The following is a 57055-nucleotide window of genomic DNA, read 5'->3' on the forward strand; positions in this document are numbered from 1 at the left end:
CAAGAAGTGCACTGGCTGTAAACTGTGGACTTATGAAAAGAGCCCCCCCCCCGAAACCAGGGATCTTACAGTTCGTCAATCAGCGTATGAATGTACGACCATTGACGCATAATGTGTACACAATCCAATAGCACAAAAGGTGGTGATAAAGATGAACAGCACGGAAGGAAAGGAGCAGGTAGCATTCTACTCGGAGGACAGAGACTACTCCAAGGAGATGGTCGAGCTTCTGAAGCAGAAGCGCACTTCCAAGGAATCCGATGGATCCGCCCTGGCCAAGCTTGACAGGAAGCACATGCTGTCCATCCTCGTCTATCTCAAGCACCACCGTCCCGCCATCAAATCCGACATCCATGCCAACATCTCCCGCAACTCCGGAATGGCCGAGAAGCTGGAGACACTGGAGAAGATGGGACTGATCGCCATGTATGATTCCTTCGAGAGCAGGACGTGCTACATCATCCTCACCGACAAGGGAGAGAGGGTCGCGGAGCTCATCGAGGAGATGCTCGATATAATCGACACCGAGGATTCTTTCAAGCCCAGCATCTACTCTTACTGGAAGGAGAAGAACAGGGACGATTGATCCCTCGGTTTTTGGTCGGAGGATGTACATCCTTTGCCGGCAGTACTGACAGAGCGGAGCATCCTTCTATATCCTATCAACCCAAGGTCTATCTCATACGGTGCGCAGATCATCCGCGCGGCGGCATCAATGCCGTTTCCCCGCACAGCCGATTAGGGATACCGTATCAAAAGGAGACGGCACCGCCGTGTGATCCTGCGTGGGGCGCGGGATGCCTGCGGCGGTGCACAGTCCCTCAAATATCGATCCTCTTGCCCTTATCTATCAGGAGGACATCCCTTTTCTTGACCTCGTCGGTGAATCCGGAAATCGAGAACAGTCCGAATCTTATGTCGTATCCTTTTAGTCCCCTTATCCTTTCAGTCTTAGCTACGAGATTGTTGAGTTCATGCGACCCCACAGGTTTTCCCTTGCGGCACTTGCATTCGGCAACGAAGGCCCTTTTGCTATCGAAATCCAAGGCCATGACGTCTATCTCGCAGTCCCCTTCCCAGTATCTGCCCACCTTCCTGGGGATGAAATCGATGTCGGCTGACATGCCGTAAACGGATTTTCTGCAGACCTCCTCGAACACGAATGCCGCGTGATGCTCGTAGAAATGTTCCTTCCAGTATGCGACGGCTCCGTCCGTCTCTCCCATCTCCAGCGAGGATCTGAACGGTCCGACGAATTCGAACCAGAAAGACGAGTAGTTGTCATCGAACACGTAGAGTGCATTCCTGCTCCTCTCCGGGTCCTCGGTGACGGGGACGTCCCGTCTTATGAGCCCCATGTCCATCAGGGTCTTTAGCGGCTTCCCCAGAGATGTCTCCTTGATCTGGAGATCGGACGAGATGTCCCTGGGCCTGTGGTTGCCGTTGGCTATCGACCTCATTATCGACATGTATCCATTGGATTCCCTGACCTCGTCGTTCAGCATGAACTGGACGTCATTGAACATCGTCGAGGACGGATCTAGGATGTCGTTACGCAGAACCTGTTCCAATTGTCCGTTCCTCATCATCTCCATGTATTTCGGTACTCCCCCGTGTATGGCATACCTTTCCAGCGAACCGACGAAATCATCATCCCTTACGGTCTCGAAGGGCAGAGGACGCAGCCTCATGTGCCTGGTGAAACGGCCGTACAGCGGTTCGGAATATTCGTTCAGCCCATCCATTACCGATATGTGGGATCCGCAGATTATGAGCATTATCTCCGTCTTTGAAAGAATGTTATCCCATATGTCCTGGAGCTTGGGGACTATCTCTCTGTCAGCATACATCATGTATTGGAATTCGTCGATGGCCAGTATCTTCTTACCGTCCTTGCATTCCGCGAAGGCGGTGAACGCCTGCTTCCAATCGTCGAAGGTACCGTAAGTCCTTCCGGAGTATCCCGAAAGGCATGCAGAGAATTCCCTCAGCATGAGGGCCGAGTTGATGTTGCTGCAGAAGAAGTACATGGAGTCCCTATCCTTGATGAACTCTTTGATGAGGCGGGTCTTACCTACCCTCCTCCTTCCCGTCATGAGGATGAACGACCTCTTTGCAGTATATTCGTCTTTCAGGATCGACAACTCCCTATCCCTGCCGACGAACTCCATCTCATCCATGGTTGGAAATGGCTGGACAGATATATAATTCTTATAATCATTATTCTTGTAAGAATTATTATGGTCTTTTTTCATGCATAAGGGAACAGTTATCATGCGGAGAACGGATACGAGTGCGATGTCAGATCGCAGAACGCTCTTTCAGGTATCTTTGCTGCAGGCACTCTGCCAAGGGGACTACGAAGGCCATTTTCCCATATCCGAGTTGAAGAGGCATGGGGACATAGGGCTGGGCACTTTCGAAGGCCTCGATGGCGAACTGATAATGCTGGACGGCATCGTTTACAGGGCTTCTGCGGACGGATCCGTATCTGCAGTGGAAGATGATTCCACGCCTTTCGCGTGTGTGTCCTTCATGGGAGAGGGCCAGTCGTTTGAGATAACAGCATCCTCATTTCAGGAGTTCTCTGAAAGGATGGATGGGATTCTAAGCGGTGTGGGGATGAACTCCCCGTATTTCGTCAAGATCCATTCCAGATTCCCCAGCATGCTCCTGAGGAGCGTCCCGATGCAATCCGGCAGCACTCCCCTGTCGCAGGTTGTAGCGGAACAGCAGGTCACATGGTCCTACAAGGATATCGAGGGTAATGTGGTAGGGCTGTTCTGTCCATCGTTCATGTCCGCTCTGAACAATCATGGGTGGCATCTCCACTTTATTTCTGATGATAAGAAGGTCGGAGGGCATGTCCTGGACATTTCAATGGACGGGTCCACCTGTCAGATATGCAGGATGGATTCCCTCTCGATTCTATTGCCTGGTACATCAGGTTTCCAGTCTAAGGATCTCGGTTCCGAGATGACCGGGGAGATCAGAAGGATCGAGAGCGTCTAATAGATGGGGTAAAAGGAGAAAGCACCGCCACAAGGCCGTTTCGGACCCTGCTGCGGTGCGATCTTTTCGTGTTTTCTCTAGATGTCACCTGCGGCGGATCATGATCACCGAAACGGCAATCACGGTAGCTATGAGGACGGCTATCGCCAGGTAGACCAGTATAGACATCTCCTTCACGGGTTCGGGTACCGGCTCGGGGATCTTCTCCTTGGATATCAGGTAGATGGAGAAGTGTCCTACGGTGAAGGTGGTGTCGCCAGTGAACATGTTGTACTCGCAGGGGATCTCCTCCGCATGACCATTGTTATCCACGTAGTAGACGAAGGATCCCTTGTAGAATACCGATACGGTGGCGGTTCCTCCAAGCTCCGAGACGGTCTTCTCTCCGGCCTTCAGGATGATTGTAACGGCATATTTGTCGCCGATGAGCCTCTCCTGATCGTCGGTCAGGTCCTCGGGGTGTGCCTTATGGATCGTCAGAGTGACATCTCCTCCGGCGTTCCTGAGGGTCTTCGTCGTCCTCTCGTCAAGGGTCACGGTGAAATCGATGTTGCTGAACCTGATGCTGTAGTCGTTGTCCGCAAGGATGGGCATGGATACCTCGGGGACCCTGAAGTCGCTGCTCAGGTAATCCATCTCGAACACAACGGAATCATAGCTGAGCTTGTCCAGCTCCTCCTTCGCATCGTAGATGTTCAGAGGGTCGATGACAGGGACCTTCACGACGAACTCTCCGTCCACTCCCTCGATCTCTATGACCCTCTGTAGGGGTCCGTCGCGGTAGGTGATCTTCTCGTCCACCTTGACGGTCGTGTTGCCCTCAGCATCGGTGAACGATTCAGTTACCAGACGCGTGGTCCTGTCGTCATAGGTGGTGGTCTCGGTCCTCTTCTCCCTGACGCTGCCGTCGGGCCTCACGGTCTTCTCGGTGATGATGGTCGTCACGGATCCGTCCGGGTTCTCCCTCTTCTCCCAGCTCCTCTCGGTGGGATCGGTGGGACCAACGGGTCCTGAGTTCTTCTGCCACAGTGAGTACGCATCGTTCTCGTCCTCAAGGTCGACGGTCCTGGTCTGTGGGGTCAGCTCCAGTCCGGATTCGAGGAACCATCCTATGAATGTGTACCCTTCTCTCTTTCCTGCATCGGGAAGCTCTCCCAGCGCGACGTCTCCTATGTAGGTACGGGTTACGACGGTCTCCTCTCCGTTGATGAAGTTGATGACGGTGGTCTTGCGTGCGGGATCGACCTCCCACACCGCATAGGCCGTGTTGTTCCTTTCGAGAGATGAGGTCCTGGTTTCGGCGGTGATCTCGGTCTTTCCGTCGGCGAGGAACCATCCGATTAGGATGTATCCTTCCTTCTCCCCTATATTGGGAAGATCTCCTACGACGGTGTCTCCGTACAGTGTGCGCTCCTCGACCAGTTTATCATCGTTGATGAAGTCGACGACCGTCACTTCCAGCTTCTCCCATTTGGCGTATACGTTGTTCTCCCTGTCCAGATCCAGGGCTTTGGTCTCTGCCGTTATCTCGGTCGTTTCGTCAGACAGGAACCATCCCAGGAATTCGTATCCGGTCCTCTCACCTATGTCTGGGAGTTCGCCGACTTCCGCATCGCCGTACAGCGTGCGGCTCTCGATGATGGCTTCCTGGTTGATGAAGTGGATCACGGTGGTCTCCCATCTTGCGTACGCATTGGTCTCGGGATCGAGGTCGAAAGCATCCGTCTCGGAGGTTATCTCGGTTATTCCGTCTGCCAAGAACCATCCGACGAATCCCTTCTCTCCGGCGTATGGGAGCTCTCCGAGCTTCACATCGCCCTTGTAGGTCTTGGTCTCTACGACCTTGTCATCATCGTAGAATGTGATGGTCGTTTCCGTACGCTCGATGATCTTGATGATGTAGGTCCCGCGGAATCCGTTGCCGCTTCCCATATCGACGAAGTATTGGACCCTGTGCTCGCCTATTTCGATGAATGCTGCTGATGTCGCATATGTGCTTCCGTATTCCTTGAATTCATCGAGGGTGTACAGCTCCTTATCTCCGATGTAATAGTATACGACCATGTCGGGCTCTTCCTGGTTGAAGACAGCCTTCTCCAGTTCCTCGTTGGTCTTTGCATTCTCGACGGATGAGTTCTGGTAGTCTCCGTTGTATACTAATTCTGCATTACCGGTCGTGAGATAGAACGGATACAGGTTGATGACCGTTGGGCTCTTGTTCTTCGTTATCACTATGGGATAGGAAGAGACGGGTCCGTACCTTATGTCAAGTTTTCCGTCTTCCTGTTCTACCGCCCATCCTGTGAACCCGTAATAGTAATCGAGGCCGAGGGATGCGAGTTCAGCTTGCATCTCTTTAATGAGATCGGTGATATAGACGCGAGCGATACCGCTTTGATCGAATTCCGGTTGGAACGGTCCCGTTGTCGAGATCACTTCTCCTAGATGGTTGTGGTAGTTGATGGTGAACGTGTCGCTGCTGGTGTACAGGGATACGTCTTCCCTGACCGTCAGGACATACCAGCCTTCTACTGGCGTTATTCTGCTGTCCTCGCTGAGAGATGAGGATGTGAACCAATCCTTGGTATCAAAGGATTTGAATCTGATCTCGGTGTACAGGGGGAACTTGAATCCGCTGGCGGCCACGTAGCTTCCACCCTGCTTGTATTCCAGACTTATCTTGCTGATGTCATCCTTGGTGAGCATCTGTCCGTTGACCAGATATGTGATCGTAGCCGATTCCACTTCCGGCTCCAGATCCAGGTTCATGTTGTCTATCATGAAGAAGTTCCAAGTGTAATTGCCGTTGGACTGCTTCACAGGCTTTCCTATGTCGACCACTTTCGTTGAATCCTCCAGGGAGGTCGCCTTCGAGTTGTCGATGTCCAGTTCGTTTCCGGATATAGGCGATATCGTGAGAGTTACCTGTGAGTGGTAGTACAATCCTACGACGTAGGTGGTGGTAATCTGATGGGTGCTGGGGTTCTCGAAGACTGATTTGCACTCATACTTGATCACTCCGGTATCGCTCCTCATGTGGGTGGCCGCGTCGGCACTCTGGTAGTATGTATCTCCAGTATCGATGTTTCTGAGGTAGTGGGGGCCGTCCATGTCTATCCAAATGTATTTTGGTTCAGTTGCTCCGACCTCTAAGAACTGGTACGGGTTCACGACGATCGGTTCCCCGGCTTCGCTCATGTAGGATACCTTCACAGGATAGTACGGTATGCCTTCAGGTGAGAAGATGCAGGCTTGGCCTATGTCGATTCCTGGTGTATATTCGACATGACGTGAATCGTAGTATCTGCCATCCTCTGCTACGATGGATACTTCCCTGTTTCCGTTCTTGAAGATACCGCTGACGATGTAGAATCTCTCTCCATCGGTGGTTCTCTCCATGTATGCTCCCTTCTCATCGGTACCGATGGTGTAGGTCACGATTACGGTGTCATCGTACTTGTAAGGGGACACGGTGACTGTCTTTCCGCCCTCTTCCCTGTAGGTGTTGTCGCTTATCTTGTAGTATTTGACACCTGCAAGTTCGATGTACTCGTCATCGCCGATCTTTCCGGCATTGTAGATGTTGCCGAGTGCGTCCTTGAACTTACTGGGGGTGACGGTAACTACCTTGGTTCCGCCCTCTTCCCTGTAGGTGTTGTCGCCGATCTTGATGTATTTGATACCGGCACGTTCGATGTATTCCTGAATGCCATTGAATCCGATGATGTATTCTGCATCCTTGAATGTGAACTGTTCAGTTTTGATCGTTCTCTTCAAAGGATCTGTTTCGGGACTCTCCATGTATCCTGCATGGAGGTTACTGCGGTCGACCGGGTAGTACTTGTATCCGTCACCTTCCAGATGCGGGTCGCCCTGTTCGTAACCGACCAAATCAAGCCATACTCCGGTCTTCGATGCCGAGTCCGAAGGAAGATCGGATGAAGATATCGAAGCCGATAGATAGTCGCCATCGAATCCGTACATCAGGACGAAACGAGTGGTGGTCCAGCTAGCTATCAGTGTGGTGTTCTTGGTTATCTTGACGGGTTCTCCGGGATAGTGCTTGTTCCCAGCATCATCGGTGAAGTATCCGTTGAAACTGTAGGCTACCAGATCGACACCGGGTGCCATGATCACATAGTCTTTGAGATCGGGCAGTATGAAGTCGTTGCCATCTGCTATCTCTTCTGTATACCTCTGTCCCAAATCCTCTCCATTCTTTACGAGGGTGTCGACGGTGGTCAAGACTGTTACCGTATAGATGTCCTGTTCGTATACGGGAGTGAATGTGACCGTTCCTTTGTCACCGTCTCCGATCAGATAGTAGAGCAGACCGTTCTTCTCGATTATCTGTCCGTCGACCCCATCGGAGGTCCAGTTTTCGAGGTTGTGATGATCCTTCTGCTGCATACCCGGCAGTTGAACAGTCTCTCCGATCTTGTAGGATCCTCCCCAGGACCCTCCTATAATGTACTGCTGGTATTCCTCAGCGACCTGGAGGGTGACTATGTTCCTGCTAGCAAGGACTTTAATTGAGAAGTTAGACATGTCGATGTCCGGATCAGCCGGCACTGTTACGACGATGTTCAGCAATCTGCCGGTCCAATTAGATCCTGCTATGAATCCGGTGTATGTGTTCGTACCGTCCGAGAGTTTATTATCGGTTGCAGTCTTGTTAACGATCACTGTTTCGTTGCCGTGTCTGTACTTATCTCCGCTGGCGGTCTCTTCTACAAAGTCGAATACTAAATGATCGCTGTTACGGACGATGAAACCGTTCTTGACGTCACTATTCAGTGTTAAGCCTTCGATATAGATCGGATTGTATTTTCCGGTAAATACGTTCGGAACATCGCTGACCAGCATAGGAAGTCTTACCGTGTTCTCTGTGACATATTTGCCGTCCAGCGTTTGGCCAAGATAGTTAATGAAGACAGGCAGTGTGGCCTCAGTAGTGACCTCGACCCTGATCGGTTTGCCGGGTCCGATCTTCTCTACAGTGGTTTCATCTAAGATGTCTATCGCACGCACTATGCTTCCGTCGTAGAACGCGTATCCTATGGCAGTCTTTCCTGCTGCATAATCCGGCCCAAACAGATCTGCGAGACTGTATATGAGGTCATCGCCGAACGACAATGTTTTGGTCTTTGTCATTTCGGTTCCGGTAACCACGTATGTGACATCGTACGTTTCGACCTTTATGATCACATAGATCTCCGCAGGTTTGGAGACAGCGGTCCAGTTGAGATTGAATTCTTTATCTGTGGGGCCTACCAATGGCTCCTTCCATTCGTTGATCGGACTTATCTGGAAGAAGTTAGTGTTATCAAAGAATCCTTCCAACAGGTGGTTCGAAGTATATCCGGTCTTTATCGATGCTTTGACAGCCGGGAGTCCGCTAGTATCCTTGTTCTTCTTCTCATCATCTGGCTTCGCGTTGATGACCGAATCAAGAGCACCCACATATCTGCTGTATTTGATACTGTTCTTAACCATCTCTTCGTTACTGTGGTTGTACTTGATGGTGAAGCTGTCATTCTTCACAGTATATGTTGACGTTCCGTCGGTGTAAGTGTAGGGAGTTACGGATATCGTGCTGTCCTCGCTGCTGAAGATATCGCTGATGACCAAGTAGTACTTCGGGGTCTGAGTATTCTTCCCAGTCATGTAGACTCCCTTTTCATCACTGCCAGAGATGTATTCTGTGGTGCCATCGGTGTAGGAGGCGGGGGTCACACTGACTATGGTTTCGTCATGTTTGTACACGTTTTGGCTGACGTATGTGTAGACGTCTCCTCCTTTCTCGATGTTCGGGTGACTGATGTAGAATGCCATGTCATCGACTATCCTCTCTCCGCTCGATGCGAAGTAGTCGTGTACATATGCGGAGATGATGTAATAGGTGAATGAGAGCTCGTTATCCATCTCGACATCAACATATCCGACCATCGTATAGTCTTCGAACACACCGGTGTAGTACTTGTTCCCGTTGAAATCCTCGATGAATTGCGCTCCGTTGTCATCGACATCTCTGGTGTACTCGATTCCTCTGGAATCGACGAATACGCTCGGATATGCGGTAATCGAAGCCGAACCAGTTCCTTCTGTCTTATTGAAGATGTTAGCTTTGGCTCCGTCCGGGTAGTATTTTGAGTCTCCGTGCGTCAGATAGAATTTGCCGTTGGTGTCAAGTACTCTATCGTACAGGGTGCCGTTCGAATCAATGTATTTGGACGGAGTTACCTTGATCGATGTTATCGTATTGGACCCGCGATATTCGTAGACGTTGTCGTTGATCAACTGCAGATTATCCTTGTAGTAGGTGTCGTCTACGTTGTTCTGCAGATAGTATGAGACGGGTCCGGGTCCGGTGATCGTATTGTTGGCATTCCTTGTGTAGATGATATCGTTGAGATCCCTGTATTCGGAAGGGATTAGGGTGATTGATCTCAACGTTGAGTTATCATTGTAGAGGAATGTGTTGGTCCCATCTTCGGAAGGGTAGTATCTGACGCCATTACAGATCAGATAATACGCTCCGTTTTCCAAATCGACTCTGTTGTATTTGTTTTCGGTCGTACCGTCTTTGTATACCGTAGGGATGACATTGACAGTCTTTATCGGTCCCTGTACTTCCGCATTGAAATACAGTTCCGTTTCCTCAGCGCTCCATTTGTACCTTACACATACAGCATAAGGATCATCGGTCACGGGGACGTATCCTCTGTACTGTTGAGTCTTTCCGTAGGGCAGTCCTGTGCCGCTGACTACACGCTCCAATTCGTAGTAAGTGTTGGTGACCGTGTTCTTCAGATAGACGTAGGTCTTTCTCAATTCGTTTTCATTGACTATGATACGGTCTTCGTCGTCTTCATTATCATCGAAGAGTATGTTGATGATAACTGGCCTGTCCCCTATCTCTCTGACGGAGATCGAACATACTCCTTTAACGATCAATGTGGTGCTTATCGAGCTGGAGTCTTCAATCTCGAACTCTCCGTATGCGTTCCAACCGTTGAACTTGTAGTTGTCCTTGGAGGTATAGTTCAGAACTATCCTGTCACCGTAATTTGCCTCGTAACTGCCGTCGATACGTATCCTCTGTGAGTTGCCCGAACCGTCGTTCTTGGTAACGATCGCATCTATTATTCCGTGGGTCAGGTCCGAGACGGTGACGGTATAGGTCAGCAGCTGCCACCTGGCAAGATATTTGATGATGTATTCGCCATCGGAATCGGGATCGTCGATACGTATATTCTGCTGTACAGTCCAACTGCGGGTCTCGATCTGCGAGGATGTGTCGTTACCTTCCAGCTGGATCACTTCCCTGAGGACTATTGGGCGTTTTTCAGTGTCGAATGTCACGAATAATCTGACTGTCCTTTCGGTTCCGGCACGGGGTGTAAGTGATATGTCCTTCCCCATTATACTCTCGTTGTTCCAACCTATCAGCTTGTAACCTGTACGGGTCGCATCGCTCAGCGTGTAGGTGAACGGATAGTAGTATTCGGAACCGTATACGCATGTGTATGTTGCTCCCAATATATCGGTTTCAGAGTAATCTTGTTTTGTTGGATCCCAGTCAGGTCCCGTATAGAGATTCCCGTAAACATCCTTATACTTGCCATCGATTTTTCCGCTGACTGTTAGTTGATATTGGTTTTCGTTGACCTTATGCCATTCGTTTCCGAACTTGTCCACATAATGTATGTGTTCTCCCTCTTCCTCAGTTGATTCAGTTTTTTCGGTGAACAGATTCTTTTCTCTTATGGCGACAGTTCCGTAGCAGTCTACGTAATAGTCATAATGCTCCGGATCCTGGGTTTGTCCGCCGGGGAACACTGTGACGATACCGTTGGCTATCGAGATGGACGCGTCGTTCGCATTCTTCTCCATATCCACCTGAATAGCTATTTCCTGCGTTGAGGCATAGATTTTTATTGTGTTCGTAGTGCCGAACTTGACCATTTCCGTCCTCAGTATGGAGGAACTTCCGATGCTGAAGGTCTTGCTGTTTGCATCATTCTTTGAATACCAACTGATGAACATCGGGCTGTCAGTATCGAATAATACTTCCTTCGCCCTCTCCAAGACCGACTTTCCATCTATTGTGATGTCTATCTTGGTGTCTACCCTTATGCTGAGCTGTTTGCCGTCGATTATTATGTAGCTAGGTGTAGTATCATTTTCACTCTCGTAGAATTCCAACAGGACCTCTACACCGACCCATTTGGCATACAAAGTGGTGTTGCTGTTGACCTTGTCAGAGTTGAAATCCCATTCGTAGTCGTATTCCTTCTCTGTGTACCATTTGACCTTTTCATATCCGTCATTTTCGGTGTTCACAACAGGTACTAGTGCTGAGGGAATCAATGAACCGCTGCTGGTTTGAGGAAGATAGAGTTCGTATGTGGTACCTCTCATGTTATCGAAGGTTACCTTCACCAGGTATGCTGAGTAGAGCACGACTGGATTCTCGGTATCCGTCAGAGGGGTTGAGTAGTTGTAAGGCTGTGTTTTGTTGATATCCGTAAACCAACCTGCGAAGTTCTCCGCGGTATCCGGGCACATTTCCGGTGTCAGGACCGTTCCGTAAGGGAAGGTTTTGGTAATCTCCAACGTATTACCGACTCTTTGATCGATGAATTGTACCTTGACCAGAGGGGCCTCGATAAGATTGACTATGATCTTTGACTTGACGGTATTACCATCTGTCTTGACGGTAACAAGATGCAGTGTGAAACTCGGATTGTCGCTGAGTCCGTATTGGAAGTTCTCTATCTCGTATCTGATGGTGGTCGGATCCGTACCGATCATGGTTCCGACGTATATGTGGAGTGAGTCGGAGGTCTCATATGTTATGCTATTCGCGTTGGATCCTATGACAACAGAGACATTGTCGTTGACATTCATCCAGCCGGTTGTATTGTCATGGTTCATCACAGGCTTGACACTTATCACCGCACCTTCGTTGACTCCTACGGTCGTCACCTGTTCTAGATACATTTTTCCCTTGACGAATTCAGGAGATGCAGGGAAGATGATTTCGGAGTATCCGCTGTTGTTGTTCGAGGATTTCTGCTCCGTCTTCATCTTGATGTTGTATTCGTTATCGTCTCCTACCCTTGATTCGGCAATGATGTAAACATCGATACGAACTTCGATCGTGTTCACGATGAGTCCTACACCACCGCTCTCCTTCACTTCTTGGAAGTTCAATGTGATGTATCCGGGGTATGCGGTCACGTTGTTTGGGGCACCGACAATCTGCAGTTTCAGATCATATATGCCTGCAGGTTCATTGGTAGCTCCATTCAGGATCATTGACGGATCCGAACTTCCCAGATAATAGCAGTTGACGTCAGCGCCGCCCGATCCTCCTGGTCCGTTGAAGTAGAAGCTGTCGCTGCCGGTAGCTGCTTTCGGTAAAGTCAGATTGACTGCATTGGTGGTCGTCAGGACTCCGTTGCTTTCCTGAGTCTTAGTGCCGTCCATTCCGAATATGATTCCCAATTCATTATCATCCGGGTAATTTGTTCCTTTCATTCCGGGTGTTACGAAGGTGTAATCCTTTCCGCTTGTGGATGAAGCAGATACGGGGGTGAACTGGCCTCCGACGTATTTGATCTTGGATCCATCCATTAGTTTGAAAATTTGAATATTCGTTTGGTCGGTTATTTTCAGGTTTCTGTCTATCGTACCTTCGATGTTAACGTTGGTAGCGTCAGTGGGCCTCGACTCGCTGTCAGCCGTATCCGCTCCATGAAGGTACATAGTGGCGATCTTCATCTCGGTTCCGGAGATGAACCAGAAACGGTTATCCGTGGAAACCGAGGTCTCAGCCATCTTATAGCTGCCTTCTCTGCTGACTACGAAACCTCCTGTGGATAGTTTTGGTCCTATTACATAGGCTCCGTAGGAGTTCTGATTTGAAACGGACATGATTGTGTATCCGGTGATGTTGGACTGGCTTTCAGAACTCGATGATCCGACACCTATCGAGAATGTGGTTCCTGAAGTGAACTCGATCATGTTGGAAGGGGAACCCGCGGTGGTAGGGTTCTTGTCTCTGTTCAAGCTGTTGAATTCCAGCACGTCATAGATCTCGTTATCAACTGTTATGCTGGAGTTGAATTGCAGAGTGAAGTTTTCAATCTTGAATATACTGGCTGTTTTTCCAGTTGTCGTACTTCTGCCGCCTATCTTAGCCGAACTCTGAATGAGTGTCAATTCGGTGGCCCTATGGATGGCATCGAGTTTTTGTATGCTCTCGAATTTTTCCATTATGATATCGGTTTTTCCATATGTGTTGCATGAGTTACCGCTACCCATTATACTGCCGGAAATCAATATGGTCCTGTATCCTTCGTCTCCGCATATTTCGATGTGACCGGTACCCCAGACCACAGTTTCTTTGAAGGCTTCTGTGTTATCATTGTCGCCGATCCTTATGTTTCCGCCGGCGTAAATGGATGAGACACTTATCGTCTTCTCTTCTTTGTTATCCGTGCTGTCCTTGTCATGACTGTATTTTTGTTCAGCATTGTAGTGGTGGCCCACAAAGATGGCGGTGTTTCCCCATGTGTTACCCATGAAACCGCCGCCGAAAACGGATCCTGTGATGGTTCCCTGATCTATTACTATGGTCGAATTGGATAGTTTGGTCGGGTCGCCACTCCAGTATTTATCATACGATCCGTCATCCCCATTGGACGATCCACCATAAACCGATCCGTGGATGTCTGTTTCCTCTCCGGAGATGTAGACGCCTCTGTTGCCAGTCACTCCTTCGTTTCCAACAACTCCCAATCCGCCGCCGAAGACATTCTCCCCAATCGTTCCACCAGATACGTCCACTATCGTGGATCCGACAAGCTTTCCAATCGAACCTGCACCGTATACGTTACCCTCTATGCTTCCATCATAGATTACGACAATCGAATTGCCAGTGACCTTCGCGTATCTGTCCAGGTATATTCCTTTGGTGTTTCCGACCTTTTCGATCCTGAATTTATCAGTGTCGTATATCTCTCCCCAATAGAACGATACTCCGCTCGAGATCGTTACGCTTATCTTGTCATTGGGATTAGTGCTGTTTACAAAACGTCCATCCGCGGTGGGGCGGTATTTGATATTGTTATTCTGTATGTAGAAGCCGGTGTTGTCGATTCCTTGAGTGTACACCACATTGTCCGAATCGACGATCATGACCTGCTTCCTATCAGTCACATCCCCTGTGTTTTGGAACCATACGGATTCGCTTACTATGACAGGTTCGTAATAGATTTCGGTATGGGTGGCATCAATCATGACGTCATTGCCTTTCTTGGCTGCGTAGGAGTAGGTATAATTGCCATCGCTTCCAGTGAACCAGGGCAGTTTATCGAAAGTGATTCCCGCATTTGTATTCTTGAGCACTAAGAATGAGGGCGTAAGGATGGATTCCTCGCTATGGGTCTCATCTTCATAGAATTTTGTCGTTCCGCCGTCGAAGGATGCGTTGATACCCTTTCCTCCTCCGTAGACGTTACCTTTGACCGTTCCGCCGTTCACTGTTACGGAGACATCTCCGTAGACGCAAGCAACGTCGTTGTTTCCAGATTTGAAATCAGTTTTTGTCTGGTCGTCCCATCCGTACATCTCCAGGATTGGTAACGACATTCCTCCTCCGTAGACGTTTCCGTTGACGACGGTGTTGCCCGATATCCTTATGTAGACGTCCCCGTAGACGTTCGAGAATCCTACAGTGTTTTTCAGACCATCGAGGTTTAGGGCAGAGTTGATAGTTCCATTCGAATTGTGCTTGATCTTATCCAAACCACCGCTTCCACCACCATATACGTCATAGACTATGTTTCCGCCTTTGATATCGATGTTGATGACGAGTTCCTTATGACCTTGAGCCTGGGCTTCCGCCGTTACTTCTTTTCCGATCGTTCCTCTGTATCCACAGCCGAAAACATATCCGATCGTTCCGCCGTCTATGGTTATTGAAATGGAGGAATCCCAAAGCATGGACCTTCCAATCGGGAGATCATAATTGTCATATCCTCCGCCGAATACCGATGCGACAGTGGCGTTCTGTCCGATTTTTATTATGACGTTGTCTACGCAATTGTTACTTTCAGATTCTTTGGGTATACCGTCGGTGATAGTTCCGCATGCCAGATGTCTTACTATTGCGCTTCCCGAGATTTCGAGATATGCTGCATCTGTATGTGTGAATTTTTGACGGCCTCCGGCCTGGACATCCCAAACGGAGGTTTTGTCGGAGAGGAATATATGTGTAGATCCTATGATTTTGGATTGACTGTTCAGACCCGAACCTCTGGACATACCGCCTTCCACGATGCTGGATTGCACGATGCTGTATTTTCTGGATTCATCGCTGAAACCGGTACTGCTGTCCTCCCAATTATCTCCAGGTGTGAAATGTCCAGTCATGTAGACGAATGTTCCTCCAACATTCTCCGGATGGTATTCACTATCTGGGTTTCCTCCGTAGATAATATTCGCTCTGTTTCCAGAGCTTCCTCCTATGACCGTATCGGTAGTGGTGCCCCCCTTGAGCACTATGTATGTGGACAGGGGTTGGTTGACAGTTCCGATGTCCTTCATGAACGATCCTGAGACGGTATTGTAGTAAACTCCGTCATGGATGATCACATACGTTCCCAATTCCACTGCAAGATTACTGGTTGTTCTCCCGTCTCCGAAAACTATTTTCTTTTCTGTGATGGAATATTCTTCTTTCGTGCTGGGGTCGTATCCTTCGAAGACTATCGGGGTCTCGATAGCATTCTTATAGCTCCCTCCAAAGACCTGAGGCGCTTCAGATGCTGGATTTGTATTCTTTCCGGAACCTGTTCCCAGGGTAGGGTTTTGGATGTTGACACCGATTATCAGCACATGTCCTTCAGCAAATATGGACCCTGAACCGGAATCACCGTGTTGGCCTTCACTTGATGCTCTTTTTATTCCCACATTGTCAATTATAACGTTGCCGTCCAGTCTGCAGAGTTCATCGTTGTTTACGGTTCCCCCGAAACGAAGGGTTACAGGATTATTGGGATCAGCAGAACGGTATGTACCGGTCGGAAGAGCCTTTAGGTAAGAATCGTCTGTCTTACCAATTGACATTATGAAATAATTCTCCCAGTTCCTTGTGTTCTCTATGGATAGGCTGAATATCGTTCCGAACATATCGGATGAGGAACGACTGTCTCCGCGGATGACAGCATCGTATCTTCCCTTGTAATTATCCATATCTATTGCAGCGATGTTATAGCTTCCATAGATGTTGGATGGTTTTGCATACGGGGATAAGATGTCAAATACGTATCTATATCCGCTCGTCCAATGATCTACATAGACTGAATCATTCTTCAATATGAAGATATCCGGCTCTATCCATTTTGCATAGAGGGTGCTGGTGCTGTTATCGACTACATCTCCAGGATACACAGTGATCCATTTGTCGTCTTTGAATGTCAGCCATCCTCCGAATACCTTGTTCGGATTTAGGCTATAGTTGTTTATAGTGAAGGATACGGTGACGGTGTTTCCATTCCCGGTAAATTTGTAAGTATCGTATACGGCGCCTTCAGATTCAAAGGTCATGTTTGCAGATATGTTAGAAATTGTAGTATGAGGTATCTGGAAGTAGTACGTTTTGTTATTGGATGTTGATTTGAACTCTATCGATACTGGCCAGTTCTGAATGGTTACGCTGTAAGAGTTGCTGGGAGAATCGGTTATCTGCGTTCCTGTGGTCGATGTGGTCACCGTATAGCTTTTGGTCGGGGTGCCCTCGGTGATCGTTGATATTTCTCCGTTGCTCTTAAGTTCGTAATTCCAGTTCGATGCCGGTGTAATCCAGTTCCCGGCTATGCCATCATTATTCCCTGTGTTGTTCCAATAGACGGGATTGTATTCTGTGGAGGCGATTCCAGAGTACGGGATGGATGCTGAGGTGTTGTTACCAGCTGGATCGACATATGAAATGTTATGGGAATATGAAGGGTCCGTCGAATCCACACTTGAGGCAGCCAGAATGAAAACTATTGCTACCGCTATCAATAAGAATGCCGCTATACCGCGTCCAGTCTTTTTCATGTTACTTGAAAAAGTGCCTTTCTGCCCCCTCATATGCCATCTTTCCCATCGATTACATCAGTCACACACTTGGTTCGTTATCTTTCCCTTGTAAAGACAGCGATAACGCATGCGCGTTACTTTCTTTGTTAAAGGATGATTAGCTATTAGTTGTATATATGTTATAAAGTTAGATTTATCCAACATTCTGCTATCTGGATGTATAATCCAATAAATACGATTTGATTTCAGCCATTTCTTCGACAAAGTAGTTTGATTCTTTTGACCGGACATAAACGGCCCCTCCTCATCAAAAATCATTCGACGTTCACCGTATTATCCCGATGCGAATGACGTAGTGTGATCGACACGATCGTGAATGCAAGAGTAGTTAGATTCCAGAGAAGTCGTAAATGGTTTGGAAGGGGCCTCATCGGCCCTCATCCCATGCGTACGATACGCAGCACGTTCTTCATTCCGTTCAGATCGATGGAGCCTCTTCATTTCTCGCTGTCAAGCAGCCAATCTATGACGTTCATCACAATTATTCCGTCGAAGGTCCCGAGATTGAACCTGTCCATAGTCAGCACCTTCTTGGGGAAGTTGTCCCGTATCATCTCCAATGACCGGAATTCCCTGTCCCTCGTGTCCTCCGGAAGTATGGTGGCCGCCACCTGGTAGTATTCCACTTCGCTCCCTTTGATCGCTGTGAAATCCACTTCCCTGTCGCGGTAGGATCCTATCCTCACCGTGTACCCCCTGCGTATCAGTTCGAGGTACACGACGTTTTCCAGCGGTCTGCTCATGTCATCGGTCCCGGATCCCTGCAGGGCCATGAATCTCATCCCTAGGTCCGATGCATAGAACTTGCCGTTCGTCGAAAGGAGCTTCTTCCCTACGATGTCATACTTCTCCGCATGATAGAATAGAAGGGCATCGATCATCCCTTCTATGTATCTGTCCACGGTCCCATTATTCAATCCAGTCCCTTCGGATATGTTCGCGATGTTTGTAACATTGCCGATATTGGAGTATAGGAATCTGGCGATGGACCTGATCTTGTTCACGTCATCGGTCTTCAGCCTGGACAGCACATCTTTTATCAGGACGGTGCTGAAGACGCCCTCGAGATAGCCGAGGCTGTATCTTTCCCCTCTATCGGGGTCCGCATCGGGAAGCCCGCCGTATCTCAGATACTGATTGAACCTGTCCTCACTGTTCCCTGGATGCAGTTCGAGGAATTCGCCGAAGGACAGGGGCAGCATCTTGATCTCTATGTATCTTCCCGAGAGATGGGTCGAAAGATCCGTCGACAGCATATCCGAATTGGAACCGGTGAGGTAGACATCGTAGTTCTTAGTCTCTTCCAGAGAGGAGACTATGAGTTCCCATCTGTCCACATTCTGTATCTCATCCAGGAGAATGTAGACTATTCCGCTCTTCGGTAGTTTCCTCAGTTCGGAGCGCAGTTCTTCCGGGGATATAACGTCGTATCCTTCGAAAGATTCGAAGTTCACATGGAATATGTGGTCATCGGCTACCTCTTCGGACCTCAGGTCCTCAACAAACTGATCCATAAGCGTCGATTTGCCGCATCTGCGCATACCGGTGATCACCTTAACGATGCTGGTGGCATCTTTGGATTCATGCAGTTGCCTGAGATACTCCGCTCTTCTGACGGTCTTTTCCATATGAATCTGTAAGTATCCTTCAAATAAATCCATTGCGATAGATTTTTTCATAGATTTTAAAAATTATTCTATTGCAATAGAATTTTTTTTACAATTTTAATAACAAAGATAACAACCAGCTGTTATTATACCTACACGGGATTCTAAGTATCATGATAACTGAGAATACGATCGTCAAGGTGACCCTGGGCGGAGGCGAGGATCCCATGGAGAAGCTGACCAGGCTCATCATCGAGAGGGACGAGCTGCTCTTCCACGTGGTCCCGGAGCTGAAGGTGGAGTACATGCTCAAAGTAGGCGCATTGGAGCACTTGGTGTGGAAGAAGCGCCTGGAGCTGTCCATGGCCAAGAGGAGGCTGTCTCTGATACGTTCCTATCTGAACAGGCAGGAGGAGTCCGACAGCGAAGCTATCGAGGAGACGATCAGGTTCGAGTACGAGAATCTGCTGGACGACCTGAAGGAGCGCAACGAGGAGATCAAGAAGCTCGTGGGGCTGATATCGGCGGAGAAGCTCTCCCAGGAGGATACGGAGGAGATAAGGTCGCTGTACACCAAGATAGTGAAGAAGCTCCATCCGGACCTCAATCCCGATGCCTCGATAGCGGACATCGCGCTCTTCCAGAAGGCCGTGGAGGCTTACAAGAGGGCGGATATCTTCATGATACGCGCCATCTACAGCTCTCTGGACTTCGACGAGCCCTGCAGGGTGTACGCCGAGAGCGTGAAGGCGAAGATCGCGGAGTTGGAGCAGCAGATCGAGATCATTAGATCGTCCTACCCGTTCGACAAGATTCCCTTCATGCAGGACCGCAATGCTGTGAGAGAAAGGAACGCTGAACTGAACGAGATGCTCGACAGCATCACCGAAGACCTGGAGCTCGTTAACAGGACGATAGCGGAGGTGACGGCATGACCATGCCTGTGGTGATACCGGACGACTTCGGCCTGATGGACCCTTCCAAGCTCACCGACATAGCTCCGATCACATTCAGGATACCTCTGATGGACACGGAGATAGTGGGGATATGCTTCAGGGGCGACCCGGAGGAGATCACCGCAGGTCTGAAGGAGTGGGACCTTCTGTCGCTGGTCAGGGAGCCGGACAACCCCTACGACAGGCGCGCAGTGAAGGTCCTCAACCAGGACGGGATGCACATAGGGTACATCCCCAGGGACAGGAACGAGACCGTCGCCAACCTGATGGACGCAGGGAAGCATCTGTACTGCGAGATAACCGGTATCGGGGGATTCAGGCACGACCCGTGCGTAAGGATAAGGGTGCTGATGGACGATCTGTGATTATCTGAAGCAGTGGGCAAATACGTGAATAGTGGAAAGGTTGCACAATGATTTATAAAGAAGATGAAACTATGAGAATTTGGTGAGATAAATGGCGACCAAGAGTTTCTTTGAGGATATGGTCATCGATACCGACGAGGCGGCCGACAGGCTGATAGCGGCGTTCGACGAGGCCGATTCAGGTGCGCCCGGTATCGACACCTCCGATACCCACAGGGTCGTGACGGACCCTGAAGAGCTGGGGAGGATCCTTAATTGGTGAATGAGCCATTCATAGCGCCTTTGCGTATTCTATTGAAGAAATATGGAGAGGACAAGGTGATAATGATCCTGAACGCGTACCATGATTGCGTCGGATCGGATCAGGAATCCTTCCTGAAGGATAAAGCCATAATGATGGAGAAGAAGAATATGTGCAGGACATATCTCGCCATCGATGGCGACAGCAAGATTCTTGGATACTACAGCATCGGACTCAGATGCATGAAGGTACCAGAGAAGATCAATGAGAAAGGTGAGAGGGAGAAGGATGACAGATTCACCATCAGGATGAATCTGGATCCTGAATCAAGGGTAGCGCAGTCTTATCTGATAGGACAGCTGAGCAGATCCAAGGATGCTCCAAAAGGCTTTGGGTCCAAACTGATGGAGGATGCCATCCATCATATCCTGGAGGCGAACCTCATAGTAGGTTGTAGACTGGTCAGGGTAGATTGTGAGGATGGATTGATAGATTACTATACTGATCTTGGATTCAGAAAGATCAAGAAGAATGATGACGAGGATTTGAATCAGATGGCCTATATTTTAAGGGTGTAATCGGGATAGCTCTCTTTGACGGAACTGACGACTGTTATCCCTGTATCCGAGCATTTAGTCGCCGGCTGTGATCATCTGACCCTGAAGGCGACGTTCATCGTCTTGGCGATGAGGGCGCATTCGTCCTCAGAGGATTGGGGTATGGAGCCTCCCACTATGGAGACGGTGACACCGGTAACGGTCTTACGGCACTCCGTGATGAAGTCCAGGACCGCCTGGTAGGATTCCATCCCGTATTTGCTGCGGGTTACCTCCAGGTATTCCTCGGCATTCTTCGCGTTGAGGCTTATGGATACGGAATCGACTAGTCCCTTCATCTCGGGAACTATATCCCTCCCGTTGATGAGCGATCCCAAACCGTTGGTGTCGAGGCGCACCCTCTTCTTCAGTTTCTCGTGGATGAATGCTGCTATCTCCTTGAGATCGTCGAATCTCTCGGTGGGCTCTCCGTAGCCGCAGAACACTATCTCCTCTGTCGAGGATAGATCAAGTGCCAGCAGTGCATCTTTGACCTCTTCTGCAGTGGGTTCCCTGTCCAGCCAAAGGCTGTCCGCATCCCCGAGGCCGGGTGTCTCGTTCCTGACGCAGAAGGTGCACTTGCAGGGGCACCTGTTGGTCATGTTGATGTAGTAACGGGAACCGTACTTGTAGACGATCTTGCTCATGATGCGGACTCTCCTCTGTCTTGACAGCTGCCTCCCATATGCTAGGAGGATAATAATTCGAACGGTTTGTAACGGTATGGTACAGTCATAGTTAAAGTAAAAGTTAAAGTAAAAGTAAGAGTAAGATGTTGGAAGCATCAAATTTTCTCTTCATTCAGAATCTGTGTTGAAAAATCAAGGAAATAGTTTGAAGAGATGAAGGGCCGACCCCCTCATCTCTTCCTGATGATCAATGCGCCTGCTATAATCACAACGACCAGAGCTGCTGCGGCGATTGCGACGAACATCATGAGGTCCTCTTCCTCGGAGAAGGCCAGCGGACCGACGGTCAAGGTGTACACTGAGAAGTGCTCAAGTTTGAACGTCATGATTCCGGTGGCAGCATCGTAGGAGCATTCGATCTCCTCAATCGCACCGTTGTCGCTCACGTAGTAGAGATGGTCGTAGGGCTTGTCGCACAGCACGCTGACGGTCGCATTTCCACCGAGGGCGGATATGTTATCGCCGTTGATCGTGATGGTCAGGGCCATGGCATAGTTGTCGTGGATGATTGCCCTCTGCCTCTCGGTCAGGTCCTCAGGATTGAGCTTCTTGATGGACAGGATGGCATCTCCGCCCTTGGAGGACAGGTTCTTGACGGTCGCCTCATCCAGGGTGACCCTCTTCTCGTTGTTGTCGAGGGAGATGGTGTAACTCCTGATGGTCGCCTCCTTCAGGTAGTCCGAAGGGATGATGATGACGCCATCGGCGGAGCTGAACACGAGATCGACATCCATGGATTTCATCTCGTCCAGGATAGTCTCCGCCTCACGGAGCACATCGAAGCTGGTGTCGGGGAGGTAGGCCTCGGCCTTGTCTCCGTCGTTGACTATGACGAATGAGACCTGGTGTCCCTCTGCATCGGTGTTGATGATCTTGACGTTCTCCTCGACGATCCTGCCCGCATCATCGGTTACGACGAGGCGCTCCTCGGTCTTGCTGGTCTCTCCGTCGGTGACGGTCCTAACGCTCTCCTCGACGTTGTTTCCTCTGCCGTCCTTGGTAGTGACGGTCTCCTTGGTCTCGGTGGTGACGTTACCGTATCTGTCCGTGTAGGTGGTCTCGTCCCTCTCGAAGGAGCTTCCGTCCTCGTAGGTGGTCTTCTCCTTGATTATCTCGGTCTTGGAGCCGTCCCTCTCGGTGATGGTTTCCTTGTCGATCCTGGTAGTGGAACCGTCTTCGTGCTCGATGATCTCCGTCTCCTTCTTGATATCCTTAGGGTTCTGCGGAGCGGGTATCGGATCATCGCCAGAGATCCATTTCGCAACTAGGGTGATGTTCTCGGTGATCGTGGTGTCGAAGTTGAACAGTCTGTCACCAAGGTACCATCCTTTGAAGGTGTAGCCTTCCCAGGTGGGGTCCTCGGGCTTCTCGACCTTGGTTCCAGCTTGGATGACCTTCTGCTCAACAGCAGATCCTCCATTGGAATCGAAAGTGACGACGATGTCGCTCGTCCATACGGCGTAGAGGTCCAGCGTCTTGCTCTCAATCTTCGGGATCGGGCGGTTCATGATGTTGCCGGGGTAATCCACTCCACTGTCTGCGGTATTGGACCATCCGACGAAGGACATTCCTTCCCTGATGATTCCCTGGCTGGGCAGTATAATGGGTGCTCCGAACACAGGTTCGTGCATCTCCGTGACGATCCTGTCGGTTCCATCGTTGGCATGGAATACTATCGTGTAGACCTCTATGTCCCATGCAGCGACAAGGTCGTAATCCCTGGTAACAGGCTGGTTGAAGTAGAACTTGTCAGTGATCACGACGCTGACCGAGCGGGTCTGGCCAGTGGTAAACTCGTACCATCCGATGAATTGCATCCTCTCAGGTACAGGAGGATCTGCGGGTTGCTCGACAAGCTGTCCGTCGATAACCTCGATGGTTGCCTTGAGTTCAGGAACTCCTTCAGGTTGTGCGTAGAATCTGACAATGTGCACCGGTTTCTTCTCCCACTCGGCTATGAATACCATATCCTCCTCGATAACGGTATTGCGGAAGTCGAACGGTGTGTCTTCGCCCTGCAGATGCCAATACTTGAAGTTGTAGGTGTCGTTGATCGGTTCTGCGGGTGCGCTAATCTTCTTACCACTGTCTACGATAGCGGAATAGTACACGGTGTCGTTCGACATGAAGGTCACGGTGCACTGCTTCTGCCATTTGGCGACCAGATCTACAGAGCTGTTAATCACGGTGTCGAAGTCGAACGGTGCGTCGTTTCCTTCCTTGTCGTACCAGTACAGGAACCTGTTTCCTTCCCATGTGGGGTCTTCGGGCTGGATGACCTTTCCTCCGACGGCCACGGTTTGGGTCTGGATCGGTGTACCGTTGTTGTAGTTGAAGGTGACCTTGTAATCGGTTCCCCACTGAGCGTAAAGCGTGAACGTGAGTCTGTCTCCGCTTTCGTCCATGGTTCCGATATCATAGTCGAGGGGGAAGTGGACCGCATGCTTGTAGAGGATTTCTCCATCGGGAGTTGCGGACCATCCCTGGAATGCGAATCCGTCACGGCTTAGGATCATGGGTATATTTGCGCCGTAGACTCTTCCCAGATCCCTGGTCGTCGACTGAGCTCCCTCGTAGTTGGGATCGAGTGTGACGGTGTAGGATATGGGCATCCATCCGGCGACTAGCAGGTAGTCTCTTTCGATATCCGTGTTGGCGAAGTCGAACGGGGTGTTGCGGTCGATGACCTCGTATCCGGGGGATTCGGATATGAATCTGAATTCGTACCATCCTGTGAACTTCAGTCCTCTCTGGCCCGGAGGATCGGCAGGTGCGGAGACCTTCTTGTTCTGTGCGTCCACGTTGACGACTGCGACGCTCCTCAGTTGGGGGCTCTCTCCTCCGTAGGCAGCGTAGTATCCTACTGACCAGGCGATGGTGGTCACGGTCCATTTTGCCTTGAGACTGATGTCGCTGGTGATGGGCTGGCTGGGATCGTAGTCGACATAGCCGTCATCGGTGAGTCTCTGCCATCCTGCGAAATCATAGATCTTGAACTGGGTGTTGGTCTTGTTCGGTTCTCCTATGACACTGTTCAGGCTGGTTCCGCTTGCAACCTTGAAGGTCCTGTCGTAAGCTATGCTTCCGCCGTCCAGATCCAATGTGACGGTGTATGTATCCGACCACTGAGCGGTGAGCACGATGTTCGTGGTGATCGGGGTATCGAAGTTGAACACGTTTCCGTTAAGATACCATCCTAGGAATTTGCTGTCCTTCTTCAACGGTGCGGACGGTGCGGTCGCGTATCCTCCGTACTCGACATACTGGGTTTCGACGCTGGTTCCTCCGTTCGAATTGAAGGTGACCGTACGGGTCTGTCCTTCCCATATCGCATACAGCGTTATGGTGATCCTGTCGGCGGGATCCAGTGCTGCATAGGACCCCTGCAGGGGGAACGAGATGGTCTGACCGGTCCATACGACATTTCCGTTCTTTTCGAACGACCATCCGAGGAGGTTGTAACCTTCACGGGATACAGACAGTGAGATGGGACCCTTGTTCAGGCCTCCGACTGCGGATGTGGTTGTGCTTCCCTCGTAGTTGGGATCAATGGTGACGTCATATGATTTGAGACTCCTGACTGGGAACAGCTTGAAGTCGCTGGTGACAGGGGTGTTGTAATCATATGGTTCATCCTCTAGGATAATGTAACCGGATGGGGTCTCGGCCAGTTTTATCTTGAACCAACCTTCGAAACCAAGTCCTCTCTGCGCTGGAGGATCTCCAGCATCGGTTATCTTGTCACCGTTGATGATGTATGATGTGTGGATCTTCTGGAGGTTGTTACCTCCGACCAGGCCGTAGTATTCGATGGTCCAGTATGGAATCGATTCACCTATACTCCAGTCAGCAACAAGTGTAAGGTTGCTGTGGATTTCAGTTACTCCGAATACGAATGGTTGTCCATCCGTATCGCTCGCAGATTTGATCCAGCCTTCGAAGTCGTAGCTGTAGTTGAGATAAGTTCTAGTTGCATTTCCGGGGTTGTTGATCGTCTGTCCGTCCTGGACACTGATGGTTCCCTTTCCATCCTCTCTTACGGTTCCCGGGAATCCCTGAGGCAGGACTCCTCCAGTGGGGTCGAAAGTGACTGTATAGATGTTGGTCCATTTTGCCTCTGCGATCGTAGTGGTCTCGGTCAGCTCCGATCCCGTTGTGGATGCGGTGAGTTTAGTTTCGCCGACAAACCATCCTTCGAAGATCGCCATGTCCTTGCTAATTTCAGGAAGGTCTCCCAGATTCTGGTAGTCTGCGATCTCGATGGTCGCCTTAAGAGAGCCTCCGTCGTAGAACATGACTTTTTTGTTGGGTGTTATCTTGACGACGAATTTTCCCTGTACACTCATCTTGTCTCCGCTTGCATCGACGATGACACCAGCGTAGTACACCGAGTTCGCGTCTGCTCCTTCGCCGATAGTGCTGAAACTGAAACTGCTTCCGCTCTTCGGGTACTTGAACGATCCGTTCGGGTTCGTAGCATCGTAGGGGCCTTCGGTTATGATCTTGTCATCCCCGCAGTAGTGGACATCGATCTTGTACGTCTCCATCAGCTGGTTAAGGGCAGGATCGTTCTCGATGGACGAGTAGTGCTTCGAGCCGTCGTATGTGTACGTGACGTTTCCGTCTTTGATGTAGAACGCGTACAGGTTCACTATGGTCGGGGTGTGGACACCCAACTCGACTGTATCCTTGGGGATGTGAGTATAGACTTTCTTTCCATTGCTGTCCAGTAAGGCCCATCCAACGAATATATGGCCGTCCATGCTGCATTCGATATCCCTGAGAGTGATGGTTCCGTTGTTCAGTTTCCCTGAATCGTACAGAAGGGTACCATCCCAGTCGAAGTAGCGTATGATGTGAGAGCTGCTTGTGGTATAGAGGGAGATGTCCTCCTTGACGGTGAGGGTGTAGACTCTCTTGCCGTCGATTATGGTACTCTCTACCTTGTTCTGTTCGTTAAAGATGGGCTCGTAGTACCATTCCTCGTCGTTGTACATTCCGAAGGTGATCACGGAGTAGAGAGGAATGTTCTGACCGTTTCCGCTTACATCGTTGTAGTAGACCGTGAAGTCATCGACCTTGGTTCCGTTGACGATGAAGTTGATGTCGGCAGATGCTGTCTTCGTTACTATGTTAAGATTGATGTCTTTGGTGATGAAGAACGTCCAAGCGTATCCTCTGTTGTTGGACAGCTTCGTCGGGGTTCCGATGTCGTATGCGGTCAATCCGCTCTCGCTCAACGTTCTCTCAATATCCAAATCGTACCCTGCGTCTGGTTTGATTGAGATAACAATCTCAGAATGGGCGGTCATCATGTAGACGCCGTCTTCAGCAGGTTTCGTGATGGTAGTACTCACAGATGCGTGGGCATCGGTCGAATAAGTGAACTTGTAGCTAAGATCCTCCTTCCACTTCAAGGTTATGATCAGATCGCTTGTTACAGTACTGTTGAAGTCGAATTCGACATCTCCGTTGAAGAAGCCCAAGAATTGGTACATATTGGTGTCGTAAGTGTTGATCAAGGGCTGAGTTACTTTGCCTTCAACGGTTGCGACAACCAATCTTTGGCTGTTGTTAGCTTTGAATGAACTGACAGGTGTGATGAACGTGACCTTTGCGGTATCGTCAGGATAATGCGCAGTCAGAGATATAGTGGCGCCGTCATTGCTGGCGCCAACCCTGTAGTAGTAGTTTCCGTTCTTGTAGATCACTTCACCTTCTGCGGGATCTGCAGTCCATCCGGAAATAGGATCGTTATGGGAATTCCTCTTCATTATCGGAAGAGGGATCTCCTGCTCGAATGCAGCCCTATCGCTGGGATTCCAATCCCATGACAGGATCTTATCTGAGTTTTCTATCTCTATGCTAACTGTGTTCCTGGTGTAGTTGAAATACAGTGTCGGGGTGGTGCTTCCTTCCCACGGGGTCGAATCGACTGCGGTGATAACGATTCTCTGGCCGACGAGTTCTGCGCTGATTTTGGTATAAGGTTCCATTCCGCTGAACTTCATTCCTTCTACGTTTATTCCAACAGCAGCAGAGTACTTTCCATCATTCTCCACCAACGGAACTTTCATAGGTTCTTGCTCGGAGTAGCTTCCGTCAAGCTCTTTCAGCTTGAGGACTACATTGACATCCTTGGCGGTTCCGGTGACCACCTTACCATACAATATGAGAGTACCGCTCTTGGCCTGGATCAAGCGAGCATCATTCATTTCGTGGAATCCGTATACTTGATTACTGAATTTCGTCTCACTTCCAGGATCACAGTCGAAATACCATCCTGAGATGATCTTACCAGATCCGCCTAATGCCTGATAGATGGATGCAGGCACGTTGGGCAGGAACTTAGCTCCGTAATCGACTGAGGTTGTGGCTTCTACCGGATCTGAGTAGACTTTATAGTCTGTACCGTCTTCATTCTTAAGCTTGTATTTGACTTGGTAGAGGTTCTGTGTCTCAACCACAATGAGTGCAGGCTTGTCGAATTTGGTCCAGTTCAGATAGAACGATTCAGTCTTCGTACCATAATCATTCTCCGGTGTGGGAATTTCATTCGTTGAACCTGTGTGGTAATTATGGTCCGTATTCACTATGAACTTTGTTACTTCACCCTCGGTTTCGTACAATCCTTCGAGAACTGTGTAACTGTATCCAGCAGCGACGGTTATCTTGACCGGTGGCAGATTTCCATCGGGGTTGTTGATGAGAAGATCCTGGGGCTGACTGAAGATAAGTGAATCTAATGCTCCTACGTACTTGGTGTAGTTCAGGATGGAGTACTTGTAGTTGCTAGTGGTCTGATGAGGCGTGCTTTCGACGGTGACCTCTTCAGTGATGATCTTTGCTGATATTATGTAGTATGTGAAATCAGCGTTGTTGTCTCTGTCGATCGATAGGTCTCCCAACAATGTGAGATACTCGTCGGAGTCTCCGTATTGGAGACAGACCTCGTACAGTCCGAGAGGTATGTAACCGGAATACAGCTTGGGTGCCGAGGGGTCGTTGCTCTTTAGGGACATCTCATAGTATTCCTGAGTGTATACTTTGTTGTGCAAGTACACTCTGGTCTTCTGGAGCTCACTGTCTTCGATAGTGTTGTTGTTGAAGATCATGTTCAGGTTCACGAACCTGCTTCCAATTTCACTTGCAGTGATGGTACAGTTTCCTGTTACCATGACCGTGGTGAATGATGAGTAAGCATCCTCCAAGTTGCATTCTCCGGAAGCGATCCACCTGTTGAGCTCATAGTGCTCTGAAGGAGTATAGGAGAGTTCTATGATGTCTCCGTAGTGGGCGCTTATGGTAGTGCTGGTGATGCGCTCCCTGTTTCCGTTATGGTCGACCAAGAATGCATCGACGGTTCCGTTAATGGGAGATGGGATTGAGACACTGTAATTCATCTGCTCCCATACGGCCTTGTAGGTGATCTCGTAGTCGCTACCTTTTTTGTTGAGATAGTAATCGGTTGTTCCGTTATCCAATTGGACTATAATGGCCCTACCAGTCTCATCAACAGTCTCGACCTCAGTTCTCACGATTTTGAGATAGATCACGTCGTCTCCGCCCACATTGGCGTGTTCTTCAACGTAGAATATTTTCAATGTTCTTTCAACACCGGGACGTGGATCCAATGCACCGACATTGGTCGGCATCTTGGTGTTATGCCATCCTTTCAACTTGTAACCAGACAGGGATGCGTCTTTGAGGGTGTAGGTGAAGGTGAAGTAGGTCTCGTCACCTTCCATTTGTGCGACTGATTGGTCGGGATATACCAAGAATGAACTGGGAGCCTCTACTGTAGCTGATTCGTACGGGACTGAAGAAGTTTCATTCCAACTCTTCTTGTCCATCGTGACTTTGATTGCGATGTCGGAAGTGACTGCATAGATGTTGATTTCATTTACGAGCAAGCCGGTATCGGGGTTTGTCAGCATGGCCATGGTGAGAATCGTATCCTGATCGATGTTGTACCATGTGCCCGAGGTTGTGTTGTTTCCCTGGAAAGACTCCCACTGGATGAATTTCTGACTGTAATCGGGTGATGATGTCAGAACCTCCCTGGCGTAATCCAGGATGTTCATGTTGTTATGGTTGAAGTCAACGATATCGAAAGTGGATCCGATCCTAACACTCGCATATACCGGTTCACCGTTCACATAGTTCATGACGTAACCATTGGTACCGAAGATGTTCGTCCATCCGCTTCCTGAGGGTTTGAAGAAGTTGATCTTGATCTCTATTCCGGACCATTTGGCATATAGGGGCATATCCTTGGTGACCCTGTCGGATTCGGTGTTCCATTTGTAGATGAAGCTGGAATCCTTGTACCATCCTCCGAATACGTATCCGGCTTTTTCCGGCTCAGGAAGGTTCGTCAGACTTGCACCGCCCTCTACATCCTGAGAGACGTATATCTTCAGGGATCTGCCGTCCATGTAGTCCAGATTGACCGTGTACATGTATCTTGCGTACAGGGTTAGGTCTTTGGTAACAGGGGTATCGTGGTTGTACGGTTTTGTGTAATTCTCGTCCGTATACCATCCCACAAATCCTTCTCCCGTGTCAGGGCATTCGATCTTGCTCACAGTTTGTCCCTGATAGAATGTGAGGGCTGACTGGTTGGATTTGGTTCCGTACATTCCAACGAATGTGACCTTGACTTTGTTCTTTTCAGAAACGATAAGGGTGATGTTGGATGGTGATTGACCAGAGCCTGTATCCAATACGAACGAAAGGGTGATATCTTGCGGAACATCTCCGCTGTATTCCACATAATATCTTATGGTGGCTACCGAGGATCCAGACAGAGTTCCCAGTTTGATCGCGCTCTGTGAACCGTCCTCATTGAAGTTATCGGTGAACTCTTTCGGACTGGATAGCATCCAACCAGTGGTGTTGTCCATATTGGCCATAGGGATGACCCTCACTGTGGTTCCAGCATTGATTCCGGTAACTTTGGTCAACTTGAGTTCAGACATCGAAGGCGATTTCGGGAACAGAACATCAGAGTATCCTATGTATGAACTGGGATTTTCTTCGGTCTTCACACTGATGCTGTAATCCGTTCCGTATTCGGTCGAGGAGGTGATCACATAGAAGTCCACACGGACCTCGATGTAGTTGGCGGGAATCGTGTAGCCCTCATCGCCATAAGCAGAAACTTCTCTGAAGTTAAGGATCAGATAACCGAGATATGCGGCGTGATCTACGGGAGCTCCAGTCAATGTGAAGTTGAGTTTGTAGGTTCCAGGAGCGCTTGCGCATGTAAGCAATACTGACTGATCTTCTTGACCGTTGTCCCTGTTATAGTAAGTCGACTTGACAGGGTTCTCGAATCCGGGGATTCCTTCAAAGGAATTCATCTCATTTGCGACAGTAAGCGTTGCTCCGTTTCCTTCATGTCCGAATATCAGACCAAATTGGTTCTCATGGGGAGTCTGGCCGCCGTTCATCCCTGGCTTTACGAATTCGTAGTCATGGCCGTGTATGTCGGATCCCAATGAGTAGAATGCTCCACCGACATATTCTATGGCCGTGCCGTTGAACATCTTAACGATGTCCACTGATCCATCAACTGTCTTGATAGCATCGCTGCCAGAGGTGGAAAGACTCATAGTGATTGCTTTCTTCTCGGTTCCTCCGATATACCAACAGCGGGTACTTTCGTTGAAGTCGGTCATGTTTGCTGCTCTGAAAGATCCATCCTTATTGACTACGAATCCTCCGGAACCAGGGCTACACATGACATATGCACCATAGCTGGATTCTCCCTGAGCCGAGAGTATTAGGTTTCCGTTGACGGCACCATAGCTGGAGGATGATTCCCTTATGTAGAATGTTGAACCGCCAGCGATGATTATCGAGTTGGAAGGAGAACCTTGGGTGGTCGGTTTGTTGTACATGTTGACGCTGTTCAGAGTCAATACCTTGTCAGCGGTAGAATCGATTTTCACTATGGTATCGTATTTCAGAGTGAGATCATCGATCATATACAGGCTAGCAACCAGTTCTTCGGTGACTGCGCTCCTTCCCTGAACTTCGATGTATGACTGAGTGATAAGTGCCTCGGTTATACGATGGATTCCCTGTATCGGGGTGTTGGTGTTGTTCTGTAATTGGATGATTTCCAGTTTGGTGCTGAGTTTGGTGTTGCAGGCGTTTCCGCTTCCCATTATGCTTCCGTCAATGGAGATTTTCGCTTTTCCTTCGTTTCCATAGATGAAGATGCTTCCGTGTCCTTTGACGAGGTCGGTGCCGGGGCCGAACGGATTCTCCGCATGACCCTGCTCGTCAGTCTTGACGTTAGCTCCTGCGTATATAGATGATACATTGATCGTCTTCACGCTACCTTTATACTGGTAGGGGTTGACGTAGTTCCCCTCATCGTCCTTGTAGTAGTGACCTACATAGATGTTGGTGTTTCCATAGGTCCTTCCCATGAATCCACCACCGAATACGGACCCATCTATAGTTCCTTGGTCGATGACCACGATGGTAGTGTCGTTGTCGTACACGGTTTCATCAGTATCATTGTTGAGCTTGGGTCCATCGTCACCTTTCGACGATCCTCCGTAAACAGATCCATAGATCCTGGTGGAAGATCCCGTGACGTAGACTGTCCTGTTGCCGGTGACGGAGATGATCTTTTCTACTCCGAATCCACCACCGAACACATTTCCTTTGATCTCTCCACCGGTGACCTCGACGACTGTGTTTCCATCGACCTTTCCTATGGCCCCTCCGCCGTAAACGTCATGGCCGATGTAGCATCCATCTTTTATCAGGACGTATGTGTTTCCAGTTACTTTCGCGTTGTCGACGTAGTGTCCGCTCGTCGTATTGTATGTGATGTTCGTATTGTTGTTCACGAACCAGGGAAGTTTATTGAATGGGTTAGCAGTCGGGTCATTGTAATCGATCAGACTGCTATTTACGACCGTGATCCTCGAGTAATCGTCGGCCCAATCGGCGGATTTCTCTTCATCGATACCCTTTCCGCCTCCGTATACTGATCCAGCGATGTTTGCGTTGTTACCGATGCTGATCGAGATGTTTCCATCGACCTTCGCGACCTCGGGGTATTCGTCCGGAAGCGACTTTCCTTTGTAGTTTGTCAATGTGGGGACGGACATGCCTCCGCCGTAAACGTCTCCATAGATATTGATGTCCGAGTCGCCACCTATACTGATGTTGATGTTACCGAACACATAGGATTTTCCGGTCGAGTTCTTGTATCCTTTCCAGCTGGGTTCTACGAAGTTTCCGGTACTGTTGTGCCTGTCTTTGTCCAGACCACCGCTGCCTCCTCCGTAGACACTGTCGAATATGGTACCGCCTGTTATTTCGATGTTGATCGTCAGATCGTTTTTGTTCGACTCGTTTCCGATGCTTCCTCTGTATCCGCCACCATAGAGGTTCCCTACGATTCCTCCGACCATCCTTACTGTGATGTCACCGTCCAGCATAGATTTGTATGTGGGTAAAGCCGAGGTGTCGTAACCTGCTCCGTATACTCCGGCCGCTACTGCTCTGCCTCCGATGTATATGAGTACGTGATCGACGCAGTCGTTATCAGAGGTTGTTGCACCGTCCGTGATGATACCGCATGCTATGTGCCTGATGATCGCTTTTCCGGTCAGTTCCAGATATGCGCTGTCGGTTCTTGTGAATTCGCTGCGGCCAGATGCCTGTACATCCCATACAGAACTGTTACCGCTGACGAATACATGGGTGGATCCCTCGATGGTTGCTTTGTTTCCGGAAGTTCCTTTGGACGATCCTCCCTCGATGATGCTAGACTGTTCGATGTAGAACTTGGTCCTCTCTCCATAGAAATCGTTGGTTTGCGTATCTTCCCAATTATCTCCAGGAGTATAGTGGCCGACACAATAGACGAATGTTCCTCCGTTGTTCTCAGACGGGTATTCCGAATCGTTGTTCGTGTTGTAGATGTTACCATAAATATCGCCACTACCGCCAGATCCAGAGCTGCCTCCTGCCAGAGTGTCGGTGGTGATACCTCCCTTGAGCACTATGTAGGTCGACAAGGGATTGTCTTGAGTTCCAATGGTGGCATTGGCTCCTGAAGATCCACCGACTATGTTGTAGTAGGTACCGCTGTGGATGATGACATAGGTTCCCAGGTCTACGGTGAAATCTCTGATCTCTTCCCCTCCTCCGAACACGATCTTCTTGCCTACAATTGTTGCATTTGTGATCGAGCTTCCAGGAGTTCCGCCGAAGATCTGCGGCACACCGCCGTTATCATTGGGAATGTTGGTTGTAGTGTCAGATATTATGCCGTTGTTGACTTTTTTCCATAGGTTTTCAATTCCGGTTCCTAAGATGAGCTTGTGACCGTAAGCGTATATCGCAGAACCGGTACCGTCTCCATGTGTTCCGATGTTACTGCCGGTGCTTACGATGATCACGTTATCTATGATAACATCGCCGCCGAGCCTGCAACATCCAGTTCCTGAGCCTGAGAATTGCAATACCGTTTTCTCAATTGCTCCGATAGGTGAACGGTATGTTCCTGTCGGCAGATAATTGGGATAGTTACTGTTGTTTACACCACCCACGGTCATGTCAATCAATTTCTCTCCGTTCCTCGCCTTCTCCAGAGTTAGGAGGTAGATGGTACCGAACATGTCTGATGATGTGCGCTTATTTCCGCGGACAACGTCGGCATAGTTTACTTTCTTGTTGTTGTCGATATCGATGGCCCCAATTGTCTTGTTTCCTTGGATGTTAGTGGGGTATGCGCACGGACTGAGCACATCTACTGTGTAGCAGTCGCCATCGGCCCATCTGTTGGCGTAAACTGTGTCCGACTTCAAGACGAAAACATCAGGCTCTATCCATTTGGCGTAGAGTGTGGTTATGCTGCTGTCCACGACATCCCCGGGATAAATCATAACCCATTCGTTGTTCTGATAGGCCATCCATCCGCCGAATACCTTATCAGGGGATAGTGTACAGGTTGTGAATGTGATAGTTACGGTCGTTTCTGTGACCTGGCTGTGGAAATTATAGTAGTCATAGATGGGGTCAGTATTACTCTTTGATTCATTCTTAGTGACAGTTGTGCTGGTGGCAGTTATTCCGTTCTCCTTAATAACGAATGATTTGGGTATCTTAAATTCATAATCGATGCCACTCCCAGCACTTCCGTCGTGCGTGAACATGATGCTGACCGAATTATCTTGGATTTTTACAACATGATTAAGGGAGTTTTCATAGGAATTGAATGAGCCGTCAGAATTTAGTTTTACGGTCCCTGTCCAGTTGTCACGGGTTCCGGATGTTGTAACAGGAGTGCTGTTTCCATCGATGAATTCGCAGACAGCTGTGTTTGAGGGGGCATTCCAGTTTCCAGATGTTATAAGGCCCGTGTTGCTCCATAACAAGGGGTTGTATTCCGTCGCTGCTATTCCGTCATATGTTACTTCAACACTGCCGTTACCAGTTGTGTTGGTCGGATCGATGTACGTGATCGTGTGTTCGCCTTGAGCAGATATTGACTCGGATACCCCTATTGCCGTCCCTACAAAAGTTATTGCGACAGCAAGAAGGAATAATGCTAACATTTTGTGCTTTGTCTTTCTCATGCCCCTTGAAAAAGTACTATTGCAATCCATTATACCGTTTCTTCCCTGCTAGGTACGCCGACTGTTTTCTGTTGACATTCGCCCCCTTTGCGTACTTAGTGATAGTCGAATGTCGACAATCGGTTCATCATCACTATATTCCAACTCTATTAACTTGTTGTATATATATCAATAGGTCAAGTTCATCCAACAAATTGTTATCTGGATGTATAATCCAATATGTACAAAAAAGTGTATATCCAGTAACTAAATCGACATTGTTGATTTCAAGATACGGATAGATTTAGCTACATTCTATGCCCTCTATTATCGTCGATTGGCGTATAGATGGTAAGCGGGTGACGAATAACCGAGATCAAAGTTATCTTTGTCCAAGTCGCCATCAGAATCACGTTATATACTCTCGTCATTTACCTTCAATGATGAGAGGAGAACTGTCCGACGGCTATGTCATAGTCAGGGACCAGACAGACGGTAACCACCTTTACGGCAAGGGCAACTACGGATATCCGCGCAGCGGAGGCGGTGTAGACCTCGATCTCCTAGAAGCAACGCTTCTTACTGAACTGGGGAAGCTGGAGGTCTTCGATAAGGATAAGAAAATGTCATTCGAGGATCTGTTCAGGCTCTCATCGGATTCCGTGGAGGATTTCGATATCCTCTACATCGTATACAGGGACATAAGGCTCGGAAGGGGACTCGTCGTAAAGCAGGAATCCGGCAATTACGATCTTTCCGTGTTCGGCGCAGGCAAGAGGCAGTCCAACTCCCGCCCGGCATACATGCTCAGAGCGGTCTCCGAGAGGAGCCTCCTCGACGTCTCCGATTCTCTGGAAGGCACCAAGGAGACCAACGACAGGAGGAAGAACCTCCTGTACGGAGTGGTCGACGAGGAAGGGGACGTGACCTATTACAAGCTCCATGTGAAGGATCCCGCCGGCAAGGTGTTCCCCACGGACGTGAGGGGACACGCCGAAGGCGTCCTGGTGAGCGACCGTGTGTTCATATTCGACCAGACACAGAGCGCGTTCCTGCACGATTACGGGTTCTTCGGGAACCTGGTGAACGGGATCTACCAGCTGTCGCTGGTGGAGGCCTGCTTCCTCATAGGGAAGGGGAAGCTGACCGTGAGGGACATGGAAGATACTGAGATGGATTACGACGACCTCTTCGAATACGGTTTCAACGAGCAAGATGAGTTCGAGAACCGCCTGAAGGTGTACACTGACCTCAGGGAGAGGGGGCTTGTTGTGAAGGCCGGTTTCAAGTTCGGTACCCACTTCAGGGTCTATCAGGACGATCCCGACGATTGTCACGCAAGGTTCCTGGTGCATGCGGTGCCCTATGAGATTACCAAGATGTGGCCCGACATCTCCAGGACGGTTAGGTTATCGGGCGGTGTGAAGAAGGAGATCCTCTTCGCGATGGTCAAAGGAAATTCCATCCAATACCTCGAGTTCGAATGGTACAAACCCGGACTGATCCCCGGGAAATGATCTCCATGTGCCAGCTATTCTAAAAAATGACCAGCAGCAAAAACGAGCGGCAATCTCCCCGAGGATGAGTGCAAGGACTGAAAAAGTGCGACATTCATTCTCAATCGCTAAAAGGAGGCGAATGCCGCATGAGATACATTGGTCTAGATGTACATAAGGATAATATCACGGCTTGCGTGCTCACGAGCACTGGCAAGCCGAAGTTCGAGAAGAATTTCGTGAAGGAATCAGAATCCTGGAATCTTTCCGAGCTGATGGAATACGGCGATAAGGAAGGATTCTGCGTCATGATGGAATCAGGGACGTACGCATATCAGCCGTTCAGGTTCTTTTCAGACAATGGTGTGGAGACCCATGTCGTCCACGCCCAAGCGCTGAAACTCATCACGCAATCCGATAAGAAGACGGACAAGAAAGATGCGTATACGATCGCCAGGATGCTAAGGCTGTGGAAGAGAGGTGAGATAGACCTTCAAATGGCATTCATACCGACCAGAGAGCAATGCGAGCTGAAGGACATATGCAGGTACCGCGAGGAGATCTCCAGGAAGATCAGCGATGAGACCAGGAGGATCAAATCGCATATGTCCAGAAACTGCGAGCATCTTCCGGAAGCATTCGATAACTTCCAGGCACAGAGGGCAAGGAACTATGTCAGGTTCAACTTCTCATCCGATATCACGTTGATGAACCGTATGGCCGGGTTGGAAAGGCTGTTCGCTGAGAGGGATTCCATCCAGAAGGAGGTGGAATCCAGGCTTCCGGATTCCAGGGATGTGGAGATCCTGATAACCATTCCTGGAATCGCCAGGCAGACGGCAGTCCAGATCATGTCTATGATCGTTGATATAGACAGATTCGACGATTCTGAGAAACTATGCGCATACTTCGGTCTCGTCCCGAGGGTTAGGGATTCCGGGGGCAAGGAGCATCACGGTCGCATGACCAAGAACGGGGACAGGATGATGAGGGCGTTAATGGAACGTGTGACGGAATCTCACGTCCGTAACTGTGACTCATCGGTCACCAAGTATTACAAACGCAAGTGCTCGGAGATGGGCACGAAGAAGGCGCTCATAACGGCATCCAGGAAGATGCTGTCGGTCATATTCGCGATGCTGAAGTCCGGCTCGGACTTCAGGCTCGCAGCTTGAATCGGCATTCGATTCAAGCCTGACTCCCGACATCCGATGCCGGTTATGGGATGCGAGGTCCGAGGTATTCTGCCGTCGTCCTTTCTTGCGGCCTTGACCGCCTTGAAAAATTACGGAGTCGACCGACGACCAGGCTCGAAAAGTCATCTTACGGCCATCTGGACCGTCTAAAGTAAATTGCGTTGGCATGACAGGATCGGTGGGTCGGATGCGGGGATCTCCCAGCGTAAGCTATAAACAACAGGCAAGATCATGCAGAAATAACGCTCGTTTTTGTCAAGTAAAGAGAAAGGAAGGGGTTTCAGCGGCCCATCCGAGCCGCATTATCGAATCACTCGATAGCTCCAGAGGGGCATGCGTCGATACATGCGCCGCATTCGGTGCAGACATCGGGGTTGATGACTGCGACGTCTCCGACTGTGATGGCGGACGAGGGGCACTCGTCTGCGCATACTCCGCATGCTACGCACTCTGCTTCGTTGATCTTGGGCATTTAGTTTACCTCGGAGAACAAATCGATTTCTCATTTATAATATATGTACCCGCCAGAGTGCATTGCTTTTTATCCGGATCCGATCACTCTTCTCCGTTTCCGCCGAAACCATGGCGCAGGAGCTCGTTGTATCTTGCATTGGCCTCCTCGCTTTTCTTCTTCTGCCGCCAAGAATCGATCTCGCTGCGTATCGCCAGCATCTCATCCACGATGGTCTCGGGATCCTTCGGTCTCGCATTCCTCAGATAGGCCGTCATGCGGCGTATGGCCTTGGGTGCACCAAGACCTTTTGCGATCTCCAGACCGAATTCCTACGGGAAACCGAGACCTGTGATGGTTTCGACTAGTTCGTCCTTCGCTTCATTCCATTCAGAATGGGTGTCTTCCATCGATATTCCGATAGAGTCCAAGGTCAATAATTATTGGGCGGTTAGGAGGCCCTAGACCCTCACAAGAGGGGTCGACTCTTCGGACCTCCGACACCGACGGCCGGTGTCAAACCTTTTCTACTTCGATCGTTTATGACCAATCGATAACGATGGTCAAGTGACCGATCGTTATAGTCAGCCGGTATCCGCCTTGCGGACGTTGGCTGAGGTAGTATGTAAACACATTATCACCTCCTACCGTGTCCCCCGAGGTCGACACTCTGATAGGACAACAGTCCGTTAGATCCGGACCGTTGGTCCGGGAACGGCAGGAGGATCTCTTTTTCACCATTCTTTGATGAAATAATCAGCCAGGTCAAATTGTAAAAAATAAGAACGGGGCATGCGCCCCTTGTTTTCATTCACTCATTCCTTCTCTTCGGCGGCAAGAGCTTCCTTTGCCTTTCCGAGAGCCCTGGCGATCCAGATCGTCATGATGACTGCGAGGATCGTCACGATGATGGCGTAGATCAGCATTCCGACGAGGTCGTCCTCTGTGTCGAAAACAGCGGCGACGGCCGCCTTGATGGTCTCGTTCCATGCAAGTGCGGCGACAAGTCCGAAAGCTGCCGTGATCAGGGCGGCGAATGTTTCGAGCAGTTGAACTTTGAATTGTCCAGCCATGATGCCGAAATCGATTGCATATAAGATAAACTTATCGCAGTTAGCGGTCGCAATTGTCGATTTCTGGCATATAGGACGGAACAGGTGGAGACATTAGTCAAAGTTAATAGACTACCGAACGGTAGTTTAATACACTTGTTAGCGGATCATGGATTGATGACCGACAGGAAGAACGAGATTGTCTACGCGACACTCGAATTGGCATCCGAGGACGGCCTGGGCGCCGTTTCCATGCAGAAGATTGCCGACAGGGTAGGCATAACCAAAGCATCCCTCTACAACCATTTCTCGTCCAAGGACGAGATAGTCGATGCGATGTATCTTACCATCAGGGAGGCCTCGAAGCAGAGGGCAGCTGTCGGACCTGTAGATTACGATTCCATGGCATCTGAAGGTTCCATGGAGAGCATCCTCACGAAAGCAGTCTTGTCATACAGGGCCATGGTCCACGATCCCCAGCTGTCGATGTTCTACAGGATAGTCATGTCCGAGAGGGCGATCAGTCCCGCGGCCTCGGAGATAATGGTCAGGGAGACGCAGACCATGATCGATGCAACGGAGAAGCTGTTCGGTGCGATCCAGAGGAAGGGGTTGGCATCCTTCAGCAATCCGAAGGCCGCAGCCTTCTCGTTCGCCATGGCGGTGCATTCGATGATCGATTATGAGTTCGATCTCTCCTCCGCCGGCATGGATGCCGGGAAGGACATGATAGGTGAATACGTCAAGGAGTTCTGCCGCATGTATGCGGCCTGAAAGGGTTGATTATGATGGAAGAGAGGAGATTGATGTTGCTGATAGCCGCTGTAAGCGGCATCCTATGCGCTGTGTTCTATCTGCTGCACGATGTGATAGGTGCGATGAACTATCCCGGTTACGATCCGATGAGGCAGGCCGTGAGCGATCTGACCGCTACGGACGCGCCTTCGTTCGCAGCAGCTATCGGGTATTCGAGCGTATACGGGATTCTCAGCATACTATGTTGCGTCCTGATCTGTCTGGTCGTCAGGGAAGAGGCCAAAGGGATCAGGATTGGCGTCTATCTGTTCACTGCTATGCAGTTCGTTTCGGCGATAGGATACTCGCTGTTCCCTCTTACCGGCAGCGGATACGATGGCAGCATGCAATCGTTCGTGCACGTGTACATACTGACCATTTTGGTCGTCGTTCTGTCGATAGCTTCTCTCGTAGCATTGGCCTATTTTGGGATCAAGAACGGAAGGAAGGTTCTGGGCATCGCCGCTGCGATAGCATTGATCGCGATGATGTTCGGCGCTATGGGAAGCCAGGCTCTCCCGCAGGATGTGTTCGGACTGGTGGAGAGGTTCAGCACGTACAGCGCGGTGGTGTTAACGGCGTTCCTGGGATTCTATTGGTATAAGGTGTCGGACGAGGACCGTCCAGTATCGCAAATAAACTAAAGAAAAAAAAACGGGCCCGAAGGCCCTTTTATTGTTTTCAGAGCTGGATCTCGATACCGAGCTTCTCGGTGAGCTCCTTGTACCTGTTCCTGATGGTGACCTCGGTCACACCGGCCACATCGGCGACCTCTCTCTGAGTTCTGCGCTCGTTGCACATGATCGAGGAGATGTATATCGCAGCGGCGGCGACACCGGTGGGCCCCCTTCCGGAGGTGAGCTCCTTCTCGGACGCATCCTTGAGGATCTCTGCTGCCTTGGACTGGACCTCTCCGCTCAGCTTGAGCTCCGAGCAGAACCTCTGGACGTAGTCCTGGGGCTTGGTGGGCATCAGCTTGAGCTTCAGCTCACGTGTCATGAACCTGTAGGTCCTTCCGATCTCCTTCCTGCCTACACGGCTGGAGTTCCCGACCTCGTCCAGTGTCCTGGGGACACCGCACTGTCTGCATGCAGCATACAGCGAAGCGGCGACGACGCCTTCGATCGACCTTCCTCTGATGAGGTTCTTGTTGACGGCCTTCCTGTAGATCATGGCCGCGGTCTCCCTGACGTTCCTGGGGAGTCCCATTGCGGATGCCATCCTGTCCAGCTCGGACAGTGCGAAGGCCAGGTTCCTCTCCGTTGCGTTGGAGACACGGATCCTTCTCTGCCATTTCCTCAGCCTGTACAGCTGGGCCCTGTTCCTTGTGGGGATGCTCTTACCGTAGGAGTCCTTGTTCTTCCATGAGATCTCTGTGGAAAGTCCCTTGTCGTGGATGGTGTAGGTCATAGGCGCACCGGTACGTGCCCTCTTCTCTCCCTGCTCCACGTCGAAGGCTCTCCACTCTGGTCCCTGATCGATGAACTGGTCATCGAGGACCAGACCGCAGTCCTCGCACAGGAGCTCTCCCCTCTCGTAGTCACGGACGAGGTGGTGGCTTCCGCACTCCGGGCAGACCTCAATCTCTTCTGCTCCTTCCCTTGTCTTTACCATGTTGTTTTCCCCCTTTGGTGTAAAGGTTTGTTCCTAACATTTGGTCTGTCGCGGCAGCTCTCGTCTCGACGGATGCGTATGGAGCGGACACTGGTCCGAACACCCTCTTGACGATTCCCATCCTATTTTGGCCTGAATCGAATACAAAGGCTCCGATTTCCGGGGCTTCAGAACATTGGACGATCAGTCTGCCGTCCGTTGTTATCTCTTTCACCGTTCCTAGAAAATCCATGAGTCGATTCCGCCACTGCCGGGACTTAACCCTCTAGTTGATGGTTATACTGATTTATTATTTAATGATTTAGGGATTCTTTATATTGTAGCACGAAGAATCCGCGTTTTCTCTTATTTAATTATCTTTATCGATTTTTTCGGTGGCTGGATGAGTAATCCTTGGACGTTAGTCGGTAACAGTTTCCAGTGGAAATGGTGGTGTCTTATACCGTCATTCTAGGAGTCTGATTCATCGGTGATGGAATTAAATATGAATTAAAATAGAATTATTAGTAATTTGATATTTTACAGATTATTTAACTTAAAAGACATTAAAAGTGCATAATTATTCGCTATTTCGTTTGATATTTTTGTTACATATAATGTAGTAGAATTATTTTAGAATTAAAAAGGAATTAATTATATAGATACGAATCATCTGTAATGCTGAATACCATGGATAATCTCGGGAGAGAATCGGAGTCACAGGAGTTCAAAAAGAGCATGGCAGAAATGGACGAGGGCTTGAAATCTCTCGTATCCATGCTTAATAAGGACGGTATCGCCAGCGTGTATTTCGGTGTTGAGGATAACGGAGATGTCATCGGTTTGGATATCGGGAAGAACACCTTGAAGGACATCACGGACAAGATCTATGAGAGGATAGAGCCGAGAATTATCGCCAGGATCGATATCCTAAATGCTTCCGACGGTAGGAAGTACATCCATGTAAGGGCGAAAGGAACGGAGAGGCCATACACATACAAGGACGAGGTCTTCGTAAGGTCTGGCGAATCGAATCGCAAGGCCCCCATGTCCGAGATCAGGAATATGATATTGAGCTCAGGAGACAATCTGATAGAGACTTCCTCCTTGCAGACGGACCTGTCATTCTCGGAGCTCGTTTCCATTCTTAGAGAGAAGGGGATGGATGTGAGCGATGACGACAGGCTCCGCAAAAGCCTTGACCTCCTGAATCTGGAAGGAAGGTACAATTTCCAGGCCGAACTTTTGTCAGATCAGAACAACATACCGCTGACGGTCGTAGTATTCAAGGGCATAGACCGTACATCCATATCGATAAGGACCGATTATGCGGGGCATTCTTTGTTAAGAGAGACAAAGTCGGTAATCGATTACGTATCCTCTCTGAATGAGACAAGCGTCGATATGAGCGATGTGATCAGAAAGGAGACCTCATTGTTCGATATAGATTCTTTCAAAGAGGCATGGATCAATGCTTGTGTTCACAACAACTGGATCAATCGTATAGCACCGACGGTACACATCTTCGATGATCGTCTAGAGGTCATATCGTACGGGACTTTACCGTACTGGCTTTCAATGGATGACTTCTACAGCGGGAAGAGCATGCCTGTCAACAAATCCCTGATGAGGGTATTCATTCAGACAGGGCTGACGGAGCATACCGGACACGGAGTACCGGTCATAGTATCGTCATACGGGGAAGGTGCTTTCGACATAGGACCGAGCACAGTGGTTGTAGTTATGAGGTTCGGCCGTGCGCGCATAGTGTCCAGATTGCGTCAGGGTAACGTTATGCCGATGACCGATAGGGAGCTGCGCGTATTGGATGCGATACGTATAGATCCAAAAGGGTCCTTCGAGGACATTTCCATAATCACCGGAATCAGCAAATCCACCATAGCTAAGATAGCGGTCAAGCTCAAAGAAAGAGGAATGATCGAACGCGTGGGAAACAGGCGTAACGGATATTGGAAAGTCAACGATTGATCATATCGAAGCTGCCAAGGAACATCTGTGGAATGCACTATTAATAAATATAGGGGAGTTTGTTTCCAGTAACATTATATCCCGCCTTGCGGGAAGTAAAATCGGAGTGAAAAACATGGCATTAGAGATCTGGTCGATGGAGTTCCTCAGCCTCATCGTTGTCGCATTCGCGATTGTCATGCTCCTCACTGGAATCCTTGCGGCAGCCTTCGGCGCCGGTAAGGCCAAGGGATACGGCGGACTGATGACCGTAATCGGTATCGTACTGCTCGGTGTCTGGATTTGGCTCTGCGGATTCAGTGACATATCCGCATTCAGGGATGTGAATCTCTGGGATGTGGTCATCGATGCTATCATCAACCTGCTTGGTGTCATCGTCGGAGCATTGGTCGCAGTCGGTATCTTCCTTGTGGTCGTTCTTAAGAGCTGATCCCGGAAGTAACCAAAACATCTTCCTTCAACCCTCTTACTTCTGTATGGTTTGATTCATGCTTGTGCTATTGTGGATCGATCTGTCGAAATCATTTTATAACTTTAGTAGAGTCGTTCAGCTAGGATGGATTCCACGATAATTGCGGGTCGATACCATGGGAAATGCAACATACGAGATGAGGATGCCCACCAACTACATGGATATGTCCGTTGCAGAGATGCAGTACGAAGGCGGATTCAGTTGGAAGACCTTCGGAATAGTGCTTGCGGCGGTCGGGGCGGTCGCGTTCTTCGGCGGATTCGGTTTGGCTTATATCGGTACAGCGTCGGCCGTATGTTTTGGTACTGGAGCGGCAGGCATAGTCGGAGGACTGGCGGTTGGAATAGCCGGACTGTCGATCATTGATGCCCACGACTGATCCTATGGCGGATCAGAGCGTCTGTCCTTTGTTCCATTTGAATCGAACAATTCTGTTTCGATCGACGTTCACAAAAGTTTCAATAGACTATGCGGAATTGTTTTATAATATCCTCAGAGTTAATTCTGTTAGACGTATTCACGACTATTGCGAGGTATGGATATGAGAAATGCAACATACGAGATGAGGATGCCCACCAACTACACGGACATGTCCGTTGCAGAGATGCAATATGAAGGCGGATTCAGTTGGAAGACCTTCGGAATCGCGGTCGCAATCGTCGGAGCAGTTGCGTTAGCTGTCGCATTGGGTGCAGGAGTCGTCGGTGCGGGAATGATGGCCGGAGCCTTTGGTACCGTCTCAACAGGGACTACCCTGGTAGGCATCGCATCAGCAAGCTCCATCGGAGGACTGGTGTTAGGCCTTGCTGGACTTGAGATCAACAACAACGCGAACAGCTGAAGTTACACCCGGTCTGATCCGGTATTATGGAGACCTTTATAGAGGATGACGGGGAGAGCGTGATCACTCTGAATATGATCATCCATGCATGCCGCGAGCATATTTTGGAGAAGGACAATCAGGGTCTCAGTTGATCTGCCATTGTTTCAGGTTGAAGGTGCAGCATTGCACCTTCGAGGATACTATAACGCCGTCCTTCCAGAGTCTCATCAGCGTAGGCTTCAGATTCTCGATATACTCCAGATAGGTCTTGTTGTCCTTGAACTCCTCCGGGCGGAGTCTCTTGACTATCGCACGGGTGCAGATCATTGGGTTCTCGCGTATGACCGTGAGGACCTCCTCGTCGGTGATCGGATTCATGGATGATAGAACCAACTTGTAAATATATAAAGAAAAGAAGGAAAAGGGTGGTTTGGAAGAGAATCGTTCAGTTTCCCTGACTGATCATCTCGAGCTGACTCATGACCTGGTAGATCAACGTCCTTCCGTGCATGGGGATGTTGGGGTCATTGGCCAGGTCGTCAAGGATGACGATGGCTCCGGTTGCGCGGACATCCATAGGTTCCTTCGTATCGAGGAGCCTGGCCTTGGCGTCCGTCGCACCTTTCCTGATGTTACGGGGTACGGATGTATCCTCTGCGAGCATGTCGAGAACGTCTGTTATCTGTTTGACTTTGTCTGCCATGGAATCACCGCGGGATCAGAATGTCTCGAACTCTTCCTGCAGGTCCTGGACCATCTGGTCGAGGACTTCCTCGAAGTTCATCGATTTGTATTCCCTGACGCCGCCGAGATCGCTCTGGATCCTTACGACAAAATCATTGTTCTCTTTTACAAGCTCTACGTTGCACAGAATCTCTTCCATTGTTCTTACCCCCGTAGGATTAATGGGTCGAACATGGACTACATATATATCATTGGCGGTTTTTTCCACGGTTCTTGGTGTGTTCAAGGCTGGATACTACGTGATGGATGAACGATCCATGATTGTTTGAGGCTGTTAGATACGTTTCCGTTATCGGATTTCAACGGGTTTCGGGTCTTTTGGATAGTTGGATGATAATGACATGGAAAGAATAGCCAGTACTGCTCCAAAGTTTAACGATGATTAATCGTTATTGACTGTTTAGTTATTTTTTAATAGACTGTTAATCACTTCCTAACCAATTAGGGTAGGTCCGATGAGCACATCGGCTCCCTCATAGGCTGTGAAGCTGTGCCTAGGGGGGGGGGGTGAGAGTATCCCCAACACATCTTACCGACGGATCTCAGGTCCGCGCTATCCTGAAGAATACGAGATGGTGCGGATGGATTCTGCAGACATTATCTATCGCCATAAGGGGCATTCTGCCTCTGTCGTTGCCGATGCCTATGGTACCGTAGGTTCGGTAGGTGCAGCACATCCCATTTCGTATCGTTTCTTGTATTCTTTCGAAGAAGGCCTTCCTCTGAACTGTGACAGGACAGAAAGCATGGCGCGGATGATCTGACGGCTTCGAAGAACGAGTTGATAGAATGAATATGAAAGGAAAGAAGATGCTTGCGGTGTTGGCGGCATTAGCCATGGCGTTCGCAGTATTCGTTTTAATTACGGATGTTGATGAAAACGATGCGGGAAACATCGTAGATTTAGATAGTCAGGCCGTTGATATTCCAGACACAAGTGGTTATGCTTATACTGTTTCAACAAAAACTCTAGCCATTTCGAATTACAGTTCAATAACGGATACATTTAAGGGAACGGGCATCACAATTACTGGTGAAGTAACAGAGGACCAAATAGGGGCCCTTGGGTTCGGTGCTATGAAGGAGGATTCAAGCACTCTGTATTATACTACACTTGACTTGGCCGTAATTGCAATCAACAGTGCACTTATTCAGGATGTTACTATCAAAGTACTTGCGGATCATACTGGAATTTATAATGCATTGTTGCAGACAGGATCTTCGAGTAGTTATTCATCGAGTGAATACAGTGTGACTATTGATCTCAATAATAAGACATATATTACCACGCCAACTGGAGCTGTTGGAACTGGTGGACTTGACGATAAGATAATGTATTTTTGGTTTGGAGCTAATGAACTTACTATTAAAGATGGTATAATTCGTGCTAACCCTAGTAATACCGAAGGTTCAGTTTTGATGAAGAGTTTCATGCCTACGCTTAATCTTTCCAATATTATTTTAGACGCATCCAGTGTAAATTCTACATCCAATCCACAGTTCTTAACAGACCTGGATGGTGTAAAGAAAGGAACAGCATTGTACATAGGGAATGGTACTGTAAACCTTACTGGCGGAACTCGCATAATTGGATCGGATAATGTTTCTGCAGTTACAGTTTACGGACATGGGCAATCAACATCGCCTGGGGTTTGGACATCATATGTTGGATCAACTGTGATAATGGATAAGGCTACTATTGATGGAAATGTCATCGTTGCTACTCAGAAGGTAACGGCAGCACCAAAAGTTGTCCCTGCGACGTTGACAATAACTAAAGCAGACATGGTCGGTGACATCATCGTTGTTCCCGATGATGTAGTAATTAATGCTAATGGAAAGACGTCTGCAGCGGACGGAACAAAGACTGTTACAATTACAGATTTGACAATCCCTACAGGAGGAGCCATGTCTGTGAAGAATGGACAGACCCTTACAATAAGTGGTTCCTTGACAAACTTTGGAACTCTTGAGAACAATGGTACTATCATAAACAACGGAACAATAGTTCTCAATAGTAACAATGGCTTCGTATCAAACACTGGTTCGTATCCTGAGTTTACAAATGCGTATAGGGGTTTGAATGGAAATGTTGAGCTAAACGTTTCGATAGGAGTTACAGCTATAGTGTTCCCTACTGGTGATCTCAATATCATTAGTCAATCTTCTTCAGCCGGGTTGTTCGCTTATATGTCTGAGACTAAGGATGGAACCAAGCATTCTCTGAACGTAACAGAATCCACGTTCACAGGTTCTCTTTGGGTCGCTGAGGCGAATAATGTTTCGGTTACCGGATCCACGTTCGGTTCATCTGATGCAAAACTAGTAGAGATGATGGATGTCGGTATCAATAACGGCATTTATGAAAATGATTCTACTGATGCCAGGGCTGGTGCACTATGGATTGTGGATTGTACCGGGGACATTATTATCGGTACTTCAGAGAGTGGCGGAGGAAATAAGATCTATGCTAGTACAGCAGGAGATAATTCAAGTAGTGCCCGTGATGGACAGTCTCATGGAATCCGTTGTGTAGCCATTTCTGCAAAGGGTGATGAACGCGTATCTAGCATTAGTATCGTTAATAACGAATTCCATGGTGGAATGAATGCAATACAATCTAACCATTGTTATGGAACAGGTACGACATTAACGATAACGGGTAATACATTTGATTGTTGGGGCATGACCGATACTGCTACCACACAGGGAGGTTATGCCATGAGGTTGCATTTCAACGCGGCTCTTGGGAATGTTGTTGTAAATGACAATACTTTCATCAAGGCATTTGACAGTACGAAGTTGTATGAGGTGGGTAACCTTTTGAAGGCTAGTTTTGCTTCTGGAAGTGTGTCGGGTAATGCTATATCATTTGCTAATAATATTTATAAAGCCAGTGTCTCAGCGACATCTGAGGTTATAACTACCAGTACTTCTCTGGATGCGGTGGATGGTAAGTACACGTTTGTTAATTACGGTACCTATATTGCAGGATCGGATCTGGAAAAAACTGGAGCATACTATGGTAGTTTCATTGTTCCCACAGAACAGACAGCAACTGTAGGGAATGGTACGACAATGACCTTTTATGATCAGGTGACTGTAGAAGGAACACTTGTTGTAAGTGGCGTGCTCAATCTGGTAGGAACACTTACGAACTCTGGTATTATTAGCGGAGAAGGGATGTTTACTAATTCTGGGGTGTTGATTAATGAGGCTGGTGTATTGGATACAATAACATGTGTACCATCTGGAGGTAGTTATAAGCTTATCATTCCGGCAAAGACTGATGCTGTATACAAGGGGACCAAGACCCTCGCATTCAAATCGATTCCCACCGGAATTGGAAATGAGACCGTTACCTTGACATATACCACCTATGCCGCTGATGCTGGTAAGGTCCAGACATACACCTACGAAGCAACTCCTTCGGCCTCAGGAGAGTTTACTGTTGAAGCATCGGATTCTTCAGCAACCAGGACATTTACGATAGCTTCTGCAGGCGATCTCACAATAGGAAAGGCTTTGCTCAATGATGTCACGTTGGCTTTAACATCAGATTCCGGACAGTATACAGGAGTTGCACAGAATCCAGGATTCACCGTAAAGATCGGTGATCAGGATGTGTCTGCTGATTTCAACGCCGCATCTTGGCCAGATGATATGATTAATGCTGGATCAAAGACATTAACTCTTACATCTAAGAATGAGAATATAGAGTCTGGAAACAAGACTGCAACTTACACCATCACACAGGCGGAGAATGGAATCACAGCAGTCACCATAGCTGGATGGACATATGGGGCAAATCCCAGCGTGCCTACTACTACAGCCGTTTTTGGAGGAACTACTGCTACCTACCTGTACAAGTTGACATCTGCCGGCGAAGGGGCATATTCGTCTACGGTACCTACGGATGCCGGAGCATATGACATTAAGGCCACCATTGCAGAGACTAGTAACTACAAAGGAGCAACAGGAACCGCGACTTTCACTATTGCACCTCTGAGTATTACTGGAGCAACAGTAACCTTGGGCGATCCTCTAACCTACAATGGCAGTGCTCAGACTCAGGCAGTCACTAAGATCACGGTGTCCACTGTAGATTACAACATCGGAACCGGACTGGCCGTTTCCGACAATGTCCAGACCAATGTCAAGACAGATGGGGACTACACTCTCACCGTTACCGGTTCAGGCAACTTCACCGGATCTGCAACCAAGACATGGAACATCTCTCCTCTGAGTGTTTCAACACTTGATGTAACAATCAAGAACGGTGATGCTACCATAACTCGTGGTGAGCGCATTGCTTATGATGAAAAAGGATACACATTGACCTATGCTGTAGACGGATATGCGAGCCCTGCCACCATTGCTTCGAAGTGGCAGATAAAGAACGGCGAGACCTGGACCGATACAGACACAATCAAGAATTCCGGAGAGTATCAGCTTGTCCTTACAGGATCCACGAACTTCACCGGAACCCAAGCATTCGCAGGACCCGTCATTGCAGAGGCTAAGGAGGTCGAGCATGTGGATGAGACCACACACAAGACCACTGAGGATGCGACTGTGACGGCAGATACAGATTCCGTCTCGATATCCAACGATTCGGAGTTCACTGTCGGTGATGACAAGAAGGTGGAGATTAACCTTCAGACGACCTTCGAGTCTGGAAGCGACGGAAAGGCTAAGATCGAATTCCCCGAGGGAACTGTGTTTAACGAGGGCAATGAGAGCTCTGTTATCTCGTTGGTCAATATCACGCCGGCCGGTCCTGAGGCCGCACCCACCTTCGAAATTGTCTTCGAGAACGTGACCGTTACAACTGTCACGATCACGCTGCCAATTGGTACTGGTCTAACGAACCCTGCGGTGTACTATGTACCCGGAGGTTCAGCTGAGAAGGTTCTGATGGGAGGTACATACGATGCTGTTGCAGGTACGATTACCTTTACCACTACCCACAACTCCACTTATGAAGTTCAGCAGAGTGAGACGCCAGTGACGCACAATGTTAACATCACAGCAGGTTCTGGTGGAACCGTGTCACAGACGACTGTTACCGGTGTTGCTGATAACGCGTCCATCTCCGCCAGCGGAAGTACGTTGACCATCGGAACCACCACGGTTACCGCCACCGCCAGCTCCGGATACACCTTCTCCAGCTGGTCCGGAATACCGGCGAGCGGAAAGGTCACCGAGAATCTGAACATCAAGGCGAACTTCACATCGAGCCCGGGCCCCACACCACCCGGACCCGGCCCCGGACCGTCCCCGACCATCACCTACACCCTGACTTTCGAAGCAGGCACAGGCGGATCCGTATCACCTGCGACCGTTAAGGCGGCCATCAACGCCAACATCTCGGTCAACGGCGATACCATGATCATCGGAACCGGAACCAGCGCGAAGACAGTGAAGGCCATCCCCAACGACGGTTACACCGTAGGAACCTGGTCCGTTACCAGCGGAAAGGTCACCTCGGACATGACCATCAGCGTGACTTTCAAGAAGGTGTCCCTCACAGAGATATCTGTGAAGAACGCCCCCACCAAGGTCTCGTACAAGGAGGGAGAGAAGTTCGATCCCGCCGGACTGTCGATCATGCTGAAGTACGACGACATGACCTTCAAGGTCCTGCCGTACAAGGGCAACGAGTCGCAGTTCTCCTTCAGTCCGTCGCTCGCGACGCCTCTGAAGACCTCGGACAAGACCGTGACCATCACCTTCGAGGGTAAGAGCACCACGCAGGCCATTGTCGTCAGTGGAGATTCGCCTTCAGGCGGCAATGATAACACCGTGCTGTATGTTGTGATCGCGGCCATTGTGGTCATATTCGCGGCCGGAGCGGTGTTCTACTTCGTGAAGAAGAAACCCGCAGAGTAAACCGGATAAACCGAGGGGAGAGATCCCCTCATCTTTCCCTTATTGTTACTACATTTTTCAACAAAAAGTCTGAATTCAGAGAATCGAAGGCAGGGAAAAGACTCCAATAATACTGTTGTTCATCTACGGGCTTTCTGAGAAACCTTTATAATATAATCTATAATAGAGGGGCTTGTTCTGTGTTGTTATCGCTTCAGCGAAAGCAAGCACGGGAAAATCGGCTCATGCCGACGGAGAACGATTGAAATGGCAGACGAAGAAGAGTCAACGTACGAAGAGCTCCAGGACGAGTTCGAGGCAAAGGCACGCGGATTCGGAAAGGGAAAGTACGGCAGGATCATGAAGATGGCTCGCACACCGAGCAAGGACGAATACACCAAGACAGTGTACATCACCGCGATCGGTATCATCCTCATCGGAGCCGTAGGTTTCGCCATCTGGTGGCTCATGACCGTCCTTCCGGGATACTTCTGACGGAGGCTGAATCATCATGATGCTAACTGGTGACAACAATCTGAAGAAGGTTGCAGCCAGCGGAATCGTTTCTTGGCCCTTCAAGCTCACATCCAGTGCAGACAAAGCGAAAATCTCGTTCTCAGTCGTTGCTGGACCGGATGCGGAGAACGCCCCCGAGTGGACGGTGAGTCTCCATGACGCTACAGAGGGAGAGATCTGGACGAACGACACCAGCAAGACAGAGGTCACAATCGCGCTTCCAGGAAAGAACGCGAAGGAACTCAAGCTGGAGGTCATCTGCCCCAACGGAGCCAGGTACGGCGACTCCGTTAAGACCACGGTCACCGCGGAAGCGGATGACGGAATATCATCGCTGGTCTTCGAAGCCGTAGCACAACAGTCCATAATGGTCCTTAAGACCCAAATCGACCAGGAGAAGACCGTCGCGAACGAGTTGGCATCCAAGGCGAACAAGGCCAAAGACAAGGACATATATGCGATCCTGAGCCCTGCTGGACTCAGAGGATACGTGTTCGTGGAAGGCATGAACACCGATCGCGTCCGCGAGAAGTCCAAGGACATCAAAAAGGCCAGGAACTTCATCGACGGAGAAGCGGATATCAGCGAGATCAGCCCCTATCTCACACCCGTGTCCGCAGTCGTAGGAATCGTGGAGGGAGACTTAGTCGAACTCGTCAACGGTCCCTTCAAGGGTGAGAAAGCAAGGGTGCAGCAGATCGATCAGGCCAAAGAGGAGATCACAGTCGAACTCGTCGAGGCCATGGTCCCCATTCCTGTCACTGTCAAAGGAGACAGCGTCAGGTTAATTGAAAAGGAGAAATGAGCAATGGTAGATACTGTTGAGGCATTGGTGGACGGAGGCCGCGCTTCCGCAGGTCCACCGCTCGGACCCGCACTGGGCCCCAAAGGAGTGAACATCGGTCAGGTCATCGCGAAGATCAACGAGAAGACAAAGGCCTTTGACGGAATGAAGGTCCCCGTCAAGATCCTGATCAACGACGACAAGACATTCGACATCAAGGTCGGAACACCCCCCGTGTCCGCACTGATCAAGGGAGAGCTCGGAGTAGAGTCCGGAGCCCACAACGCCAGGACCGAGAAGGTAGGAAACCTCACCCTCGACCAGGCAAAGAAGATCGCCGACATGAAAGGCGACGATCTCCTCGGTGCAACACTGAAGGCAAGGGTCCTGGAAGTCGCAGGAGCCTGCGTCGCCATCGGTGTGACCATCGACGGAAAGGGACCCAAGGACTTCACCAAGGCCGTCAAGGCCGGTGAGTACGACTCCCAGTTCTGAGTCAAAAACATTTCAAGGGGGAACACCCCCACCCCATTTTCTTTCGATACCATCCTTTATTACTCGAAGAACATATTTCGAATCCGAGGGAGCTGTTGCCATATGCGTTATGAGTTCATGCATAAGGATGTCATCGTGGCCGATCTGATCCTAAGCGAAGATGACGGCACGATTCTCAAGGTAGAGCATATGCAGCACTTAGAACACATGCCCATGGGTACCGTTGTCAAGGGTTTCCTCGACGGACGTGCATTCAAAGGCTGGTGGAACAGCCGTTCCATCCCTGCCAGTCGCAGTGGTATAAAGGATGTCCTCTACGAACTGGACTACCACTCCACCACGATGCTTATCGAGAAGTGCATGGGACTCAGCCTGTCCGATCAATACTGGATCAGAAGGGAAGGATCTGACATCTGTTGGGAGGATGTAAATTTCTTCGAGAACGAATTCTCCGAGGATATGGGTGATCTGCTCTTCGGCAAGATCTCCGGAAGCGATGAACTCAGCTTATCATCCCCCGATAACACATCGGACGGTGTCCTGAAGAAAAGATGGAAGATCATCGACGGAGAGAGATGCCTTATCAAAGGCGGAAGCGGTCAGAATATGCAAGAACCTTTCAACGAAGTCATCGCATCTATACTCATGTCCTCGCAGTCCATCGACCACATCCCATATGACTTGGTCTGGATGGACGGGTACCCGTACAGCGTTTGCAAGGATTTCATCGATGGAAGCACCGAACTGCTGACAGCATATCATCTGGTGAAATCCGTCTCTCAGAAGAAGAGCGATAACCTGTACATGCACTACGTCCGTGTATGTGAAGATCTGGGCGTCGATATAGTCCCTGCATTGGACCGTATGATCGTAATAGACTACATCATGATGAACAACGACAGGCATATGGGTAATTTCGGACTGATACGCAACGCTGATACGCTGGAAGTAATTGGGCCCGCACCCATATTCGATACCGGGTCGTCATTGGGATGTCAGATCCGTACAGATAGGTTCAAGACCGAATTGGACCACAGCGCTAAGCCTTTCAAGGAGACGTTCCATGAGCAGTTGGGTCTCGTCTCGGATTTCTCATGGCTGGACATCGAATCGATGACATCATCCCTCGGTGCCGTGGAATCAGTGCTGGATTCAAAGGGATTCATCGGGGATGAGCGTAAGGGCATGATCATGGACCTCCTGAAGGACCGTATAGAAAAGATCTCCCATAGGATCTGAATTCCCGGTCCTTCCTTTCCTTTATAATAGTTTATATATCAGTTGTTTTTACAGAGGAATACTTGTAGGAGAGCCGCAAGGCTCGCAAGTACTACAGGAGGAATTGTATTGGCAGAAAAACCAACCGTAATGGCCGTGCAGAAAGCACTCGAGGGTGCAAAGAAGCGCAACTTTACTGAGACGGTTGAGTTGGCCATCAATCTCAAGGATGTCGATCTGACCATCCCCAAGAACCGTATCCAGGAGGATATCATTCTCCCGAACGGAAGGGGAAAGGCAGTGAAGATCACTGTGATTGGTGGTGGCGAACTAGCCTTGAAAGCCAAGGACGTGGCCGATCTTGTGATCACACCCGAGGAACTCGGAGCGATCGCAGACGACAAGAAGCAGGCAAAGAAGATCGCGAACAGTACCACGTATTTCATCGCTGAGGCACCTCTGATGGCTCAGGTCGGTAAGAGGCTGGGTACCGTTCTCGGACCTCGCGGAAAGATGCCGAAACCAATCGCACCGGGAGCAGATCCCGCACCGATGATCGACGGTCTCCGCAAGTCTGTGTCCATCAGAACGAAAGACAGGAAGACATTCCACGCACCCGTGGGATCCGTTGACATGGACCCTGAGAAGATCGCTGAGAACATCGATCTGGTCCTCAAGCGTGTCGAGTCTCACCTTGAAAAGGGAGAGCACAACATCGCTTCAGCCTATGTCAAGACCACCATGGGACCTGCGGAGAGGATTCTGTAAGGAGGTTTGAAGATGGCACACGTCGCAACTTGGAAGAAGGACCTGGTGAACGAGCTGGTACAGGATATGCGCGAGGCTCCAGTCGTCGCAGTTGTCGACATGGAGAACATCCCCGGACAGCAGATCCAGTCCATGAGGGCAGGACTCAGGGCCCACGCCAAGCTCAAGATGACCAAGAACAAACTGATGCTCTTGGCCATTGAGGAGGTTGCCGCGGACAAACCCGGAATCGAAGCACTCAAGGACTCAATCGATGGTCAGTGCGCGATCGTAACTACGGACATGGATCCCTTCAAACTGTTCGCACAGTTGAAGAAGACAATGTCCCCCGCACCTGCTAAGGCAGGTCAGATCGCACCCTTCGACATCGTTGTACCTAAGGGACCGACACCTTTCGGACCCGGACCGATCATCGGAGAGCTTCAGAAGATAGGCCTTCCTGCAGCAATCGAGGCAGGAAAGATAGTCGTCAAGAAGGACACGACGCTCGTCAAGGAGGGCGAACCCATCCCCGCGAACGTCGCCGGAATGCTCCCCAAACTCGAGATCCTCCCCATGATCGTGGGATTGGACCTCAGGGCAGCATACGAGGACGGAACAGTCTATACCAAGTCTGTTCTGGATATTCCCGAGGACTACTACGCCAACATGTTCGCTACGGCTGCACACAACGCTTTGGCACTCGGTGTCGAGATCGCGTTCCCCACAAAGGAGACGCTCCCGCTCTTGATTGCAAAGGCGTTCAGGGAGACAGTTGCTGTCTCTGTTGAAGCCGCGATACCCAACGAAGCAAGTATCAAGACACTCGTCGCAAAGGCAGACGCCCAGATGCTCGCAGTCGCATCCGCTACCGGATACCAGAGCGAGTCCGTCTCCGCCAGGGCAGGAGCAGCCGCCGCAGCAGCACCCGTTGCAGCAGCAGAGGCAGCACCTGCAGCAGAGAGTGTGAAAGAGGATGAACCCGAGGAAGTAAGCGAGGAGGATGCAGCAGCAGGCCTCTCGGCACTTTTCGGATGAAATTTAAGGAGTTGAATTAAATGGAGTATATCTACAGCGCAATGGTGCTCTACTCTGCTGGCAAAGACATCACCGAGGACGCAGTCAAGGCAGTCCTCACAGCCGCCGGAGTCGACGCTGACGCAGCAAAGATCAAAGCATTGGTTGCATCTCTCGAGGGAGTCAACATCGCAGATGCTATCGCGAACGCCGCAATCGCAGCGCCCGCAGCAGCACCCGCAGCTGGAGCCGCCCCCGCAGCAGCCGCCGCACCCGCAGCAGCCGAGGAACCCGAGGTTGAGCAGGTCAGCGAAGAGGATGCAGCAGCAGGTCTCTCTGCACTCTTCGGATGAACGTCAGTTGATCTTCAGAGTCAATACAAACTACTTACCACACCCTTGTGGTTTTTCTTATTTTCGGGCTAATAATCCCATATATAGTCGATATTTGATTACGTCCGCATGGAAGAAAGCAAATATTGTTCCGGTTGCGGGAAGACCCTGAAGCCGGGCATGCAGTTCTGTCCCCAGTGCGGGAAGGTCGTCAGCGGTTCTGCTGCCGACCAGGAGATTCAAGAGCAG

At 49.6% G+C, this 57055-nt stretch carries 34 protein-coding genes and 1 pseudogene; 22 read left to right on the forward strand and 13 right to left on the reverse strand.

What is annotated here, in order from left to right; genetic code table 11:
- Positions 1-151 precede the first annotated feature (151 nt).
- Entirely contained in the window at positions 152-586 is a 435-nt protein-coding gene (locus E7Z62_06220; GenBank protein MBE6522701.1) for a hypothetical protein, read from the forward strand.
- 235 nt (positions 587-821) lie between these two features.
- Here E7Z62_06220 and E7Z62_06225 read toward each other — a convergent pair whose 3' ends face one another.
- Complete coding sequence (locus tag E7Z62_06225) at positions 822-2276, reverse strand: ATP-binding protein (protein MBE6522702.1); 1455 nt, start codon at positions 2274-2276, stop codon at positions 822-824.
- Between E7Z62_06225 and budA the strand changes: the two genes are divergently transcribed.
- Positions 2254-3012, forward strand: a complete 759-nt coding sequence (gene budA, locus E7Z62_06230) for an acetolactate decarboxylase (protein MBE6522703.1) — start codon at positions 2254-2256, stop codon at positions 3010-3012. The two genes, E7Z62_06225 and budA, sit on opposite strands and share 23 nt — an antisense overlap.
- 84 nt (positions 3013-3096) lie before the next feature.
- On the opposite strand, the gene E7Z62_06235 is transcribed toward budA, so the two are convergent.
- Positions 3097-17160 (reverse strand): hypothetical protein, encoded by a 14064-nt coding sequence (locus tag E7Z62_06235; protein ID MBE6522704.1) that lies wholly within the window; start codon positions 17158-17160, stop codon positions 3097-3099.
- A gap of 446 nt (positions 17161-17606) precedes the next feature.
- The gene (locus tag E7Z62_06240; protein ID MBE6522705.1) at positions 17607-18797 is read right to left on the reverse strand and encodes an ATP-binding protein; all 1191 of its coding nucleotides are present in this window, start codon (positions 18795-18797) and stop codon (positions 17607-17609) included.
- 152 nt (positions 18798-18949) lie between these two features.
- On the opposite strand from E7Z62_06240, the gene E7Z62_06245 reads away from it, so the two are divergent.
- The 3 genes from E7Z62_06245 (at position 18950) to E7Z62_06255 (ending at position 20916) form a co-directional block, all read left to right on the forward strand.
- Positions 18950-19711 (forward strand): J domain-containing protein, encoded by a 762-nt coding sequence (locus E7Z62_06245; protein ID MBE6522706.1) that lies wholly within the window; start codon positions 18950-18952, stop codon positions 19709-19711.
- Positions 19708-20097, forward strand: coding sequence for a restriction endonuclease (locus tag E7Z62_06250; protein ID MBE6522707.1), 390 nt, complete (start codon positions 19708-19710; stop codon positions 20095-20097). Before E7Z62_06245 ends, E7Z62_06250 begins: the two co-directional genes overlap by 4 nt.
- 318 nt (positions 20098-20415) lie before the next feature.
- Complete coding sequence (locus E7Z62_06255; GenBank protein ID MBE6522708.1) at positions 20416-20916, forward strand: hypothetical protein; 501 nt, start codon at positions 20416-20418, stop codon at positions 20914-20916.
- Between the two features lie 71 nt (positions 20917-20987).
- On the opposite strand, the gene E7Z62_06260 is transcribed toward E7Z62_06255, so the two are convergent.
- Both E7Z62_06260 and E7Z62_06265 read right to left on the reverse strand, forming a co-directional pair.
- Positions 20988-21719 (reverse strand): radical SAM protein, encoded by a 732-nt coding sequence (locus E7Z62_06260; protein MBE6522709.1) that lies wholly within the window; start codon positions 21717-21719, stop codon positions 20988-20990.
- 74 nt (positions 21720-21793) lie between these two features.
- Complete coding sequence (locus E7Z62_06265) at positions 21794-35266, reverse strand: hypothetical protein (protein MBE6522710.1); 13473 nt, start codon at positions 35264-35266, stop codon at positions 21794-21796.
- A 392-nt stretch (positions 35267-35658) separates the two neighbouring features.
- Between E7Z62_06265 and endA the strand changes: the two genes are divergently transcribed.
- Positions 35659-36732, forward strand: a complete 1074-nt coding sequence (gene endA, locus E7Z62_06270; protein MBE6522711.1) for a tRNA-intron lyase — start codon at positions 35659-35661, stop codon at positions 36730-36732.
- Between the two features lie 128 nt (positions 36733-36860).
- Positions 36861-37886, forward strand: a complete 1026-nt coding sequence (locus E7Z62_06275) for an IS110 family transposase (protein MBE6522712.1) — start codon at positions 36861-36863, stop codon at positions 37884-37886.
- Positions 37887-38217: 331 nt separating this feature from the next.
- Here E7Z62_06275 and E7Z62_06280 read toward each other — a convergent pair whose 3' ends face one another.
- From E7Z62_06280 to E7Z62_06290, 3 genes and pseudogenes are all read right to left on the reverse strand, one after another.
- Complete coding sequence (locus E7Z62_06280) at positions 38218-38379, reverse strand: 4Fe-4S dicluster domain-containing protein (protein MBE6522713.1); 162 nt, start codon at positions 38377-38379, stop codon at positions 38218-38220.
- Between the two features lie 83 nt (positions 38380-38462).
- Positions 38463-38768, reverse strand: a pseudogene (locus tag E7Z62_06285) (hypothetical protein).
- Between the two features lie 405 nt (positions 38769-39173).
- Positions 39174-39431, reverse strand: a complete 258-nt coding sequence (locus E7Z62_06290; protein ID MBE6522714.1) for a hypothetical protein — start codon at positions 39429-39431, stop codon at positions 39174-39176.
- A 156-nt stretch (positions 39432-39587) separates the two neighbouring features.
- Here E7Z62_06290 and E7Z62_06295 point away from each other — a divergent pair, with 156 nt between their 5' ends.
- Both E7Z62_06295 and E7Z62_06300 read left to right on the forward strand, forming a co-directional pair.
- Positions 39588-40184, forward strand: a complete 597-nt coding sequence (locus E7Z62_06295; protein MBE6522715.1) for a TetR/AcrR family transcriptional regulator — start codon at positions 39588-39590, stop codon at positions 40182-40184.
- Between the two features lie 11 nt (positions 40185-40195).
- Entirely contained in the window at positions 40196-40849 is a 654-nt protein-coding gene (locus tag E7Z62_06300) for a DUF998 domain-containing protein (GenBank protein MBE6522716.1), read from the forward strand.
- Between the two features lie 37 nt (positions 40850-40886).
- Here E7Z62_06300 and E7Z62_06305 read toward each other — a convergent pair whose 3' ends face one another.
- Together E7Z62_06305 and E7Z62_06310 are read right to left on the reverse strand one after the other, a co-directional pair.
- A complete protein-coding gene (locus E7Z62_06305) occupies positions 40887-41819 on the reverse strand; it encodes a transcription initiation factor IIB (GenBank protein MBE6522717.1) in 933 nt (310 codons plus the stop codon).
- A complete protein-coding gene (locus E7Z62_06310) occupies positions 41785-42051 on the reverse strand; it encodes a hypothetical protein (protein ID MBE6522718.1) in 267 nt (88 codons plus the stop codon). The genes E7Z62_06305 and E7Z62_06310 overlap by 35 nt, the downstream gene beginning before the upstream one ends.
- Before the next feature lie 425 nt (positions 42052-42476).
- On the opposite strand from E7Z62_06310, the gene E7Z62_06315 reads away from it, so the two are divergent.
- From E7Z62_06315 to E7Z62_06330, 4 genes are all read left to right on the forward strand, one after another.
- Positions 42477-43787 (forward strand): hypothetical protein, encoded by a 1311-nt coding sequence (locus E7Z62_06315; GenBank protein MBE6522719.1) that lies wholly within the window; start codon positions 42477-42479, stop codon positions 43785-43787.
- 115 nt (positions 43788-43902) lie between these two features.
- Positions 43903-44217 (forward strand): hypothetical protein, encoded by a 315-nt coding sequence (locus tag E7Z62_06320; GenBank protein MBE6522720.1) that lies wholly within the window; start codon positions 43903-43905, stop codon positions 44215-44217.
- A gap of 157 nt (positions 44218-44374) precedes the next feature.
- Positions 44375-44638, forward strand: a complete 264-nt coding sequence (locus E7Z62_06325) for a hypothetical protein (GenBank protein ID MBE6522721.1) — start codon at positions 44375-44377, stop codon at positions 44636-44638.
- 162 nt (positions 44639-44800) lie between these two features.
- Positions 44801-45100, forward strand: coding sequence for a hypothetical protein (locus E7Z62_06330; GenBank protein ID MBE6522722.1), 300 nt, complete (start codon positions 44801-44803; stop codon positions 45098-45100).
- Positions 45101-45226: 126 nt separating this feature from the next.
- Here the strand turns inward: E7Z62_06330 and E7Z62_06335 are convergent, their stop codons facing one another.
- From E7Z62_06335 to E7Z62_06345, 3 genes are all read right to left on the reverse strand, one after another.
- On the reverse strand, positions 45227-45460 hold the full coding sequence (locus E7Z62_06335) for a hypothetical protein (GenBank protein MBE6522723.1): 234 nt from the start codon (positions 45458-45460) through the stop codon (positions 45227-45229).
- Between the two features lie 67 nt (positions 45461-45527).
- Positions 45528-45785: a UPF0147 family protein gene (locus E7Z62_06340; protein ID MBE6522724.1), complete on the reverse strand. Its 258-nt coding sequence runs from the start codon at positions 45783-45785 to the stop codon at positions 45528-45530.
- Between the two features lie 1765 nt (positions 45786-47550).
- Positions 47551-47982, reverse strand: coding sequence for a hypothetical protein (locus E7Z62_06345; GenBank protein ID MBE6522725.1), 432 nt, complete (start codon positions 47980-47982; stop codon positions 47551-47553).
- A gap of 1069 nt (positions 47983-49051) precedes the next feature.
- On the opposite strand from E7Z62_06345, the gene E7Z62_06350 reads away from it, so the two are divergent.
- From E7Z62_06350 to E7Z62_06390, 9 genes are all read left to right on the forward strand, one after another.
- A complete protein-coding gene (locus E7Z62_06350) occupies positions 49052-51718 on the forward strand; it encodes a hypothetical protein (protein ID MBE6522726.1) in 2667 nt (888 codons plus the stop codon).
- 246 nt (positions 51719-51964) lie between these two features.
- The gene (locus E7Z62_06355; protein ID MBE6522727.1) at positions 51965-52192 is read left to right on the forward strand and encodes a protein translocase SEC61 complex subunit gamma; all 228 of its coding nucleotides are present in this window, start codon (positions 51965-51967) and stop codon (positions 52190-52192) included.
- Between the two features lie 16 nt (positions 52193-52208).
- Positions 52209-53018: a transcription elongation factor Spt5 gene (locus E7Z62_06360; protein ID MBE6522728.1), complete on the forward strand. Its 810-nt coding sequence runs from the start codon at positions 52209-52211 to the stop codon at positions 53016-53018.
- Between the two features lie 3 nt (positions 53019-53021).
- Positions 53022-53492, forward strand: coding sequence for a 50S ribosomal protein L11 (locus E7Z62_06365; protein MBE6522729.1), 471 nt, complete (start codon positions 53022-53024; stop codon positions 53490-53492).
- A 102-nt stretch (positions 53493-53594) separates the two neighbouring features.
- On the forward strand, positions 53595-54731 hold the full coding sequence (locus E7Z62_06370; protein MBE6522730.1) for an excisionase: 1137 nt from the start codon (positions 53595-53597) through the stop codon (positions 54729-54731).
- 108 nt (positions 54732-54839) lie between these two features.
- Positions 54840-55478 carry a 50S ribosomal protein L1 gene (locus E7Z62_06375; GenBank protein MBE6522731.1) on the forward strand — a complete coding sequence of 213 codons (639 nt, stop codon included), beginning with the start codon at positions 54840-54842 and terminating at the stop codon, positions 55476-55478.
- Positions 55479-55490: 12 nt separating this feature from the next.
- Positions 55491-56495, forward strand: coding sequence for a 50S ribosomal protein L10 (locus E7Z62_06380; protein ID MBE6522732.1), 1005 nt, complete (start codon positions 55491-55493; stop codon positions 56493-56495).
- Positions 56496-56515: 20 nt separating this feature from the next.
- A complete protein-coding gene (locus E7Z62_06385; protein MBE6522733.1) occupies positions 56516-56827 on the forward strand; it encodes a 50S ribosomal protein P1 in 312 nt (103 codons plus the stop codon).
- 108 nt (positions 56828-56935) lie between these two features.
- Positions 56936-57055, forward strand: a 120-nt coding sequence (locus tag E7Z62_06390) for a zinc-ribbon domain-containing protein (GenBank protein MBE6522734.1), incomplete at its 3' end; no start/stop codon positions are given.

The sequence above is a fragment of the Thermoplasmata archaeon genome (assembly GCA_015063285.1).
Classification (GTDB): Archaea; Thermoplasmatota; Thermoplasmata; order Methanomassiliicoccales; family Methanomethylophilaceae; genus Methanoprimaticola.

What these genes read in the sequence shown, in the direction of transcription:
- E7Z62_06220 (MBE6522701.1), top strand. Translation starts at nt 152, where the DNA reads ATGAACAGCACGGAAGGAAAGGAGCAGGTAGCATTCTACTCGGAGGAC.
- budA (MBE6522703.1), top strand. Translation starts at nt 2,254, where the DNA reads ATGCATAAGGGAACAGTTATCATGCGGAGAACGGATACGAGTGCGATG.
- E7Z62_06225 (MBE6522702.1), bottom strand. Translation starts at nt 2,276, where the DNA reads ATGATAACTGTTCCCTTATGCATGAAAAAAGACCATAATAATTCTTAC.
- E7Z62_06235 (MBE6522704.1), bottom strand. Translation starts at nt 17,160, where the DNA reads ATGAGGGGGCAGAAAGGCACTTTTTCAAGTAACATGAAAAAGACTGGA.
- E7Z62_06240 (MBE6522705.1), bottom strand. Translation starts at nt 18,797, where the DNA reads ATGGAAAAGACCGTCAGAAGAGCGGAGTATCTCAGGCAACTGCATGAA.
- E7Z62_06245 (MBE6522706.1), top strand. Translation starts at nt 18,950, where the DNA reads ATGATAACTGAGAATACGATCGTCAAGGTGACCCTGGGCGGAGGCGAG.
- E7Z62_06250 (MBE6522707.1), top strand. Translation starts at nt 19,708, where the DNA reads ATGACCATGCCTGTGGTGATACCGGACGACTTCGGCCTGATGGACCCT.
- E7Z62_06260 (MBE6522709.1), bottom strand. Translation starts at nt 21,719, where the DNA reads ATGCTTCCAACATCTTACTCTTACTTTTACTTTAACTTTTACTTTAAC.
- E7Z62_06265 (MBE6522710.1), bottom strand. Translation starts at nt 35,266, where the DNA reads ATGGATTGCAATAGTACTTTTTCAAGGGGCATGAGAAAGACAAAGCAC.
- endA (MBE6522711.1), top strand. Translation starts at nt 35,659, where the DNA reads ATGAGAGGAGAACTGTCCGACGGCTATGTCATAGTCAGGGACCAGACA.
- E7Z62_06275 (MBE6522712.1), top strand. Translation starts at nt 36,861, where the DNA reads ATGAGATACATTGGTCTAGATGTACATAAGGATAATATCACGGCTTGC.
- E7Z62_06280 (MBE6522713.1), bottom strand. Translation starts at nt 38,379, where the DNA reads ATGCCCAAGATCAACGAAGCAGAGTGCGTAGCATGCGGAGTATGCGCA.
- E7Z62_06290 (MBE6522714.1), bottom strand. Translation starts at nt 39,431, where the DNA reads ATGGCTGGACAATTCAAAGTTCAACTGCTCGAAACATTCGCCGCCCTG.
- E7Z62_06295 (MBE6522715.1), top strand. Translation starts at nt 39,588, where the DNA reads ATGACCGACAGGAAGAACGAGATTGTCTACGCGACACTCGAATTGGCA.
- E7Z62_06300 (MBE6522716.1), top strand. Translation starts at nt 40,196, where the DNA reads ATGATGGAAGAGAGGAGATTGATGTTGCTGATAGCCGCTGTAAGCGGC.
- E7Z62_06305 (MBE6522717.1), bottom strand. Translation starts at nt 41,819, where the DNA reads ATGGTAAAGACAAGGGAAGGAGCAGAAGAGATTGAGGTCTGCCCGGAG.
- E7Z62_06310 (MBE6522718.1), bottom strand. Translation starts at nt 42,051, where the DNA reads ATGGATTTTCTAGGAACGGTGAAAGAGATAACAACGGACGGCAGACTG.
- E7Z62_06315 (MBE6522719.1), top strand. Translation starts at nt 42,477, where the DNA reads ATGCTGAATACCATGGATAATCTCGGGAGAGAATCGGAGTCACAGGAG.
- E7Z62_06320 (MBE6522720.1), top strand. Translation starts at nt 43,903, where the DNA reads ATGGCATTAGAGATCTGGTCGATGGAGTTCCTCAGCCTCATCGTTGTC.
- E7Z62_06325 (MBE6522721.1), top strand. Translation starts at nt 44,375, where the DNA reads ATGGGAAATGCAACATACGAGATGAGGATGCCCACCAACTACATGGAT.
- E7Z62_06330 (MBE6522722.1), top strand. Translation starts at nt 44,801, where the DNA reads ATGAGAAATGCAACATACGAGATGAGGATGCCCACCAACTACACGGAC.
- E7Z62_06335 (MBE6522723.1), bottom strand. Translation starts at nt 45,460, where the DNA reads ATGAATCCGATCACCGACGAGGAGGTCCTCACGGTCATACGCGAGAAC.
- E7Z62_06340 (MBE6522724.1), bottom strand. Translation starts at nt 45,785, where the DNA reads ATGGCAGACAAAGTCAAACAGATAACAGACGTTCTCGACATGCTCGCA.
- E7Z62_06345 (MBE6522725.1), bottom strand. Translation starts at nt 47,982, where the DNA reads ATGATATTGAGATCACCAGTAGGGAACACTATAGCTGTAACTCCTATC.
- E7Z62_06355 (MBE6522727.1), top strand. Translation starts at nt 51,965, where the DNA reads ATGGCAGACGAAGAAGAGTCAACGTACGAAGAGCTCCAGGACGAGTTC.
- E7Z62_06360 (MBE6522728.1), top strand. Translation starts at nt 52,209, where the DNA reads ATGATGCTAACTGGTGACAACAATCTGAAGAAGGTTGCAGCCAGCGGA.
- E7Z62_06365 (MBE6522729.1), top strand. Translation starts at nt 53,022, where the DNA reads ATGGTAGATACTGTTGAGGCATTGGTGGACGGAGGCCGCGCTTCCGCA.
- E7Z62_06370 (MBE6522730.1), top strand. Translation starts at nt 53,595, where the DNA reads ATGCGTTATGAGTTCATGCATAAGGATGTCATCGTGGCCGATCTGATC.
- E7Z62_06380 (MBE6522732.1), top strand. Translation starts at nt 55,491, where the DNA reads ATGGCACACGTCGCAACTTGGAAGAAGGACCTGGTGAACGAGCTGGTA.
- E7Z62_06385 (MBE6522733.1), top strand. Translation starts at nt 56,516, where the DNA reads ATGGAGTATATCTACAGCGCAATGGTGCTCTACTCTGCTGGCAAAGAC.